Origin of the sequence: Sphingomicrobium arenosum, from assembly GCF_026157085.1 — a bacterium.
GTDB classification, from domain to species: domain Bacteria; phylum Pseudomonadota; class Alphaproteobacteria; order Sphingomonadales; family Sphingomonadaceae; genus Sphingomicrobium; species Sphingomicrobium arenosum.
The window spans coordinates 1-57671 of sequence record NZ_JANPVN010000001.1; the positions used below are offsets into that span (position 1 = coordinate 1).

The window sequence follows — 57671 nt, forward strand, 5'->3', positions numbered from 1 at the left end:
GTCATGGACTGAACGCGTGCGTCAAAGACCGAGCTGCGCGCAAAGTGAGGAAAGTGCGACTTAGTCTGACAGCACCGCCATTTTCCCCTTCTGACATCGCTGGTTGATCGCACGCCGTTCCTTGAGCGAGGGGCGCGAACCTTTCTGCATGATCCGCTGGGTCGACTCTATCGGGTGACGAGCGGGGGGGCGGATACGGTCTTCCTGTGGGATGGCGATGAGTTGGTCATGGAGCTGGCGGGCGCGAGCGGCGACATCATCCGCCGCCATGTGCATGGCGCGAGCGTCGATGATCCGGTGGTGACCTATGAGGGTTTGGGCACTTCGCTCGGGGCGCTGTCGCATCTGGTCGCGGATCGGCAGGGAAGTATCGTCGCGCTGGCGGATCGGTACGGCGCGCTTCAGACCATCAACAGCTACGACCCCTATGGCGTGCCCGAGACGCGCGATGCGGCGGGGGATGTGGTGACGAGCCGGCTGGTGAGTGGGCGGTTTGGGGATACCTGAGCAGCGCATCGTGCCGGGGGCACGAGCGAAGCGCAAGCAGGTGTGGCTGCCCGAGCTGGGGCTGTGGCACTATAAGGCGCGGCTCTATCACCCGACGCTGGGGCGGTTCCTGCAGACCGATCCGATTGGCTATGAAGGAGGAATTAATCTATACCGCTATGCTGTCAACGACCCGATCAACTTCCCCGACCCCACTGGGCACAACCCTGCGGCGGCATGCGTAGCTCCCGGCGTCAATATAGTCTGCGCGAAAACCGTTGAAATAGTTATCACTACTGCGGTGATAATCGGTGGGTTCGTAATATCTCAGATAACGGACTCGGGAGAGGCGTCTGATCCTCAGACAGAGGGCGAAGGTTACGAATTAGAAGACACGAGGAGCGGCGATCGGCCAGCGGAGGAGGGACGAAACAAGCGTAGGGGATCAGCCCCAACGGACAAACCAAAAGGAACTAAACCTATTGATAAAGCTGGGATAGATAGGGAGGACCTCCACGCCATTAAAGACGATATCGGTGCTGCTCCAGATGATTATGTAGGTATCAGTCCGGATGGCGGAATAATCACTACGAATCCAGAGAACGGGGAGGCTGTTCACAATGGCAATATCGAGGACTGGGGAATTGAGCGATAAATCTTTTGTTCCGAAATCCGAGAACGATGTAGAATTTAGCTGCCAGATTTGGTTGGCCGATAGGCGTTTTAAGGATGGAGTTCGAAATCTAAGTATAGAGGTCTCAAACTATTGGTCAGTTGGTGATACCAATACTAAAACCGGTAAAATTAGGCTCGAATCCTATCTAAATATAAAATTAGGAGATGAATCAAATCTATTAAGAATTTTGCCTAAGTTTAAGGAGTTTGTCAAGGATGAGATAATTGATGAAACCTCTGGTTCAAGGGTTGTTCTGAATTTAACTGTTCCTAGTATCATGAACTCGTATCTTGTCCCCAAGGAGATAAGCGATATGGCCAGAGAATTCGCGGTGGAATTCAATATAAGACTTATTTGATTCGAGCGGGTCTCGTCAGACCAAATGCATCGTCCGTTAAGGAGGGCAGGGTAGGGCGGCACGATGCCCCGTCCCAGAGGGCTTGGCTCGCCGTTCCGCTACTTCAACTCTTCGCCCGAGGTCATCCGCCTGGCGGTGATGATGTACGTGCGGTACCCGCTGTCGCTGCGCAACGTCGAAGACCTGCTGTTCGAGCGCGGGATCGACATCGCTCACGAGACCGTGCGCTGCTGGTCGAACCAGTTCGTCCCGCTCTTCGCCGGCGATATTCGCCGCCAGCGGGTCAGTCGTATGCGCGGGTTCAAGCATTGGAAGTGGCACCTCGACGAGATGGTCGTAAAGGTGAACGGCAAGCAGCATTATCTCTGGCGCGCCGTCGATCACGAAGGCGAGATCCTTGAGAGCTATGTCACGAGGGAGCGCGACAAGCAGGCTGCGCTCCGCTTCATGAAGAAAGCGCTGAAGCGTCACGGTCCCGCCGAAACGATCGTCACCGACGGGCTCCGCTCCTACGGTGCGGCGATGGATGAGCTTGGTAATGCCGGCCGCCGGGAGGTCGGTCGGCATCTCAACAACCGCGTCGAGAACAGTCATCTGCCGTTCCGACGAAGGGAGCGAGTGATGCAGCGATTTCGCCAAATGAAGTCGCTGCAGAAGTTTGCCAGCGTCCACGCCAACGTCCACAACCACTTCAATACCGAACGCCACCTCGTAGATCGAACCACGTACAAACAGCGCCGCTCGGCAGCCCTTGCCAAGTGGCAGCTGGTCATGAACTAAACCCGTGCATCAAAGACCAAGTTGCGCACGAAGTGAGGAAAGTGCGACTTAGTCTGACAGCACCCATTCTAGGGAAGGTGGGGTGCGGATTAGCGCCTCAAGCGTGAGTTTCGGTGACTGCCTGCCATCGAGAATTTCCTGCTGGATGTCGGGTGCCAAGAAGGCGAGGCGCAAAATCCGTCGGTCATAGCGTCCGGCTGGAAGAGCCTTTAGCACAGGCGCACAAGCAAAATGACACCGAAAGAGAAACAGGTAAAATTCTAGAAATACCCACGTGGCTCCTTAGGAACAGCTATGGCATCAGATCACCACATGAGCCTGATGTCCGCAATGGGGTCGTTAGCGGACATTAGGAATGATGCGGGCTCGAGCGGCTGATTTCTGGGGAACCGACTCCAAGAACGGACAGTCGGCTATCGGCCCAAACCTAGTCGGAAGAGTCATGCTAACCGAAGGGCTGTTGGAGCTTCAGGTCGCCTTCCCCATAGAGGTAGTCACCACGGAATTCGCCGAGGCGGCGTAATCCATCTTCGTCAAGGATGCGCATGCCGCCGGCTCCCTCGCTGGCGGCGACGAGGCCGCGGTCGCGCAGGAGCTTGAAGGTGCGGTTGGCATGGACGGGGGAGACGCCGCAGGCCTCGGCGAAATCGGACTGCTTGAGCGGGACCGGGAAAAAGGTGCCGTCATAGCGTTCGATGAAGCGCATGCGCTCGATCAGTTCGCAGATGAAATGGGCGATGCGGCCCTCGGCGGAGAGGCGGCCCAATCGGAAGATCCACTCGCGGATCATCGCGGCGTCGAGCAGGGTGGAGAACCACAGGATGCGGGTGAGGCGCGGATTGCCGTCGATCAGCTCGCGCAGGCGGTCGTGGCGAAAGATCGCGACCTTGGCGCGGTCCAGGGGGACGACGTCATGGTCGAGCCGCTTCATCGGGAAACTGTGCAAGTCGACCCAGTCGCCAGGGACCTGGAAACCGACCGACTGGCGATAGCCGCGCTTGTCGTCGAGATAGCGCGCCATGTAGCCGTCGACGAGATAATAGCTCACCTCGACCTCCTCGGCGCGCGACACGAGGCGGCGGGGTCCTTCGACCTCGATGACATCTTCGATGGCGGTTTCGAGGGCGGCGCGGTCGTCGACCGATATGGCATCGCGCAGCCGACCCTTCAGGAAGAGTTCGGTAATCATCCACGTTCTTTTTCTGTTCGAACAGGGCATGGCGCAGCCCTTCCTCGGTTGACAATATGGGCCAAGGGTCGAGGACTAAATGTTAGTCGGTTTTTACCCGAAACGACCGGTTTCGGCGGAGCGGAAAGGGGTGGCGGGGGATTGAAGCCCCATGGTCGCCTTCTCTCCACGCCCGCGGCGCATCGCGGTGATCGCGCATGCGCGATTCCCCATCGCGGCGCCCTTCAAGGGCGGAATGGAAGCGCATACGCATGCGCTGGTGCGCGGGCTGTTGGCGAGGGGGCATGAAGTGCGGCTGTTCGCGTCGGGCGACAGCGATCCCTTGCTGCCTCTCGAGCCGGTGTGCGAGCGGCATTACGAGGCGGACATGCCATGGGCACGGTGGCGCCACCATCCTCAATTTGCCGAACGGCAGTCCCGGATTTTCGCAGAGGCGTGGGAGGGTGCCCACCGGTTCATGCCCGACATCGTCCATAACAACAGCCTGTTCGCCGAGCTGCCGCGATGGGCGGCGCGCGATGGAGCGGCGATGCTGTCGGTGCTTCACGTGCCGCCCTTCCCTCGATTGCATGATGCCGTGACGGCGATGCGCGACGAGCCGAGGCAGCGGTTCGCGACGGTGAGTGCGGCCCAGTTGGCGCATTGGGCGCCGGGCGGGCACCGCCATTTCGCCGCGGTGCCGAACGGGATCGATCTTGCCCGGTGGCCCGTCGGGGGCGGGCAGCGGCGCGGCGCGATCTGGGTCGGCCGGATCACGCCGTCGAAGGGAACGGCGATGGCGTGCGAGGCGGCGGTGCGCGCCGGGATAGGGCTCACTTTATACGGGCCGGTCGAGGACGAGATCTATTTCGACCAGCAGGTGGCGCCATGGCTGGGACAAGGCGTGCGCCATGCTGGCGAGCAGCCGGCGCAACGGTTGGCCGAGGCCTATGGCGCGGCGGAGGTGGCGTTGGTCACGCCTTGCTGGGACGAACCCTTCGGGCTGGTCGCGGCCGAGGCGCTCTCTTGCGGGACGCCAGTTGCCGGCTTCGATCGGGGCGCGATTGCCGAAGTGGTGGGCGAGGCGGGGTGCCTCGTCGCTGAAGGGGATGTCGAGGGGCTGGCGCAGGCGATCCATGAAGCCCGGCAGGTGCGCCGCTCGACCTGTGTCGAACGAGCCCGTCGATTCAGTCATGATGCCATGCTGGCGGGCTATGAGGCGCTTTATGAGGCGGCCATCTCCGGTGCGGTAGCGGCTTCCGCTTCGGCTTCGAGCTGCGCGAGCACGATCGCTGAACTTGCGTAGGGTTGGTCCGCCTGCTGGCGGGTGAGCGCGAGATCGTCTTCGCAGGTGTCGCGCAGCCGCTGCCAGCGGCCATCGATGGGGGCGGCGAGGCCCATCAGGCGAAAGCAGCGCAACCAATGCTCCATCGTGTGATGGCCCCATTTGTCGCGAAAGCGCTCGGCGTTGGCGATCACGCTGTCGAGATGGTGGACGGGTGGCATGTGGTGGGGGTGGTACTGGTGATAGGCGCGCGCGCCGCGGGTCCACCAGAAAGCGAGGCCCGCCGCATCGGCCATGCGCCCGAAGTCGGTATCCTCGCCGCCATAGCCGTCATAGCTTTCGTCGAACCCGCCGACGCGCGCCCAATCCTCGCGCGACAGGCTGAAGTTTAGCGACCAGAAGCAGCGATAGTCGTGGCACGGGCCGAGCGGATCGACGGGCGGGCCGGCGCGATCGCGATGTTCGACCGAGAGGGCGTCGAAGCGCTCCCAGTCGATGCCGCTGTCAGTGATGCCGCGAGGTAGGTAGCGAACCTCGCCCATGAGGATGCCGCCCGCGTCCGCGAGCCTTGCGTAGTCGCCAATGAGGTGCGGGGAAGGGATGCAGTCGACATCTAAGAAGATGAGGAGTTCACCGCGCGCCGCCGAGGCGGCGATGTTTCGCGCCTTTGCAAGCGGGAGACCTTCCCCTGGCACGAAGATCTGGCGGATCGGGAAGTCGGTGTCGGGCAGGTCGTAAAGATCGTCCTGCATGACGCCGATGACGAGTTCATCGGGCTGCAACAGCGAGGCGCGCAGGCCGCGAACGAGAAAGTCGAGATGATCGGCGCGCCCGGCGCCGATGGTGCAGACGCTGATCTTCACGAGGCGCGCACCTCGGTCTGCGGAGTTTCGGCCCAGAGGTCGCGCGCGGTGCGGTCGATCCAGCGGGCGGCGGCGGTGGCAGCACCGGGGTCGAACAGGCTCTGCTGGCGCGAGACGTCGAGCTCGAAGGCAGCGGCGACGGCGGCCTTCCAGCTTGCGGCATCGGCGGGCCAATCGCTAGGCGCGATGGCGACCTGCGCCCGGGCGAGCGCCTCGCACTTGCGATGCTGTTCAGCGAAGTAGCGCCACTCCGGCACCACGATCCACGGACGGCCGAGCGCAAGAACCTGATGCACGGTGCTGTTGCCGGCCGAGGAGACAATCAGGTCGGCGGCAGCGAGCCATTCGGGGACATTATCGACCCAGCCAAGATGGCGCAGGTTGCCCGGGGCGGTCTCGTGCCATTCGTGGCGCACCTTGCCGAGCGTGATCCACTGCATGTTGGGGTGCGCGCGTGCGGCGAGGGTAAGCGGGGTGGCGGGAAGGCCTTCGCCGCCCCCGCCACCGAGCACGACAGCGACGCGTTGCTCGGGATCAATGCCAAGGGATCGGCGCGCATTGTCGCGAGCCAAGGTCAACGGACTCACGCCGACGCCGGGGAAAAACCGGGTCTTTTCCGCCCAGCGCTTGCGATCGGGCTGGTCGAGCGCTTCATGATAGGGAGCGAGGAGGCCGACGGCGCCGTCATAGGCGCTGGCATGCCCCTCGTCGCACCGATCACCATGCTGGAGAACGCAGACGTGCGGCACCGATGCGATGCGAGCGAATTGTGCAAGCTCGGCGCTCACGTCGGTAATGAAGAGCGCGGGGGATCGCTGCTCGAACCATTGCGACAGGGTGGCAATGGCGCGGGTGATGCCGGGCCAGCCGACGGGGGCGCAGTGGAGGTTGGCTGGCGTCGCAAGGTCAGCCATGGCGGGGGCTTCATCGCCCTGCGGTTCGAAGAGCGAGGGGAGGATGACCGTCTCGACAGCTGGCGCGAGCGGGACGGCGTCGTCGAAGCGCGCGGAGAAAAGGGTTACGGGGCGCGATTTCACCAGTTCGGCGCTGATCGCGGCGGCGCGATTGAGGTGGCCGCGGCCCTGGTGATGGACGAAATAGCCGATCGGCTTCATGCCGAGGCCTCCCTGATCGTGCGCGAGGCGTGGATGAGTCCCTCGATGACGCCGTTGGCGTGGGGGCGTTTTACGGCATGGACGTTGGGTCGGTTGCCGAGATGGGCGATCGCGGGTTCGTGATTGGCGACAAGGATGGCGTTGGGACAGGCGGTGAGCATGTCTTCGTCATTCCCGCTATCGCCCGCCGCGACGACCTGTTCAGGCGCCAGGCCGAGGCGGTCGGAGACCCAGAAGAGCGCAGCAGCCTTACCCGCGCGCGCGGGGAGCACGTCGAGGAGGCGGTCGTGACTGGCGATGACGCGCGCCTCGACGCCAGCGGCGGAGAGGCGGGCGCGCACGCGACCGACCGTTTCGGCGCCATCGAAGAAATAGGACCGTTTGAATCGGCGCTGCTCGATATCCGGCTGGGGCGAGAGGCCGGGAAGGCCGAGCAGCGCCTGCGTGACACCGTCGACATCCCAGCCTTCCGCGATCTTGTCAGCAAAGCCGGTATCGGCGATCCGCCCGCCGCTGGGCAGGCACCAGTAGATCTCGCTGCCGACCGAGGTGATCATCACCGAGGGGCGCGGCAGGTTCCAGCGCTGCAGGGCGGCTTCCGCCTGTTGCAGGGAGCGTCCCGTGGCAACGCCGAAACGCCATTGCGGCTTGCTTTCCAATAGACGGCCGAAGCGACGAGCTCCCGCCATGCAGCCGGTCAGCGTATTGTCGATGTCGCAGATTGCGAGGAGCTCGGCCTGTGGCTGAGCCGGCAGTCGCGGCGCCCCGATGCTGCCGGCAATTTGCATGAAACGAGCGGCATAATGACTCCAGTCGCCTGTCTGCGCCGTGGCGCGGCCACGGATCGAATATCGCGTCCAGCGGTGCGCATCGTCGAGCAGCGCGAGCGCTTCGGCGGCGAGCGTGTCGCCATCGGATGGGTCGATGGCGATGCCGTGGCCATAATGCTCGATGATGTCGGCAGGCCCGCCGCGATCGGTAACGATGACGGGGACGCCGTGGGCGGCCGCCTCGACGATGGTCAGACCGTAGGGCTCGAACAGGGCGTTGTTGACGAAGATACCCCGCTGCTCGGCGGCGAGGGCGTAAAGGCCGTCGACCTGACTTCGGTCGTGGCGCTTGGGATAGGCGACCTTGCCGTAAAGGTCGTGGCGGTCGACCGCCTCGAGGAGCTGGCGATGGACGCGCTGGCATTCTTCGTCCTCGGCAGCGATGTCGTCGCGCAGACCGGCAAGGATGACGAGATTGGCTCGCTCGCGAAGCTGCGCATTGCGACCAAAGGCCTCGACAAGAGGGACGAGATTCTTCTTTTCCACGGGGCGAGCGATGGCAAGAAGGAAGGGTTTCCCGGGCTCGCGCAGGAAGGGCGCGACGACGCGGCGGGCGCCGTCGAGATCGATCGTCTTCGAGGAAAGCGGTTCGGTGCCGGGCGCGACCTGGTGGATACGCTCGGGTCGGGCGCCGTCATATTGGAGCAGTTGCCGCTCGCACTCGTCGCGCGAAGAGCCGATCACGCCGTCTGCTTTGGCGATGGCAGCAGTCTCTTGGCCCAGGCGCCGATCCAGTGATCGATCGGTCGCAGCCATCGCGGCCGCCTTGTCGGCAGCCAATGAATGAGCGGTGTAGATGAACGGAATCCCGAACCGGTTGCGGGCCGCGGCGGCGGCATGAGCGGCATCGGCGAAATGCGCGTGGATGATGTCGGGGCGCTCGCCGTCCGACAGATGGTCGACAAAGGCATTGGTCCACCGGTCGAGGTCCTTGGCGAGTGCCTCTTTCGACAAATAGCGCGGATCGCCGCTCGAGATGCGAATGATGCGGACCTTGGCATTCACCTCCTCGACCGCGCGGTCATATTCTTCGCCTAGGTCGAGAGCACGAAACCGACGGGTGTAGATGTCGACGCCCGACACATCGAAGCGCTCCGCCAAGGCCAGTGCTTCCTCCATCAGGTAGGTGATGTGCCCGCCGGTATCGGGAGTGAGGCCATAGGCGACCGGCGGCGCCTTAATGCAGCCGCCGAGCGCGATCATGCCGACGCGGATCATGCGTTTGTCGTAGCGATCAGATCGCGCACTTGCAGATTGTGAAGGGCCAAGCAGAACATCGTTGGGGAGACGAAATGGCGATGGCCCGCGTTCCTGACGATCAGTCTAATAATTGTTTAATAGGCCAAAGACCTAATAGGGCTCGGACAGTTCGAGCTGGCCTTCCCCGTAGAGATAATCGCCGTCGAACTCACCGATCTTCTCGAGTTCGGCGCGGTCGAGGATGGTGAGCCCGACGTGGTCCTCGCGATTGGCAATCAGGCCGCGCTCGCGCAGCAGGCGAAAGGTGCGGTTGGCGTGGATCGCGGAGATGCCGCTGGCTTCGGCATAATCGGCCTGGTGCAGGGGAACGTCGAGATATTCCCCATCGAACCGGCCAACGAATTCGAGGCGACGGGCGAGTTCACAAATGAGGTGGGCGATACGCCCTTCGGCGTTGAGGCGGCCGAGGCGGAAGACCCATTCGCGATGCATGGCGGCATCGAGGAGGGTGGAAAACCACATGATCCTTGCAAGCCGAGGATGCGCGCCGATCAGTTTTTCGAGCTGCTCATGCTTGAAAACGGCAAGTGTGACGGGACCGAGCGTGGCGACGTCGTGATCGAGGCGCTTCATGGGGAAGCTGTGAAGGTCGACCCAGTCGCCCGCCACCTGGATGCCCGCGCTTTGCCGATAGCCGCCGCGATCTTGGAGATAGCGGATCATGAAACCGTCGACGAGATAGTAGCTTTTGTCGATCTTTTCGCCGCGTTTGACGAGGGTCGTGCGGGCGGGGACCTCGATGACCTCGTGCACGGCTGCTTCAAGCGCTTGGCTTTCGGTCTCGGTCAGGGCGTCGCGGAGCCGACCGCACAGGAAGTCCTTGGTGATCATGCCTTTCTTACGAAGGCATGTGATCTTTCGTTCCGCAAGGCCGCTTCCGCCGCTTCGTGACGCGCTCGGAGGGGGTGGGCGATGCGCGGCGGGCATTCGAGGACTGCACCGCCGGGCGCGTAGCCGAAGGCGATGGCACGAGAGGCCTGCTCCCCGTTCATCATCAGCGCCTCGGAATAGTCCCCATTGCCGTCCCGAAGCGTGGCGCAAGGACCGATGGTATGGAGCCCGATCCACGCAAAGATCGCATCGAGGCAGCGAATGGGATCGGCGACGAGGTCTTCGTAGCGCAGCCAGAAGAGGTGATGGAGACGCGCGGCGTCTTCGCTGACCAGCGCATAGGCGTCGAGGCCATAGTCGATGAGCGCAGCCGGGGTCTGATCCGTCCACTTGGCAAGCGCGGCCGCCATCTTCTCGGGATGCCTGGTAATGACGATGAATTGGCTCAGCGGGAAGAGCTGCTGGTAGAGCCGCATGCGGGTCAGATTGACGGGCGATTTTTCGAGGCGCCATGGTTTGTCCGCGAACCAGCGCGACCAATCGGCCTCGAGCCTCTCGCGGACATTGAGAAGGTCGTAGCGACCACCCTCGACGAGATGCTGGGCAGGGTCGGTCGCATAGTGGCCGGGGCGGCCTGCCAACGCGTCATGCGGGATGGCGCCTTGCAGATAGCAGCCTTCGTTTTCGGGCACGGGAGCATCAGTGATCGTAGCGATGTCGGGATGGGCGCCGAGCAGCTTTGCAAGAAGGCTGGTGCCGGTGCGATGAAGGCCGGCGATAAAGAGGTAGCGGTACGACACGGATGTTCAAGCACCGTTCGGCGTTCGCGTTCCCGAAAAATTGGCGAGGACTAACACTTATCAATCACTCGCTCCGGAACGTCGGACGCAAGGATGCCGTTCGGGTCATATGGAACTTCAGCAAATTGTAGCATCTAGTGACAGTGAACCAGACCACGCGGATGCGAGCCTGCGTCTTGCCGTGTTCGAGAGCGAAGGCGTGTCAACCGACCTGATCTGTGCCTATTTTGACTGCGACGAAGAAACGCTCGAGCGACTTCGCGAGGACGGCGATGTTTAGCGATCAGTTCTGGCTCCCTGAGCCACAGCGCCTTCTCGAAATCGTCGTCGCAGGCGTGGTGCTCTATATCTTCACGGTTCTCTTCATCCGCCTCCTCGGCAAACGCGCCACGGCGCAGATGAACAATTTCGACTGGCTCATCGCGGTCGCGACGGGGAGCCTGCTTGCCAGCGGCATCCTGCTTCGCGACATCAGCCTTGTTGGCGCCCTCATGGCCATGAGCATCCTCGGCTTCTGCCAATATGTGATGACGCGCTTTTTCAGCCGACGACAGGAAATGGCGCGCAAGCTGCGAGCCACGCCGACGCTATTGACCCACAAGGGCCATTGGCTCGACGAACCGATGCGTGCCGAGCGGGTCACGCGCGCCGAGGTTATGGCGCGGATCCGAGAGGAAGGCATGTTCGGGATCGACGAGGCCAATTGGGTGGTGCTCGAGATGGATGGGCGACTTTCCGTTCTGCCGCGCGCCGATGTCGAACTCGAGGACATGGAAGCGCTCGAGGGTGTCACTTGCGACGCTGAGCATGTTGCATCGCTGACGCCTAAGCCGGTACCCGAATATGCGCGCCGAGCCTGATATCCGCATTTCCGATGGCGCGGAGGTCGTCGAGCGGTTCGAGAAACTGATCGTCGATCGCGGCTATCCTTGCGTCGGCGCCAAGGGCGCGATCGGACGGGGTCAGATGCGCTCGTACGTCGGACGCTCGATCACCTCGGCATGGGACGATGTGGCGCTGGTGCAGGAGCTGACGACGTTCGCGCGGTTCTATGCGAAGGAACGCCCGCTGTTCACCACGTTCGCGGCCTTTTTTCCCGAAAGCCCGCGGCTTGACGAAGAGGCGTTCGAACAAGCGATCTGGACGCGTATCGCCTCGCTCCAGGACAAAGATGACTGGCTTGGATATGACCCCGATGAGGCTGTCGATACCGACCCGGCGAGCCCCCAATTTTCGCTGAGTTTCGGGGGGCAGGGTTTCTTCGTCGTGGGTATGCATCCCGACGCGTCGCGACCGGCGCGGCAATTCGAGTGCCCGATCATGATTTTCAATCTTCACGACCAGTTCGAGCGGCTGCGCGCCGACGGCCGCTACGAAAAGATGCGCGCGGAAATACTGGAACGCGACCGGCGGCTGGCCGGTTCGGTCAATCCGATGCTCGCGCGCTTCGGAGAGCAATCCGAAGCGCGGCAATATAGCGGGCGCCAAGTCGGGCCTGACTGGACGTGCCCATGGCAGGGGCGTGCGAACAACGAGAAGGATAAGGATTGAGCAAGCGACATCGTATCGAGCCTCGGAGTGGAACCGCGTTCAAACTCGACAAGGGCCAGAAGCTTGTCGTCATTGACCCTGAAGGCCAGCAGGTGGCGGATTTGCTCGCCTTCAACCGCGACGACGTGCGCGAAGTTATCTCGAACGGTCGCACCTTCGACTATGCCGACACGATTTATCTGACCACGGGCGCGACGCTCTATTCGAACCGCTCGAACGCGATGCTCGAAATTGTCGAGGATGATGTCGGCACGCACGACTTCCTGCTGACGCCGTGCAGCAAGGATACGTTTGCGCTGCTCTACGAGAACGAGCCGCCGCATCGGGGATGTTTCGGCAATCTCGCCGCCGCGCTGGAGCCTTTCGGCATTGAAGAAGATGCCATCCCTTGCGCCTTCAACTGCTTCATGAACGTGCCGGTCGATGGCAAGACGGGGCGTTTCACGGTCGACCCGCCCAAGTCGAAATCAGGTGATCGGCTGGTCCTCGAGGCGAAGATGGACCTCGTCATCGGCCTGACCGCCTGTTCGGCGCCGAAATCGAATGCCGGGAGCTTCAAACCGATCGAATTTGAGGTGATTGGCCAATCGAACTAAGGGACCCGTACGTGACCTAAAAATGCCACCTCGTTGATCGAACAATATGCAGGTAGCGCCTTACGGCAGCCCTTGCTGAGTGGCGGCAGCTGATGGGCAGACCCGCGCCTCGAAGAGATCGTCGTGCATAGACGCAGGAAAGTGCGACTTGGTCTGACCGCACCGCATGCGCCTATCCGCCGCGGAAAAAAGCGGATTGCCATGCGCTCGATCCTAGGCGAAGCAGACGCTCGTTATTGCCGGAGAACAGGTGCATGGCGTCGAATGACTCGCTCGACTGGATTTACGAGGCGGCGTTCGATGACGACGCCCTCGATGCGCTCGCGGGGCGCCTCATGGAACGGTTCGACAGCCAGCATCTTCTTGCCGGATGGATCGGCGCCGACGGCGATTTCAGGTCGCTCGTCGCGGCCAATTACGAGGCCGATCACCTGACGCGATATTTCGGTGAGTTTGCCGAAAAGGATATCTGGCTCGCCGCCGAAATGCCTTACGCCGGGATCGAACGAAGCATCCGGTCTAGCGACCTCGTCGACCAGTCGGTCTACCAGCGCAGCGAGATCTACAACGACTTCTTCCGCCCGACCGGGCTCGAGGTGTTCCACAGCCTGTCCTTGTCGGCCAACAATCGCGACGGCGCGGGAGCCTGGGCGCTCCACCGCGCGCGTGGCCGCGGCGACCGCGATTTTACCATCGAGGACCGCGAGGATATCGAGCGGATCGGCGGGGCGCTGCGCCATGTCATGAAGGTGCGATCGCGGCTGGTGCGCGAACGCAGCGGGCAAAAGGCCTTTTCGCTGGTGTCCGACCGCACCCGTATCGGCGGCGTCCTTCTCGGCCCGGGCGGCGGGCTGGTGCAGGCCAACCGGCTCGGCGAGGACATGCTGCACATCGGCGATGTCATCCGCCTCGCGCGTGGCCGCGTCGTGGCCAGCGACGAGGTCGCCGACTGGTTCGCGGGCGCGCTTCGGGGGATCTTCTCGACGGCGACGCCGCACGCTTCGTCGAGCCATGCGCATGACGCGCGCGGTCGCCGCATCGCGCTCACCTTGTCGCCGGTGCCGACCTTCATGGGAATGCGGGCGATGCTGTTCCTGTCGATGCCAGTCGAACTGGGCGAGGGCCATGATGCCGCGCTGGTCGACGCCTTCGGCCTGACGCGCAGCGAGGCGCAGGTGATGCGTTTGCTCGCCAACGGCGGTACGGCGCAGGGCATCGCGGTGCGGCGCGGCACATCGCTGCAGACCGTTCGGGTGCAATTGCGTCATGCCATGGGCAAGATGGGCTGCACCCGCCAGAGCGAGGCGATCGCGCTGGCCAAGCGCTTCCTGATCGCAGCCGATCCGCCCGATCATACCCAATTCGAGGTATGACGAAATTTAATCGGCGTTTTAATTCTCGCGCAACTCAATCTGTCCTAACGGGATAGCGATTCTCCCTGGTGGTATGCCGTCCCGAAGAAGCGTTGTCCCGCCCGGGGGGTGGGAGTTCGCGTTGACGAGGGCGGTCCCTGGGGGGGATTTCACTTCGATCATTCCTGGCGTGCCGGTTCACGTGACCGGCATGGACGGGGGTGCGCGGCGACCATGTTCCGGGATCAGTTCCGGAAGCCATTGCCATGTCGACCAAGCGTACCGCTCTTCTCCTTCTTGCCACCACCTCGATGACGCTGCCGCAGATGGCGAACGCGGGGACGGTGACGGCGGGCAAGGCATCCATCTCGCTGGCGCAGGACGGCGATTGCGGTCTTGGCGCGAGCCCCACCGTGTTCACGATCACCGCCCCGACGCGGTCGTCCTATCCGACCCCGTCACCCGCCCGTGACTATTACACGGGCAATTACGTCGGGTTTCATCAGGGTGGCACGGTCATCACTTCCGCAAAGGTGCAGGCATCGCCTGATAGCGTGACGGTTCCGTCGTTAGATACCTCGAAGCTCGCGCAGGCGCGTTCCTATGTCTATTATGCCGAATCTACGACCTACGTAACCACGGACTTCTATGCGCCCACGACGACATACGTTCAATATCGCACGTTGTACGATCAGCCTGTAGTCTTCGATCCCTCTCAAGTCGACCCGTCCTGCCCCGGCGATTATAACCCGGGACCCGCGCCGGTCATCGATGTCACGCCGGCGGGCGACCTGCCCGATGACGGGGTGATCGAGATCAGCGCCAACGAGCGCCTCGTCGGGCTCGAGGCGTCCGACTTCACCATCAGCGGCGGCATCGTCGAGAGCGTGGTGCAGAACGACACGCTGGGGCACAGCTTCAGCGTCACCATCACGCCCAGCGCATCGACCGTCGATCTGACGCTGCCCGCCGGGGCGGCCAAGGACGTGACCGGCAACAACAGCCCGGCAGTGTCGCGCAGCTACAGCGCTGTACCCGCCGATACGACCGCCCCCACCGGCTATTCGGCAAGCTTCGACGATGCGGCGATGAACGCGAGCGAGGTCGGCTCGGCGAGCTTCACCATGGCGGGCGCCGAAGTGGGCGCGACCTACGCCTATTCGATCACCTCCTCGGGTGGCGGCAGCGCGGTTACGGGCAGCGGCACCGTGAGCGCGACCGACCAACAGGTGACGGGCCTCAACCTCTCGGGTCTCGCCGATGGGACGTTGACGCTTTCGCTGACGCTCACCGACGCCGCCAGCAATGTCGGCAGCGCGGTCTCCGCGACGGCGTCCAAGGACACGGTGGCGCCAAACGATATCGAGACGATGTTCTCGGCGCAGTGGATCACGTCCGCCAATGTCTCGGGCTATACCGTCGAACTGACCAATGCGACGGCGGGGGCGACCTATACGCTGACCGCCACGCCGTTCAGCGGCGGCGGCGCTACGGTCAGCGTCAGCGGCACCGCGACCGGTAGCCCGTCGACGACCCCCGCGATGGACCTGTCCGGCCTTCCCGACGGCTATGTCAATTTCAAGCTGAGCTATACCGATGCGGCGGGTAATGCGGCGGCGGATCGCTACTGGTCCATGCAGAAGGACGTGACCGCGCCGTCGGGCTATGGCGTGGCGTTCGACGCCGACAGCTTCGATTATGCCGCGTGGGTCGCTGACAGCATGAGCTTTACCGTGACGGGCGGCGAGGCCGGATCCTATGTCGACTATGTGGTCACGAGCAGCGGCGGCGGCAGCACCTCGGGAACGGCCAGCAGCACGGCGGCCGACCAGGTCATCACGATCAATGACAGCTTCCGCCTCTCGGAAGGCACGCTGACGATCGAGGTGAAGCTGCGTGACCGGTCGGGCAACATCGGCGCGGTCGTGACCGACACGGCGGAGCTCGTCTTCGACAGCGAAGCTCCCTCTGGCTATTCGGTCAGCTTCCCGGACACCTATGTCAATGCGAGCGAATCGACCAGCACCAGCTTCGTGATGGCGGGCGCCGAGGTGGGCGCGACCTACAATTATTCGTTCACGACGCTCAACAGCTATACTTCGAGCACGGGCACGCTGCCGGGTTCGGCTGGAGCCACCGTCACCGGGAGCGGCACGGTCACGGCAGCCGACCAGACGGTCGGGGGGATCGACATCTCCTCGCTCGGCGACGGGCAACTGCGCGTCGTGCTGACGCTGACCGATGCCGCGGGCAACGTGGGCGAGGCGGTCAACAGCGGCGGCGCGCCGGCGTTCAAGGACACCAGTACGCCCGCGTCGGCCGCCAATTTCCCGCGGGCCTATATCAACAGTGCAAACCTCGACAGTTCGGCGCCCTATATCTCGGTGCCCACGAGCAACTCTACCTACAGCTATACGCTGACCAGTTCGGGCGGCGGCGCGAGCCAGAGCGGCTCTGGCACGCTGACGGGCGTCTCGGGCTCGAGCGCTGCGGTGCCCGGCGTCAATGTGGCGGCGATGGCCGATGGCACGCTGACGCTCGAATTGCAGATCACCGACGCGGCGGGCAACGGTCCGTTCACGTCGATCGCCACCACGCTCAAGGACACGGTCGCCCCGAGCCCGTCGGTCCAGTGGACCAAGACCCAATATAACGCCGACGATATCGCGACAGCCGGTCTGCGCTTCACCAACGTGGAGGCGGGAGATACGTATAGCTGGCGGCTCAATGGCACCACGGTCACCGGCACCGGCACCTTCTCCTCTTCGGACGAGGTCGTTTATATCGATCTGACCGGTTATGCCGACGGAACCTACTGGGTCACCGCCTCGGTCACCGATCCGCAGTTCAACAAGAGTGCCGACGTCGCGCGCCCGACCGAAAAGGACACGGTCGGTCCGGCGCCGACGCTCGCCTTTCCGTCGCCCACCATCGCATGGGAAAGCCGCGATGCGGTGACGCTGACGGCGCCGTTCAACTGCGAGGTCAATCGCGGTTGCGATTTCGAACTGTCGATCACGTCGTCGGGAGGCGGGTCCCCGGTGACGGCGAGCGGGTCGAAGGCCTGGAACGCGCCCAGCAACGACATCGGCCCGCTCGACCTGTCGGGCCTGGCGGCGGGCACGCTGACGGCGACACTCAAGGTGACCGATACCGAGGGCAACCACACGACCGTCGAGGCGACCGCGACGCTGGCGGGCGATGCGACCGCGCCGACAGGCTATTCGGCGAGCTTCGACGATGCGCTGCTGAACGCTTCCGAAGCGACCAACGCGGCCTTCACCATGGCGGGCGCCGAAGTGGGCGCGACCTATGCCTATTCGATCACGTCGAGTGGCGGCGGCAGCGCGGTCACCGGTTCGGGCACGGTCGCGTCGACCGGCGAGCAACTCTCGGGCCTCGACTTGTCGGGGCTCGGCGATGGCACGCTCACCCTCTCGCTCACGCTGACCGACGCGGCGGGCAATGCCGGGAGCGCGGTGACCGCGAGTACCATCAAGGATGCGACCGGCCCAAGCGGCTACGACACCTATTTCGACGTCTCGAATATCGCCGCGGACAAGGCTTCGTCCTCGCAACTCAACCTTCGCAACGCGGGCGTGGGCGACAGCTTCACCTATCGGGTGACGAGTTCGGGCGGGGGCAAGCCGGTAACCGGCAGCGGCACGGTGGCGAGCAACCCGCAGATCACGACCGTGGACCTGCGCGGACTGGCCGACGGCGCGCTCACGCTAGAGATGACGGTCACCGACAGCGCAGGCAATGTCGGTGCGACGGTCATGAGCAGCGGCACGCTCGATACCACCGCGCCGGGCGCGCCGGTGATCAGCGCCGCGTCCCTGATCACCAGCGCCAATGCCGCCAATTTCAGCTTCGATGCCTCCAGTCTCGAAATCGGCGCACGGGTCGAGGTCACCATATCTGGCGGCTCGAAGTGGGTCGCCCAGTCGCTGGCGGACAATGACGCGGACACGCAGTCGTTCACCGGCTTCGATCTCTCGGGCTTTGACGATGGCATGATCATGATCGAGGTGACGGCCGTCGATGCCGTCGGCAACCGGACGACCTCGATGACCACCGTCGACAAGGATGCGTCGGGGCCGAGCGGCCATATGGTGGCGATGGACGCGGCCAGCTATGACGACGCGACGCTCGGCAATGCCTCGATCGTGGTCAGCGACGGCGAACTCGCGTCGACCTACGCCTACAGCATTACAAGTTCGGGCGGCGGCGCGGCGGTGACCGGGAGCGGCGAGATCGGCTCCAGCAACCACATCGTGACGGGGATCGACCTGTCGAGCCTCAATGACGGCACGCTGACCGTCTCGGTGGTGCTGGCCGATGCCTATGGCAATAGCAGCGCGGCCGTGACCGACACGGCGACGCTCCAGCGCGACATCGCTGCGCCCACCGGCTATTCGGTGAGCTTCGTCGATCCGCTGATGTCGTCCGTTGAGTGGGGCAATTTCAACCTGACCGGGGCGGAAGTCGGGACGACCTATGCCTGGACGATCAGCTCTTCGGGTGGCGGGTCGATCGCTGGGAGCGGCACCGTTACGGCGGCGAGCCAGCTGATCGACGGCATCGCCCTCGGCACTCTTGGCGAGGGCGAACTGACGCTGTCGCTGACGCTCACCGACGCCGCCGGCAATATCGGCACTGCCGCGACCGCCATCGGCACGCTCGACCGGACGCTGTGGCCGGCAAGCTATACGCCGGTTCCGATCGATGGCGGCGACGTGACAGCCTATACGCTCGCGCTATCCGGGCTGGAGATCGGCGCGACCTATCGTGTCAGCGTGCGCAGCCAGACGGACGGCACGCAGGTCGACGGAAGCGATTTCGTCGCGACCGCGACCGAGATGGCATCGCCGGCGCTGGACGCCAGCGGCGTGAGCGACGGCGCGGTCTGGGCGATGGTCATGGTGACCGACCCGGCGGGCAACAGCGTCACAACCTATTCTACCACGACCAAGGACGTCGGCGCCCCCGCCGGCTATGCGGTGACGCTCGGCGCGGCCAGCTATGACGACGCGACCCTGTCGAGCGCGAGCTTCGAGATGACCGGTGCCGAAGTCGGCGCGACCTTCGATTATACCATCACGAGCTCGGGCGGCGGGACGCCCGTCGCCGGGAACGGCACGGTCACCTCGGCAGCACAGACCGTCAGCGGGATCGATCTGTCGCCGCTCGGCGACGGAACGCTGACGCTGTCGCTGACGCTGACCGACCGCGTTGGCAACGAGGGCCTCGCGGCCACCACGACCGCGGCCCTTCAGCGCGACGTCACCGCCCCCACGGGCTATGCGGTCGCGTTCGGCGGCACGCTGATCAGCGCGGCCGACGCCGCCAGCGTCTCGTTCGACATGACCGGCGCCGAAATCGGCGCCACCTATGCCTATGAAATCAGCTCCTCGGGTGGCGGCACGGCGGTGACCGGCACCGGCACGATCACGGCCTCGAGCCAGCAGGTGTCGGGGCTCGACCTGTCGGGTCTCGGCGATGGCACGCTGACCCTGTCCATGACGCTGACCGACGCGGCGGGCAATGTCGGTGATGCGGCGACCGGCACGGCAACCAAGGACACGGGCGCGCCTATCGATTATGGCTTCGACCTGTTCGACACCGTGATCGCCAGCGCCAATGCGGCCGCCTACAACGTCCCGGTGCTTTTCGCCTCCGATCCGGCTGGCTACACCGTCGATCTCGAATTTGCGTCTACGGGTGGCGGCAGCCTGAGCGAAAGCTATGCCGTCTCGGGATCGCAGGACCAGCGCAGCGTCGACCTCGCCGCGCTTGGCGATGGCGATGTCACGATGCGCTTCAGGCTCACCGATGCTGCGGGCAATGTCGGTGCATGGGTCTCGGCCGCGCTCATCAAGGACACCGTCGGCCCGGTCATTTCGCATGGCGCCCTGTCGGTCTTCTCGGGCGTCCTCGAGACCACCATCTCGCTGGACGACACCAGCGGCCTGTATCTCGACTATCGCGTGACCTCCTCCAATGGCGGCACGCCCATCACCGGCACGATCCCGGCGGACAGCAGCACATCGTTCCAGGCCTTTGTGGGCAGTCTGCCGAGCGGCATCCTGACCCTCACGCTCGAAGGGGCCGATGCCTATGGCAACCGGACCAGTGTCAGCAGCACCATCGATGCCGATCTCGCAGCGCCGACCGGCTATGCCATCGCCTTTGCCGATAGCGATATCGCCGCCAACGAAGCCGCCGGCATCACACTTGAGCTGACGGGTCTGGAGAGTGATTCGACCTATTCCGTCACTCTAATTAGCGAAAGCGGCGGCACGCCCATCGTGCTGCGCGGTGCGGCCTCTGGTAGCACCCACACCATCAACGGCATCGATGTGTCCGGCCTCGCCGGTGGGACGCTCATGGCCTATCTCGTCGTGTCCGATGCCGCGGGCAATGGGGGTGACGAGGTCTATGCGACGGCGGCCAAGGATACGGCCGTCCCCGAGACGATCGTCACCGCGCCGAGCGGTGCAGGCCTCCAGCCCTTCGCGCTGCCGCTCTCGTTCGGCGAGCCGGTCACCGGTCTCACTGCCGGGGACTTCCTCGTCGCGAATGCCGGTGTGACGTTGAGCGGGGGTCCTGCCGACTATGTCCTAACCGTGACTCCGACGGGCGCAGGCGATGTCACTATTGGGCTGCCCGCAGGCGCGGCGCAGGACGTGGCGGGCAACCCCACCGCCGCGGTAGACGCGATCACCATCGCTATCGACGCCGTGGTCCCCGAACCCATGGTCTCCACCCCGCCCGCCAGCGTCAACGGTCCCTTCGACCTGTCGATGTCGTTCGGCGAGCCGGTCACCGGTCTCGAGATCGCCGACTTCATCGTCGAGAATGCGACGATAACCTTGTCGGGCGGTCCGGCCGACTGGACCATCACCGTCACCCCGACCGGCGATGGCGACATTGCCATCCGTCTTCCCGAGGGCGCGGCGCAGGATGCGTCGGGGAACCCGACCAAGGCTTTTGCCGCCGATATCGCGGTCGCCTACGACGTCACCGCGCCGGTACCCATGGTGAGCCCGCCTGCGGGCGAGGGCCTCGCGGCCTTCGACCTGCCGATCACCTTCGGCGAGGACGTGTTCGGCCTCACCGCCTCGGACTTCATCGTGGCCAATGCGAGCGTCATCCTGACGGGCGGGCCGAGTAGCTATGTGCTCACGGTGACGCCGAGCGGCGCGGGCGATGTCACCATCGCGCTGCCCGAAGGCGCGGGCGAAGACGGCGCGGGCAACCCAACCGCCGCCATCGTGACCATCACGATCGCGATCGACGCGGTGTTGCCCGAACCCGTGGTCTCGGTGCCGCCGACGAGCGTCAACGGGCCGTTCGACCTGTCACTCTCGTTCGGCGAGCCGGTCATCGGGCTCGAGGCCTCCGACTTCATTGTCGAGAATGCGACGATCGCGCTGTCGGGCGGTCCGGCCGACTGGATCATCACCGTCACTCCGACGGGCGGGGGCGACATCGCCATCCGCCTGCCCGAGGGCGCGGCGCAGGACGCGTCGGGCAATCCGACCAAGGCCTTTGCCGCCGACATTGCGGTGGCCTTCGACGACGAGGCCCCGACCGCGACGCTGAGCGCCGCGCCGGGGCGGATCACCGGGCCGTTCGACCTGGCCATCGCCTTCTCCGAAGCGGTCAGCGGGCTGGCGCTCGATGACTTCACGCTGGTCAATGCCAGCGTGTCGGACCTGCGCACCACCGATGCCAGCCATTATGTCGTCACCGTGACGCCGAGCGCCATGGGCGCCTTCAGCGTCGCGCTGGCCGCCGACGCGGTGGTCGACGGTGCCGGCAATGGCAACCCCGCCTCCGCCGCATATGCCGGCCAATATATCGACGAGGCTGCGGTCCGGAAGGAAACCGTCTCGCTCGTCGCGGGCTTCATGGGACGGCGCGGCGACCAGATCATGTCGGCCGAGCCCGACCTGGGCTCGATGCTGCTCGATCAAGGCGCTGGCGGCAGCGTCGCCGCCAATGGCGAGGGCGCCAATGTGCGCCTGGCGTTCAACGGCACGCTGAACCTGTCGGATCTCGGGGTCCGGCTCGGCGAGGCTCATGCCAAGCGGATCGGCCTGTGGCTTCGCGGCTCCTACGTCCATGCCGACGGCGGCGCGACCGACAGCGACCTCTGGATGGTCCATGGCGGCGCGCATTATCGCTTCGATGACAAGGCATTGCTTGGCCTGATGGGCCAGTATGACGATGCCGCCTTGTCGGACGATACGGCGGGCAGCGCTGCCGAGGGCACGGGCTGGATGGTCGGCCCCTATTTCGCCGCCCGTCTCGCGCCGCGCCTCGTGGTCGATGGCCGCGCGGCGTGGGGCCAGTCGGACAATGAGGTGTCGCCCTATGGCACCTATGTCGACGGCTTCGATGCGACGCGCTCGCTCTATCGCTTCGGCGTGACCGGCGACCTCGACCTGTCGAAGAGCTGGTCGCTGCGACCGCATGCGCGCCTGATCCGCTTCCGTGAGGAGAGCGAGGCCTATGTCGACAGCCAGCAGGTATCGATCCCGGCGGTCAGCGTCGAGGTCGGACGTCTCGCCTTCGGCCCGACGATCGAACGACGGATCGAAGCGAACGAGCGCCACGTCCAGATCGCGCCGCGCTTCGGCATCGAGGGACTTTGGGACTTCGACAGCGAACGCCGCGCCGATGGCGTGGCCGGCTTCGATGGATCGAGTGACGACTTCCGCGCCCGTCTGAAAGCGGGCGTTACCATCGGAACAGGGCAGGTCGGCGTCGACGTCGACACTTTCTACGATGGGATCGGAGCGAACGACTATTCGGCCTATGGCCTGTCGGTGAAACTCCGCACGGGTTTCTGACGACCATGCCAGCGCTGCGATGTTCCCTTCTGAGATCCGCGGACGGTCGCGCGCCCTAGGGAAAGGGGGGCGAGCCTTTCCCATGGTCCGCTGGGCTGGCGCTTTTGAGTGACGAGCGGGGGGCGCGTGGCGTTGCGCCGGTGGGCGCGAGCGGGTCGTGCGGCATTCTTCGGAATCAGCGCGCGGGGACTCGTGCACGCTCTTGTCGCTTCGATAGAGCAGCGCATCGTCGCTACTCGCGCGGCTCCAAGCCCCCGCCGTTTGTCGATGATCGGGCACATTTGGTCGAAATCGAAAATTTTTTTCGCGCCTGAGGTGGAGCCATATTGGCCACAATGGGCGCTTGGAAGAGGGCTCAGAAAGCGGATTTTCGGCGTTCAACTGGCGCTTAAAAAAGGGCGTTAAATCAGCCTCATAGATTAGTGGTCGCGGCGCGGTGGCGGGCGAGGAGGGCGAAACGAAAAACCGCACAAAACCGCCATGGTCGAGAAAAGTTCCCAGAAAAAAGCTAATCCATATTAGCGATTTCGCGCAGGAGCCTGTTGCGTCGCGTCGCGGATGAGGATAGGGCTGAAATGCTATGTCGTGCGGCTTGCCCCCGGCTCGGTGCGCGCTTCCTGTTGGAGGCGTTGTCGGGAAGGTGGCCCAAACGATGGGTTCCAAATGGCTCCGGTCCGGGGGCCGAACAGGGGAATATTACTGATGACTAATCTGACCACGCGCGTAACGCTGCTCACGGGGGCCTCGCTGGCCTCGATCGGTCTCGCCATGCCGGCGCATGCCGATACGCTGATTATCGACGATGGCGGCTATAGCTTCGATGTCGACGATAATGCGTTCGACGTCATCGAGATTGGTCTCATTTGCGATGATCCGCCGCTCATCAACTCGTGCGGCGTGGTCAATACCGCAGGTTATGATTCGCTCGGCGCCACGGCGACCTCGACCAGCGACGCGCAGCGCAACCAGGTGAGCGCGGTCGTCAATTCGGTCGGCAACGGACAGATTCTCCAGACGGGCGTGGCGCTCGGCACCGGCACCACGGGCGGCGACGTGACCCTGGTCGCCAATCTCAACAATGCGACCTCGGGCTCGCTCAACCCTGGCGAAGCGGACATCGTCGCCATTGCACGGATCGCGGGCGACGGTTTCGCCACGCAGACCACGGTGACCGGCGCGGTCACGACTGGCGGCGGCAATACCGCGACGCTGACGGCGGGCACCGGCCCCATCCTGACGACCGGGAGCGGGGCGGACGTCACCTCGCAGCTGGTCGTGACCGGCTCCTTCGCGGCTCCCGTTGCCGCAACGGCCATCATCCAAGATTATGCCTTGGCTCAGCAGGGTAACGGCGAGGATGTCGCCCAGCTGATCAACATCGGCGGCGATTTCGGCGTGCAGGTGTCGGCCTCGGCCGTCAATCTCAACACCTCGACCGCCGGGCTGACCAGCGAGCAGGGCGATGCCAGTGCGCTCGCGGTGATCACGCAATTCGCCGTCCTCCAGTCGGGGCAGGGTACCAATGTCGATCTCGACATCATGGTGCAGGAAGCCGGCACGGACGACCTCTATCCCTCGCAGATCAACATCGACGTCGACGCGCAGGCCGTCGCGCCGGTCGGCACCGCCAATGCGACGGCGGTCGTGGCTGGCGTCGGGGTCCACCAGGAAGCGAATGGCGGCGGCGAGCTGGCCTCGCTGGTGGTCGACAATGCGGGCGCGATCCTGATCGACGTCGACGCGGTCGCCGACGGCGTGGTCGCCAACGCCAATGCCGGGCTCAATGCGGGCATGGTGCAGCAGGCGATCGACTATGACACGGCGAACATCGGGCTGATCAACGATGACATGATCGACGTGAATGTCGTCGCCGACGCGGGCTATGTCGGCACGAGCACGCTGGCAGCGACGGCCAATGCGCAGGCTCAAATGATCGCGGGCGTGGTGCAGGCCGCAAATGGCGTGGGCGATGCCAACCTCGCCATCGAGAACAACAGCGACGGTGCGATCAACGTCGGCATGAGCGCGATCGCCGAGGCATCGTCGAACGCGAATGCGCTGGCCCAGCAGATCGCCTTCCCGGTCGGGCTCGTCTATCAGGAAGCGCGCGACGTCGACAGCGGCGATCTCGATCTCGACAATGACGGATCGATCTCGATCAGCGTCGTCGCCTCGGCCGACGCGGCCGCCGGCAATGCCAGCGCGGGCATCTTCGGCGGGATCGCGCAGGTGGTCGGTTCCGCTTCGGGCAGCGTGATCGCCGAAACGGCGAGCGCGAGCATCAACAATGACGGTTCCATCGACATCGACGTGATGGCGATGGCCCCCGATGGCGCCAATGCGGCGATCATCGGTGGCGCGATCTGGAATGCGGCCAGCGCCAGCGAAAGCGGCAGCGTCAATCTGGACATCGTCAACAGCGGCGACATTGCCATCGACGTGATGGCCGATGGTGCGAGCGCGGGTGCGCAGCTCGCGGCCGGCCTCGCCAATTTCGGCAATGGCGGCGACGTCGATCTGATGATCTCCAACGACAGCGAGGGCTCGATCGACATCGACGTGTCGGCCAGCGCCTCGCTCGGTGCGAATGCGATCGCCCTCGGTGCAATGCAGGAGGGCTCGGGCATCGATGTCGCGGCCCAGTTCAACAATGACGGCGCGTTCGTTCTCGACGTCAACGCCGACGCGGCGAGCGGCAGTGCCGCGGCCAACGGCCTGGGCGTCAGCCAGGAAGTCAGCGGCTCGACCGCGTTCGCCTCGGTCGACAATGGCGGTCTCCTCGATGTCGATGTGAACGCGACTGCCGGTGATGGCGGTGACGCTGCGGCGCTCGCCTGGGCGATCAATCAGGACGTGGATGGCGATTCGGCGGTCGGTTCGATCGAGAACGTCGGCACGATTTCGGTGCTGGCGTCGGCTTCGGCCACCTCGAGTGGCGATGCTGTCGCCAATGTGGGTCTGGTTACCGGCACGGTCCTCAGCGGCCGTCTCGGCGGGATCGAGCAGAATGTGAACGGGTCGACCAATGCGGTTGCCAACGTGACCAACGAAGGCTCGATCAACCTGACCGCTTATGCGTCGGCGACGAGTGGCGGCGATGCCGATGCGTTCGCCAACGGCATCGACCAGTTCGCGAGCGCGAGCACCGGTGAAGGCGTCGGCAATGCGAGCGTCTCGCTGATCAACGGGATCGAAGCGACCGCGACCGGCACGGGTACTGGTACCGGCACGGGCACGGGTACCGGCACGACCGGGACCGATGCGTCCATTTCGGTCCGCGCCACCGCAATGGCGAGCTCGGGCGGCTTCGCGCAGGCGGATGCCTGGGGTAACATCCAGCGCGCCGACGGTGCTTCCGATGCCATGGCGATGGCCGACAATAACGGGTCGATCAGCGTGGTGGCCATGGCTTCGGGCAGCGATGCCAATGCCGGCGCCTATGCGGGCATTGCCCAATTCGTGGATGCCGGCGGCGCCGCCGTTGCCATGATCGAGAATGAAGGCTCGATCCTGGTGTCGGCTTCGGCCGTTGCCACGCAGATTTTCGACAGCCCGCAGGCGACGGCGAGCATCGGGCTCTGGCAGCAGGCCGACGGTGAAACCGCGACGGCCATGATCAGCAACGCGGGCACCTTGTCCCTCGTCGCGTTCGCCAGCGGTTCGAACGAAGTCGAAGCCCATGCGAACAATGCGATCTTCCAGTCGGCCAGCGCCACTGAAGGTCCCGCGCTCGCGAGCCTCGTCAATGACGGGCTCGTGAACATCGACGTGGACGCCTTCGCCTCGGGTTCGAGCTCGGCCGATGCCGACTTGTTCATCAACAGCGTGATCGTTCAGACCGCCAACAGCACGGGTGTGATCGGCGGCGATGCGGCGACGGCGCGGATCGTCAATAACGGCTCGATCGTCGTCGACGGCCTTGCCTCGGTGACGGGTGCCGCCACGGCGGACAGCGGTGCCGAAGTCACGGCGCAGGCCTTTGCGGGCACGATCGTTCAGCAGGACGCCGACGGCGCCAGCGCCAATGTGAGCTACGTCGCCGACAGCGAAGGCAGCATCGATGTCTCGCTGCAGGCGAATGCGGTCGACGACCAGTCGGCCGAGGCCGAGGGCACCCTCGAAGCGATCATCTGGCAGGATGCGTCGGCCGCACTCGGTGATGCGGCAGCCCTGATCGACAATGACGGTGTCATCTCCGCCTTTGTCGGCGCCGATGCGCTCGTCACCAGCGGCGACGGTTCGGCGGAGGCCGACGTCACGATCGGCACCGAGGGCTATGCGGCCATCAACCAGGAAGCCGAAGCGTCGAGCGCGCTGGCGATCGCCCAGATCCAGAATGGCGGCCTGATCTCGGTCGTCGGTGAAGCGTTTGCGAGCGCCAATGCGACCGAGTCGGGCACCCAAGCCGAAGCGACCGCCAACGTCTATATGGCGGGCATCTACCAGTTCGCGTCGAACGAAGCGTCGGGTACGATCCTCGGACCGCCCCTCCCGTTGGGGCCGCTCGCGGTCACGTCGACGGGCGCGAGCGTCTCGCTTTCGAACAGCGGCTCGATCATCCAGAGCGCGGAAGCGACGGCGATCGGTATCACCGCGAGCGCGAATGCGACCAATGGCTATGCCATCGGCCAGTTCGCCTACGCCTCGAGCGGCGATGCAGCGGCCAACTTCAACAATAGCGGCCTCGTCGACATCGATGTCCAGGCGCTTGCCTCGGCAATCGGCGAAGCGTCGGCCGAAGCCTATCTCGGCGCGGGCGTGCTCCAGTCGGCGACGGCGACCACGGGCAATGCGTCAGCCGTCGTCGTCAATTCGGGCAGCATCCTTGCCAATATCAGCGCGACCGCGCTGGGCGGCACGTCGGCCGAAGCGACCGCTTCGATCGGCACCGAAGGCCAGCTGATCGACCAGAATGTCGACGCGAGCTCGGGCGACGCCTATGCGATGATCGACAATGACGGTGTGATCCTCGCCAGCGCCAATGCGCAGGCGACGGGGAGCACCGCCGATGCGACCGCCAACATCGATGCGTTCGAACAGGATGCGGACGGCACCAATGCCGCCGTGATGTTCGACAATTCGAACAGCATCACGCTGAACGCGGTGGCCAATGCGCTCGCCAACGGCACGTCGACCACCACCATGATGGTGCCGACGACCGGTACCGGATCGACGACGGTGACCAACACCTTCCTGACGGGTAGCGCGGAAGCCAGCGCGACCGTCTCGGTCGTCGACCAGGATGTCGATGCCGATGGCGGCAGCACCGCGATGGCGCTTGCCGATTTCAACAATAGCGGAACGATCGTCGTGCTCGCAGCGGCGAATGCCACCGCGCCGGAAAGCGCGGACGCCAACGCCGAAATCGACGGCATCGAGCAGCGTGCCGACGCCACCGGCGAAGACACGCCCGCCATGGTGAGCTTCGCGAATAGCGGCTCGATCACCATGAACGCCTCCGCAATCGCCAATGGCGGCACGACGGCCGATGTCGACGCGGAAATCGACGTCGGGACGCAGACCGCCTCGGCCACCGAAGGCCTTGCCAGCGCCATGTTCGTCAATGACGGGACGGTGATCGCTGTCGCGCTGGCGTCGGGCAACGTCTCCGACACGATGGACGGAGGTTCGGCCGACGTGAGTGCGTCGCTCGAAGGCCTCGACCAATATGCCTATGGCGACGCGGCCAACGGCTCGATGGTGAACAACGGCTCGATCTCGCTGTCGGCAACGGCGGTTGCGAACGGCCAGACCGACGCGGAGGCCTACGCGGCCGCTTCGGATGGGCTGTATCAGTACATTTCGGGTGAGGCAGGCTCTGCCAGCGGTGTGATCGTCAATGCCGGCACCGTCGCCATGGCGGCCGCCGCGACGGCCAGTGCTGCGGACGCGAGCGCCGAAGCGTCGGGTTATGACGCCATCGATCAGTATGTGACGGCCCAGAGCTTCTCCACCCTGACCAGCGGGGGCTCGGCCTCCACGCCGGTCGCGGTGGCGGCCTTCGGTTCGATCGACAACAGCAATTCGATCGACCAGGACATCAGCGCCTTCGCTTATGCCTCGCAATCCGATGCGGATGCGGACGTCGAAGTTCGCGCGATCGATCAGGAGGTCTATGCTGATGGCGACGCGACGGCCGTCATCAAGAATAGCGGTCTGATCGATCAGTCGGTCGTGGCGCTCGCTTCGGGTCTGACCGATGCGGATGCCGACGCTTCGATGTCGGGGATCGACCAGTATGTCTCGGCCGACGATGCGGGCTCGGCGACGATCAACAATAGCGGATCGCTCTCGATGGTCGCTGCCGTCAGCGCCTATGCCGATGGCACGACGACGGCCAACGTCCCGGTCACCTCGGGTGGTATCCAGGTCACCACGGGCGGCCTTCTGACCACGGTGGCCTCGGCGACGGGTCCGGTGGCGACCACCACGGTCGTCAACGCGACGGGCGATGCCTCGGCCTCGCTCCAGGCCACCGCGGTCGATCAGAGCGTTTCGGCCTCCTCGGCCTATGCCTCGATCACCAACAGCGGGTCGATCTCGTTGTCGGGTGTCGTGGTGGCCGGTGCAGCCGATGAGGCCGATGCCTATGCCCAGGGCTATGGCATCCTCCAGACCGCAAACGGCGCGACGGCCAACGCCTTCATCGACAATAGCGGTTCGGTCTCGGTCGACATGGCCGCGAGTGCTGCGGGTGCGACGGCCTCGGCCTATGCCACCGCGCAGGGCATCGCCCAGTTTGTCGATGGTTCGGGCAGCGCCTCGATCACCAATAGCGGCGACGTCTCGGCGCTGGCTTCGGCCTTCGCCTCGGCCAGCTCGACGGCCTATGTGGGTGCCTATGCTTATGGCATCACGCAGATCGGCATCGAGGGTGTCGACGCGATCGCGCTGACCAACAGCGGTGCGGTGCTCGCCTCGGCCAATGCCAGCGCGACCGGCACCGACGGTAGCGCCGAAGCCACGGCCTCGGCGGTCTATCAGTCGCTCGCGGAGGGCGGCTCGCTCACCCTCGACAATGACGGGTCGATCGACGCGGTGGCCAGCGCGGTCCATGCCGCTTCGGCCGACGCCTTCGCGGTTGCCTATCACGCCGATCTCGGCGCCGATGGCAGCGTCCTTGCCCAGAATGGCGGGACGATCGGCGCGACGGCTATCGCTTCCGCCTCGGCGGGTGTCGCCAATGCGACGGCGTTCGGGATGAACATCTCGGCGTCGGGGACCGCTCTTGGCACGACGGTGATCACCACTACCGGTGGCGGCACCAGCGTGGTTCCGTTCACCGACCTTGCCGATCTCGCCGTGACGGTGACCAACTCGGGCAACATGACGGTGGCGGCGATCGCTCGCGGTGCCGGCTCGAGCACCAGCACCTCGATGGTCCCCGTGACCTCGGGCGGCGTGCAGCTCACGACCGGCGGCCTCCTAACCACCGCGACGGCTGCGACCGGTCCGGTGGCGATGACCACGGTCACCAACACCACCTACGCTTCGGCGGCGAACGCTACCGGGATCTTCCTGGCCGGCAACGACATCCAGGCGGATGTGACCAACTCGGGCTCGCTCATCGTCGATGCCTGGACGGCCGGCGGCGGCGAGGCGGAGGCCAATGGTGTCCTCGTCGACGACCGTGGGACGGATGGCGACAGCACCTTCGTCTTCACCAACGACGGCGGCTTCATCCAGGTTCGCGAGAGCGTGGACGATGGCGCGACCTTCACGCGTGGCATGGCGGTCGATGTCTCGGGCCTCGACGGCAACTCGACGCTCAACCTGCTGGGTGACGGCTCGATCTACGGCGACATCCACATCCAGGATGGCGACGTGATCAATGTCGACGATGGCGAGACGGCGTTCGACGGGATCATCAATCCCGACATGGAGTATGTGGGCACGCTCAACATCCTCGATGGCGGCGCGCTGTTCCTCGTCGATGATCCCTACACCAACCCCGACATGTATGTCGGGCCGGCGCAGGTCTATGTCGACGAGTTCAACATGTCCGATGGCGGTACGCTCATCTACAACCTGCCGGTCGATGTCGATCCGGCGGTGGCCGAGGCGAGCTATCCGCAGATCTTCACCAACACGGCGAACCTCGACGGGACGCTGCTGGTGCGGCCGCTCATCGAAAACGGGCTCTACGAGGACGAATATTTCTTCGACAATGTGATCGAAGCGGATGTTCGTAACGGCCAGTTCGACAGCTGCGGGGTCGAAGACTTTGCCGACAGCATCTTCCTGACGCTGGAGTGCATCTACGACGCGGAGAACAACGTCGACCTCGGCTTTGCCCGCAATGCCTTCGACAGCTTCGGCTTCCAGAGCATGAACCAGATGAGCCTCGCCGAAGCGATCGAATGCTTCTACGGGACCGACCTGACGGGTGGTTCGGCGGCACTCGCGGTGGCGCTGCTCGAGATCGACAACGAGGCCGATTACCTCGTCGCGCTCGACCAGCTGACCGGTGCGGAATATGCCAGCTTCGTTCAGTCGATGCACAGCTACGGCGTCCGCTACAACGAGATCCTCTCGAACATGTCGGATTGCGAAGTGCCGTGGCTCTGCGAGGACCGCACCGGGGTGACCCTGTTCGGTAGCCTCGATTACCAGACGCTCGGCAACGACGAGGACCTCGAAGGCTTCGGCTATGACGCGGACCGTTGGACCGCGCTCATCGGGGCGCAGTTCGCGCTTTCGCCGGGCAGCTTCGCCGGGATTTCGGTCGCGAAGGTCGGCAACGACCTCGAGTTCGACAATCTCGGGGCGACCGAGATCGATGCGGACGGTTATGCGCTTGGTGCCTATGTCGGTTACGACACGGGTAGCGGCCCGTACGCCAAGCTGCTCGGCAGCTATGGCTGGTACGATGTCGACGCCTCGCGCAACATCTCGATCGGCAGCTTCGGCGGCAATGTGGTGGGCGATACCGACCTCACCCAGTGGACGCTGGGCGCGCATGTCGGCTACCACATCGCCTTCTCGGAGACCGCGGTTGCGACGCCTTATGCGCACCTCGACCATGTCTCGACCAACGTCGATGGTTTCTCGGAAAGCGGCCTGCCGGGTGCGAACCTGACCATCGCCGACATCGACGAGAGCCGCACCTACTCGACGATCGGCGGCAAGTTCGCGGCCGATATCGGCGGGATCATCGCCGAGCTCGATCTCGGGTGGCGTCACCTCTACGGCGACCAGCGCACCGGCTTCACCGGCTATCTGTGCGACCAGTCGCAGTGCCCGTTCGACATCGTGTCGACCTGGGAAGAGCGTGACAGCGCGCTGATCGGCGTGGCGCTGGGTGGCAAGGTCGGTCGCGCCGACCTGCAGATCAGCTACCAGGCGCTGTTCAACGGGGCACGCGAGAGCCACGCGGGTAACTTCCGCGTCCGGCTCCCGCTCGGAGGCAGCCGGGTCGAGGTGGCACCGCCGCCGCCGCCCCCGCCGCCCCCGCCGCCCCCGCCGCCGGCTCCGGCAACCATCACCTGCCCCGACGGCACGGTGATCCTGGCGAGCGAGCAGTGCCCGCCGCCGCCGCCGCCGCCGCCGCCGCCGCCGCCCGCTCCGGAACCGGAACGCGGCTAAGCGACGGGCCGCAAGGCTTGGAAAAGAAAGAGGCCGGCTCCTTCAGGGGTCGGCCTTTTTCCTTGTCCGATTGTCTGAAGGAGGCACTTGAATCCGTGGAGTGTGCGCCTCCGGCAACCATCACTTGCCCCGACGGCACGGTGATCCTAGCGAGCGAGCAGTGCCCGCCGCCGCCGCCGCCGCCGCCGCCGCCCACCCCGGAACCGAAATGCGGCTAAGCGACGGGCCAGAAGGCTTTGAAAAGACGGAGGCCGGCTCCTTCAGTGGACGGCCTTTTCCCTTGGACTACAGCCCGCATGATGGATGGTGATCCGGAGGGCATTCGGGAGCAGGGCAGGGCCCACTGAGGGCCGTAGAGCGTGCGGAGGAATGCGGGGCCTTGCGGAGGAAGAGCCAAGGCGCGCGGGGAGGCGTAGGACACGCGGGATTGAACTCGCCTCATGGATGAAGACGGGAGGCGCGCGGATGCAGGGCGAGCGAGCCGAGGCGGGGGAGGAGCAACGCATGGGATCTCGCCTGACGGGTGGAATGCTCCCCCACGCCGAGAATGATCAAACACATTGCTTCAAAGCGGCCGTGGGTCGCGGTGGAGGTCGGCAGGGCTCACGGTCGATCCTGCACCATGGATAATATCGAAGTTTCCTTGTGGAGATCGAGCGAAACGACACAGACTTGCGCGACGGGTGGGGGCCTTGCCCCGGTCGGTCGGAACGCCTCGCTTGGCCGTGGCAAAGCAAACTGCCTTGCGTCGAAGCCGCGAGAGGAGGCGCCGGGCTCGCGGGGATGAGCAGGGCTCGCGGGTTCGATCGTACCCTAAGCACAAGATGGAGGCTTCCTCGGGCTCAGGCAGAGCGGGAGGGTGCGGACTTGCGCGACGGGTGGGGCCTTCCCGTTCGTCGTTACGCTTCCCCAAGCCGTGGCTAAGCAGACCGTGTTGCGTCGAAGCCGCCGGAGGATGCGGGGATAGGCAGGGCTCGCGGGAATATGCAGGGCTCGCGCGGCCGATCTCGTCGCATGGACGATAGATGCCGCCCCGGATGCTGGCAGAGCGCGCCGATGCGGACCCGTCCGATGAGTAGAGCCTTGGCCATGGGCCGGAACGCTACCGCTAACCGAGGCTAATCAAACTTTTTTGCGTCAAAGCCGCGCCGGAGGCCGCGCGGGAGGTTGCAACGCCTCGGCAAAAGCCCTTTATTGGAGCCAAGCGGATCGGGGGGCCGCTCGGGGCTCCTCGTTCGACCTTTTGACAGTCGAGAGTAGCATCATGACCAAAGCCAAGACCAAGACCCCCGGCTCCAAGCAAGGCGCCGCCAAGGCCGCCAAGGCGAAGCAGAGCGCCGCGCAGGCGAAGGCGGCCAAGGCCCCCGTCGAGAATGTCGAGCAGGCCATTTCGGGCGCACAGACCGGCAAGGTCAACGTCACCCCGATCAAGGCCGTCGAGATGGCGGGAAAGCTTTATGGGCAGGGCAAATACGACCAGGCCGAGCGGGTGTGCCGCCAGATCGTCGAGGCGCGTCCCGGCATGGCCGATGCGCACAATATCCTCGGCGTGACGCTGTTCGCGCGCGGCAAACGGGACGAGGGTATCGAAGCGGTGCGCCGCGCCATCAAGATCACCCCCAAGGCGTCGAGCTATCATGCCAATCTCGGCGAACTGCTGCGCCAGCAGGGCCAACTCGACGAGGCCAAGGAAGCGCTCGAACAGTCGGTCGCGCTGACCCCCGACAATGCGCAGGCGCATAACAACCTCGGCATCATCGCCTTCGACCAGAAGCGCTTCAAGGATGCGATCGGACATTATCGCAAGGCCATCGAGCTGAAGCCCGAGATGAGCGAGGCGCTCAACAACCTCGGCAACGTCCTGCGGCTCGCGGGCAAGAATGACGAGGCGATCGAGGCCTATCAGGACGCGCTCACCTATCGCGAAATCTATCCCGAGGCGTATAACAATCTCGGCACGCTGCTGCAGGCCAAGGGGCAGAAGGAAGAGGCCGAGCATGCGATGCGCAAGGCGATCCAGCAGTCGCCCCAATATATCGAGGCGCGCAACAATCTGGCGAGCCTCTACCATGCCGAGAACAAGGATGTGGATGCGCTGCGCATTCTCGCCGAAACGCTGAAATTCGCGCCGCAGGACGTGGCCACGCTGCTACTGACAGCGCGTATCCAGATGGGTCGCAATGCGCACCAGGCCGCCGAACAGGCGCTGCGCTTCGTGATCGGGCGCGAGCCCAAGAATGTCGAGGCGCTGACCATGATGGGCCAGCTGTTGCACGAGACCGACCGATGCGAGGAAGCGATCGAAAGGCTCGAAACGGCATTGGAGGAAAATGCCGACCATCCCGAAGCGCGCAACTTCTATGGCATCGCGCTGAAATCGGTCGGTCGACTCGACGAGGCGCGCGAGCATATCCTTAGCGCGCTGGCGAAGAACCCCAATCTCATCGGCGCCTACGCCAATCTCGGCGATCTCGTGAACTTCAAGGAAGAAGACGAGCTGTTCGACGGCATGGACCGGATCATGAAGCGGGTGAAGAACCCCGAGGCGCCGGGCATGCTGGCGCTGCACTTCGCTTATGCCAAGGCGCTGGCCGACCGCGGCGAGCATGAGCGCGCGCTCGAGCATTATATTCTCGGCGGCAAGATGAAGCGCGCCCAGCTTAACTATAATGAGGATGAGACGCACGGCTTCTTCGATGCCATTCGCGCCGCCTTCCCCAAGGAGGTGTTCGAGAACCGCAAGTTCGAGGGGATCGACAACGAGCGCCTCGTCTTCATCGTCGGCATGCCCCGTTCGGGCTCGACGCTGACCGAGCAGATCATCTCGACCCACAAGGACGTGTTCGGCGCGGGCGAGGTGAAATATTTCAGCCAGTCGATGGGCAAGCTGCGCGACCGTTTCCCGAGCCTGCCCAAATTCCCCGACATGATGGAGAAGCTCAATCCCAAGCAGATGGAGATTCTCGGCAACACCTACCTCAATCGGATGACCGAAGGGGCGGGCGATGCGAAACGGGTGACCGACAAGCTGCTGACGAACTTCTTCTTCATCGGGCTCATTCACCTGCTTTATCCCAAGGCAAAGATCATCAACACGCAGCGCGACCCCGTCGACACCTGCCTGTCGGGCTTCACCAAGCTGTTCAAGGACGACATGCCCCACAGCTACAACCTCGAGGAGCTGGGCCGCTATTACGCCAAATATCAGCAGCTGATGGACCATTGGAACGAGGTGCTGCCCGAGGGCGTGCTCTACACCAGCCAGTATGAGAAGGTGGTCGACGACATCGACACCGAGGCCAAGAAGCTGATCGACTTCATCGGGCTCGACTGGGATCCCAACTGCCTGAAGTTCTACGAGAGCAAGCGGGCGGTGAAGACCGCGAGCGTGGCGCAGGTTCGCAAGCCCATCTACAAGAGCTCGGTGCAGCGCTGGAAGCGTTATGGTGAGGGGCTCAATCCGCTGGTCGAGGCGATCAAGGCGCAGTCGGCGGCCTGAGGGCGCATCAATATAAGGCGTGATGGGTCGGCAGTGCCGGCCCATCGCTTATCCGGGGGCATATCCGAGGCTTCATGGCGGCACTGACCCATCTCGAACGGCTCGAGGCCGAGAGCATCCATATCCTGCGCGAGACGGTGGCCGAGGCCGAACGCCCGGTGATGCTCTATTCGATCGGCAAGGATTCAGCGGTGATGCTGCACCTTGCGAAGAAGGCGTTCTTTCCGGGGCCACTGCCTTTCCCGCTGCTCCATGTCGACACGACGTGGAAATTCTCGGCAATGTACGCGATGCGCGAGAAGGTGGGGAGCGAGGAGGGCATCGAACTGCTCGTCCACCGCAATCCCGACGGGGTGGAGCGGGGGATCAACCCGTTCGATCATGGCGCGCTGCATACCGATCTGTGGAAGACCGAAGGGCTCAAGCAGGCGCTCGACCATTATAAGTTCGACGCGGCCTTTGGCGGGGCGCGGCGCGACGAGGAGAAAAGCCGCGCCAAGGAGCGCATTTTTTCGTTCCGATCGGCGCAGCATCGCTGGGACCCCAAGAGGCAGCGGCCCGAATTGTGGAGCCTCTACAATGTGCGCCGCGCGCGCGGCGAGACGATGCGCGTCTTTCCGCTGTCCAATTGGACCGAGCTCGACATCTGGCAATATATCATGGCCGAGGGGATCGAGATCGTGCCGCTCTACCTCGCCGAGAAGCGCCCGGTGGTGGAACGCGACGGCATGCTGCTGATGGTCGATGACGAACGCTTCCGGCTCGAGGCGGGCGAGGAGCCGCAGATGCGTTCGGTACGGTTCAGGACGCTCGGCTGCTATCCTCTGTCGGGGGCGGTCGAGAGCGAGGCGGACACGATCGAGAAGGTGGTGCAGGAGATGCTGCTGACCACGACGAGCGAGCGCCAGGGGCGGCTGATCGACAGCGACGCGGGTGCGGGCTCGATGGAGAAGAAGAAGCAGGAGGGCTATTTCTAGATGGCTCGTCCCGGCGACCTCGACCGCGCATTGATCGAGAAGGACATCTCGGCCTTCCTGACGCGCCAGCGCAACAAGGAGCTCTTGCGCTTCATCACCTGTGGCAGCGTGGACGATGGCAAGTCGACGCTGATCGGGCGGCTGCTCTACGACAGCCAGCAGATCTTCGAAGACCAGATGGCGAGCCTCGAGGCGGACAGCAAACGGCAGGGCACGCAGGGACAGAAGATCGACTTCGCGCTGCTCGTCGACGGCCTGTCGGCCGAGCGGGAGCAGGGCATCACGATCGATGTCGCCTATCGCTTCTTTACCACCGACAAGCGCAAGTTCATCGTCGCCGACACGCCAGGGCACGAGCAATATACGCGCAACATGGTGACGGGCGCCTCGACGGCGGATCTCGCGGTGCTGCTGGTCGATGCGCGAAAAGGCGTGCTCCAGCAGACCAAGCGGCACAGCTATCTGGCGAGCCTCGTCGGTATCCGGCATTTCGTGCTGGCGGTGAACAAGATGGACCTCGTCACCTATGACAAGGCCGTGTTCGACAAGATCGTCGACGATTATGCCAAGTTCGCGAAAAAGGTAGGGATCGAGCAGTTCACGGCGATCCCGGTGTCGGGGCTCGAGGGGTCGAATATCGCCAGCCTCGATACCGCCAACACGCCCTGGTACGAGGGGCCGACGCTGGTCGAGCATCTCGAAAGCGTGCCGGTCGCAAGCGCTGAGAACCAGGCCAAGCCGTTCCGCATGCCGGTGCAGTGGGTCAATCGCCCGAACCAGCATTTCCGCGGCTTTTCAGGCCAGGTGGCGGCGGGCCGCGTGACGCCCGGCGACAAGGTGCGAGTGCTGCCCTCGGGACGGACCAGCACGGTCGAGCGGATCGTGGTGCATGGCGGCGACCTCGAGGAGGCGGTCGCGGGACAGTCGGTCACGCTGACGCTGGCCGACGAGGTTGATTGTTCGCGCGGCGACGTGATCGCGCTGGCGGGCGATCCGCCCGAGAGCGCCGACCAGTTCGAGACGACCATCGTCTGGATGGACGATGAGGCGCTGTTGCCGGGGCGGGCCTATTGGCTCAAGCTCGGTACCCAGACGGTGTCGGTGACGATCCAACCGCCCAAATATCGCGTCAACGTCAATACGCTGGCGCAGATGGCGGCCAAGACTCTGGAGCTGAACGACATTGGCGTCGCCGAGATCGCGACCGATCGCGACCTGGTGTTCGAACCCTATGCCGATCCCGAAGGCGAGAGTGCCAATCGGACATTGGGTGGCTTCATCCTCATCGACAAGATGACCAATGCGACGGTCGGCGCGGGGATGATCAACTTCGCGCTGCGGCGGGCGCAGAACATTCACCTGCAGGCGCTCGACATCGACCGCGAGACGCGCGCGCTGCAGATGGGCCAGCGGCCCGCGATCCTGTGGTTCACCGGCCTGTCGGGCGCGGGCAAGTCGACCATCGCCAATCTCGTCGAAAAGAAGCTAGTGGCGCGCGGGCGGCACACCTTCCTGCTCGATGGCGACAATGTGCGGCATGGCTTGAACCGCGACCTTGGCTTTACCGACGCCGATCGGATCGAGAATATCCGGCGCATCGGCGAGGTCGCCAAATTGATGACCGAGGCGGGGCTGATCGTGCTGACCGCCTTCATCAGCCCGTTCCGTGCCGAGCGGCAGATGGTGCGCGAGATGTGCGATGACGGGACGTTTATCGAGATCTTCGTCGACACCCCGATCGAGGTCGCCGAGGAGCGCGACGTGAAGGGCCTTTATGCCAAGGCGCGCGCGGGCAAGATCAAGAATTTCACCGGGATCGACAGCCCCTACGAACCGCCGCTGGAGCCCGATGTGCAGATCGATACAACGCTGCTTGGGCCCGAGGAAGCGGCCACTGCGATCGTCGAGGCGCTCCTGCGGCGGCTTGAGGGGTGAAACCGTGCGGGGGCCGTAACGTTGGCTCCTCATGTACGGTGAAACCAAGAGCAGGCGGCAGAAGGCCGGGACGATCGGTGCGATCGCGCTGATGCATGGCGCGGCGATCGCCGCGCTGATGACGGCGGGCGGGATCGAGGTGCTGGTCGAGCAGCAGCCCGACCTCACCACCTATGACATCGAGATCGAGCCGCCGCCGCCGATCATCGAAGAAGTGCCCGAACCCAAGGAGGAAACGCCGCGCGAGGAGGGCGAGGCCTCGGCCAAGCAGGTCGAGAGCACCGCGACCGAAGTGGTGCGCCCCGATATCCAGCCGCCCATTCCGGTGCCGCCCCCGGTGGTCGCCGCGCCAGTCGCCAATGACGGGGCCGAGGCGACGCAGGGCGCGTCGGATGTGGACGAAGGCGGAACGGGTGCCGGCGGGGTCGGCAACGGGACCGGTTCGGGCGGTTCGGGCGATGGCCTTGGCGGTGGCGGCGGCACGCGGCCGAGCGTGGTGCCGCGCACGACGCTGACGCCGCGCGACTATCCCAAGGACATCCGCAAGCGCTGGCCGCGCGGCGGTGCAGTGCTGGTCGCGGTGCGCGTGCAGGTCGACGGCCGCGCGACCGACTGCAAGGTCAATCGCTCGATCGGCGATGCCGAGATCGACGCGATGACCTGCCAGCTGGTCGAGCAGCGGGTGCGTTTCAATCCGGCGCGCGATGCGGCGGGGCGACCCTATGTCGAATGGTATGGCTACATGCAGCGCTGGGTCGGCGGTTAGGCTGCGACGGCGCCGCCATTGGCCTCCGCCTCCGAGATACGCAGCATCGACAAAGCGGCGAGCGTCATGACACCGCCCGCGAACAGCATCGTCCAGATGGGCTCGGTCGGGAACCAGGCCTTGAGCACGCTCCCCATCAGGGTGGCGACGATGAGCTGTGGCACGACGATGAAGACGTTGAAGAGGCCCATGTAGATGCCGAGCTTTGCCTGCGGCAGGGCGCTGGCGAGGATGGCGTAGGGCATGGCGAGGATCGAGGCCCAGGCGATGCCGACGCCCACTTCGCTGAGGTAGAGCCACTGCGCATCGGGAAGGACGAGGAAGCTGAGATAGCCCGCCGCGCCGCACAGGAGGCCGATCATGTGGGTTTTCACCTTGCCGACCGCTTTCGACAGGAACGGCAGGAGGAAGAGGGCGGCCACGGCGGCGACGCCATTGTAGACGGCGAACAGTTCGCCGACGAAATTGCCCGCGTCCTGGAAGGCGGCGGTGGCGCTGTCGGTCGTGCCGTAGAAGCGCTGAGCGACCACAGGGGTGGTATAGATCCACATGATGAAGAGCGCCGACCAGCTGAAGAATTGTGCCAGCGCGAGCTTTTTCATCAGGCTCGGCATGCCGGAGAAATCGCCGACAATCTGCTTGAGCATGGTGGGCTTGTCGCCCTTTCTGGCCATGGTGATGGCGATCATCGAGGCGAGGCCATAGGCGACGAGCAGCGCAGCGAGGAGGTAGACTTCTTTTTCGAGACCGTAGGTCGAGGTGAGGAGCGCGACGAGCGCGCCGCCGCCGATCCAGCCGAGCGCGCCGGTGAAGTTGCGGCTGGCCAGCGCGCGGACGGTTTCGCCCGTGTCCGCTTCGCTCGCACCGTCGAAGGCAGCCATCTGCTCAGGGCTATATTCCTTGGTGGTCACGACGGTCCACAGCACCGCGAGGAAGAGCGCCGCGCCGCCGAACCAGAAGCTGTATTTGACCGTGTCGGGGATGGAGCCGTCGGCGGCGACGTTTGAGACGCCGAACGCGTCCATGATCGAGGGGAAGAGCGAGCCGACGACCGCGCCCAGTCCGATGAAAGCGGTCTGGACGGCGTAGCCGGCTGTATGCTGGTCCTTTCTGAGCATGTCGCCGACGAAGGCGCGGAAGGGCTCCATCGAGATGTTGAGGCTGGCGTCGAGCAGCCACAGGAGCACGGCGGCCATGAGCAGCACAGGGGCCAGCGGCATTAGGAAGAGCGACAGCGCGGCGAGAAAGGCGCCGGCGATGAAATAGGGGCGGCGGCGGCCGAGGCGGCCGAGCCAGGTGCGGTCGGACATATAGCCGATGACCGGCTGGACGAGGAGGCCGGTGAGGGGGGCGGCAACCCAGAGCGCCGGCAAATCGTCGAGCGAGCTGCCGAGCGTCTGGAAGATGCGGCTCATATTGGCGTTCTGCAGCGCGAAGCCGATCTGGATGCCGAAGAAGCCAAAGCTGATATTGGCGAGGCCGAGCCAGTTCTGGCGCGGCTTTTGCGAGATGGTCGCGTGATCGTTCATGTCTAAATCCTCCCCAGGATGGCGGGGAGACTGGCAGGACGGCGGGGGCGTGACAATCGCGCGCACGCTGTATTCGTATGCACGCCGCGCGTGGGCGTGGTCTCAGGAGGAGCCGCGCACCTTGAGGTCGACCGGCAGGAGGACGCTGTCGGGGGCCTCGTTGGCGATTTTCTTGAGCAACGTCGAGATGAGCGTCTCGCCCGCGGTGCGAACATTTTGCGAGACGCTGGTCAGCGGAGGCGTCGTGAGCGTAGCGGCGGCGCTGTCGTCGAAGCCGATGATGGAGACGTCTTCGGGGACCGAGCGCCCCGCCTCGCGCAGCACGTTCATGGCGCCGATGGCGATGGGATCGGCGGCGGCGAAGATGGCGTCGAACGGGACGCCACTCTTGAGGAGATTGCGCGCCGCGATCTCGCCCGCCTCGATGGTGGCGATGGCGTCATGGCTGGCGATGATCTCATGACCGTTCTCGCCCAATCCGCGGGCAAGGCCGAGATAGCGTTCGAGGAATTCGGGCGCGCTTTCGTCCGATTGGCCGAGGAAGGCGACTTTCGTCCGCCCGCGCGCGAGGAGATGGTTGCCGACGAGATAGCCGCCTTGATCGTTGTCGGAGCCGACGGTAGTGCCGATCTGCCCTGCCTTGGCCGCGCCCCAGCGCACGAAATGGGTTTCCTGACCGACCAGTTGCTCGAGCCGGGGGCGAGCCTTGAGATAGTCGCCGTAGCCCAGGAGGATGATGCCGTCGGCCTTGTGGCTGTCCTCGTAATCGACGTGCCAGTCCTCGGAGAGTTGCTGGAAGCTGATGAGGAGGTCGTAGCCCTTGTCGGCGGCGGCGCGGGCCAAGCTGCCGAGCATGGAGAGGTAGAAGGGGTTGATGAGGCTGTTGTCGGGAGTGGGGTCTTCGAAGAAGAGCAGCGCGATGGTGTTCGAGGAACGGCGCCTGAGGCCGCTGGCATTCTTGTCGACGGTGTAATTGAGCTGGCTGGCCGCCGCGATGACCTTGCGGCGGGTTTCCTCCGACACCGCCGGGCTCCCCGACAGGGCGCGGCTGACGGTGGGTTGGGAGACGCCCGCGAGCGCTGCAATGTCGAAACTCGTGGGACGCTTCGAGACCATCAAACCACCGTGACAAATCGGCATCAGCCGGACTGCAACCGACCCTATCGGCAGTTGAACGCCATGTGAATACGTATGTGCATACGAATGCATGACGCCCCGCCCCCTGTCGCATTTCCGTCACCCTCGATACGCTCCCCCGTCATGAAGGTCGTTCGAAGTCAGGCGGCGACCGTCCAGGGGAGGATCCTAAGGAAATGAAGAAGATCACCATGCTTCGTGGTGCGGTCACCGTCAGCGCGATGGCGCTCGGCACCGTGCTGGCCCAGCCCGCTTTTGCGCAGGCGCAGGATGAAGTGACGCAGGATGACGCCGATGCCGTCACCGGCCCGAGCGATTCGGCCAATGCCGATCCGGGCGACGCCATCGTCATCACCGGCCTTCGCGCCAGCCTCGAAAATTCCGTCGCGGCCAAGAAGTCGAACACCTCGATCGTCGAAGTCGTCAGCGCCGAGGACATCGGCAAGTTGCCCGACGTGTCGATCGCCGAAACCTTGTCGCGACTGCCTGGCCTTGCCACGCAGCGCCTCGACGGGCGCGCCAACGTGCTGTCGATCCGCGGTCTCGCACCCGACTTCACGACGACGCTGCTCAACGGGCGCGAACAGGTCAGCGCCAACAACAACCGCGGCGTCGAATTCGACCAGTATCCGTCCGAGCTGATCAACGGTGCCGTCGTCTACAAGACGCCCGACGCCAGCCTCATCGGCCAGGCACTGGGCGGCACCATCGACATGAAGACGGTGCGTCCGCTGACCCATGGTCGCGAGACCTTCGTGATCGGGGGTCGCTACGAGTGGAACGATCTGGGCGAGATCAACCCCGATATCTCGAACAAGGGCTATCGCGCCAATGCGTCCTATATCGGCCTTAACGAGGCGGGCACGGTGGGCTGGGCGGTGGGCGCCGCGCTGATGAGCAGCCCGACCGCTGAAGAGCGCGTCCAGCTGTGGGGCTATCCGACCGATGGCGAGGGCAATTACGGGCTCGGCGGTATCAAGCCTTACATCAAGTCGAACAAGCTCGACCGCTTCGGCCTGATGGGCGTGCTCGAATTCGAGCCGACCGAAGATGCGCACCTCACGCTCGATGGTTACTGGTCGCGTTTCAACGACAACCAGGTTCTGCGTGGCCTCGAGATTCCGCTGTTCTGGGGCGGTGCGGGCATCGAGGAAGGTTTTACCATCGATCCCGAAACGAGGATTGTCGACAGCGGGACGTTCACGAACGTGAAGCCGCTGGTGCGCAACGACTTCGTCGATCGCGACAGCGAGATCTTCGCGGGCGGCGCCAACCTGCAATATGGCCTGTCGGAAGGTCTCGTGTTGGAACTCGACGCCGGTTATTCGCGCCTCGACAAGACCGAGGCCAATGCCGAAATCTATCTCGGCACGGGTCGCGGCGACAGCGGCGGCATCCTCGACGACATCGATTTCACCTATGACGACAATTACATCCCGCAGTTCGACACCGCCGTCGATTATGCGGACCCGAGCGTCATCTTCCTGACCGCGCCCCGTACCTGGTGCGGCAATCCCGAGGGGGACGGCACCTGTCAGGACGGCTTCATCAACACCCCGACCATCGACGACGAGCTGATGAGCCTGCGCGCGCAGGTCACGAAGGAAGTCGGCATGGCCGACAGCCTTCGCGTTGGCGGCAATTACAGCGTGCGCAACAAGCAGCTGGTCGATGAGGGTTACCTGCTGACCAATGTCAATTTCCCGGCCAACACGCCGGTCCCCGCGGAGTTGCTCTACGATCCGGTCTCGCTGGGCTTCATCGGCATCGACCGACTGATCGCGTTCGACAGCAAGGCCTATTACCGCGCGGGTAACTACACCGAGACCCCCGAGAGCAATTGGGAAGTCAATCGTTTCAAGAACCGCTACGATGTCACCGAAAAGGTGCTGACCGGCTTTGCCCAGTATAATTTCGACTGGATGCTCGGCAGCGTGCCGACGCGCGGCAATGTGGGGATGCAGGTCGTGCACACCGACCAGGAAGCCGACGGCTTCGTCGTGCGCCGGGTGGACAATGACATCATCCTCGAGCCGGTGACCGACGGTGATACCTACACCGAGTTCCTGCCCAGCCTGAACGCCAATTTCGAGGTCATGGACGATACGTTCGTGCGTCTCGGCCTGGCGCGCGTGCTGGCGCGTCCGCGTCTCGACCAGCTCAACCCCGGTGGCGGGTTCGGTTATGACCAGTCGCGGGCGACCAGCGCCGACATCAACCAGTCGCCGTGGAGCGCGGATACGGGCAACGCCAGGCTGCGCCCGCTGATCGCCAACACGATCGACCTCGCGATCGAGAATTATTTCGCGCCGCGCGGTTATGTCTCGCTGACGGGCTTCTACAAAGATCTGGAGACCTACATCTATCGTCGTCAGACCGAGTTCGATTTCACCGGCTATCCCTACATCGGTCAGGAGCCCGCCATTTTCCGTGGGTTCAACAACCAGTGGAGCAATGACGGGTCGGGCAAGGTCTATGGTTTCGAATTCGCCGGCTCGCTGCCGTTCGAGGTGCTCTCGCCCTCGCTCGACGGCTTCGGCGTGTTCATGTCGGGGAGCTACACCGACAGCGACGTGACGCAGGCCGAAGATGCCGACAGCACCCGTCTGCCGGGCCTGTCCGAATGGGTCGTCAACGGCACGGCCTATTATGAGAAGAACGGCATCCAGGCGCGTGTCTCGGCGCGCTATCGTTCGGAATTCCTTGCCGAAGTGTCGGGGCTGAGCCTGTCGCGCGACTTCGACATCGCCGAAGCCGAGCTGCTGCTCGATGCGCAGATCGGTTACGAATTCCAGCCGGGCTCAAGCCTCGAGGGGCTGTCGATCCTCGCCACGGGGTCGAACCTCACCAACGAGCCGTTCGTGACCTATCGCAACGAGGAGTATCTCGTCCGCGACTACAACAATTACGGACGGACCTTCTCGGTCGGCTTCAACTATCGCTTCTAGGCGGTATGCCAAGGGTTGAACGGACCGTCGCCGCCCCCTCCCCGGGGCGGCGGCGGGCCGGGCAATCACGAGAAGGAGCGCGGGCATGAGCGAGCAGCGGATAGAGACGGTCACGATCGTCGGCGGTGGGACCGCCGGCTGGATGGCGGCGATCGCGCTGGCGCGCGTGCTCGGCCACCAGGTCAAGGTGACGCTGGTGGAATCCGATGCGATCGGCACCGTGGGGGTGGGCGAAGCGACCATCCCGCCGATCAAGGAATTCAACGCGATGGTCGGGCTCGACGAGGATGAATTCCTGCGCGAGTCCAAGGCCAGCTTCAAGCTCGGGATCGAGTTTGTCGGCTGGGGCGATGCGGACAGCCGCTACACGCATCTGTTCGGCGCTCAGGGGCAGTCGCTGGGGCTGTCGGAATTTTCGCAATATTGGCTGCGCGGGCGCGAAGAAGACATCGCGCAATCATTCGAACATTATTCGCTGACCGGCGCGGCGGCGCGCGAGTTCAAGATGGCTCGTGTCGGTGCCATCAAGGGTACCCGGCTCAGCGGGATGACCTACGCCTTTCATTTCGATGCGGGCCTCTATGCGCGATACCTGCGCCGCGAAGCCGAAAAGCTCGGCGTGACGCGCATCGAGGGTAAGGTCGAGGCGGTCGAGCGCGATGACGAAACCGGGTTCGTCCGCGCGGCCGAGCTTGATGACGGACGCCGCGTCGAGGGCGAGTTCTTCATCGATTGCTCGGGTTTTCGAGCATTGCTGATCGGCGAGACGATGGGGGCCGAGTATCGCGACTGGACCCATTGGCTGCCCTGCGACAGGGCGATCGCGGTGCCGAGCGAGAATGGCGCGCGGCTTCGTCCCTATACGCAGTCCATTGCCCATGCCGCGGGCTGGCAGTGGCGCATCCCGCTCCAGCATCGCACCGGCAACGGCCATGTCTATTCCTCGGCGCACATGGACGAGGACGAGGCGACGCGCCTCCTTCTCGACACGATCGAGGGTGCGCCGCTCGACGATCCGCGCATGATCGAATTTACCACGGGGACGCGGCCCGAGCAGTGGAACGGCAACGTCGCTGCCTTGGGCCTTGCCGCCGGCTTTCTGGAACCACTGGAGAGCACGTCGATCCACCTTATTCAGGCCGGGATCAGGAGGCTGCTCAGCCTGTGGCCGGACAAGAACTGCGACCCCTCGCTCATTGCCGAATTCAACGCGCATATGGCGGGCCAATATGAGGCGACCCGCGACTTCATCATCGCGCATTATCACGTCAATCGGCGGCCCGAACCTTTCTGGCGCGAGATGGCTTCGATGGACATTCCCGACAGCCTGAAATTCAAACTCGACGTCTTCCGGGCCTCGGGGAAAAGCTATCGATACGCAGACGAATTGTTCACCGACGTTGCTTGGTTCCAGGTCCTCAACGGCCAGGGCGTACGGCCCGAGCGCTACCACCCGCTTGCCGACAAGATTTCGTCCGAGCAGCTCGGCGCTTTCCTCGGCGACATCGAATCGGTCGTCGACCGTGCCGCGGGGCAATTGCCGACACATGAGGATTTCCTGCGCTCGATCGGCGCAGAATTGACGCTTGCCGAGGAGATGGCCGGATGATGACCCTGTTGGCAGCGATCGCGCTGGCCCAAGCCGCGCCTGGCTATGGCGATGGCGCCGACTATCGTGCGCGGCCGCCCGAGGACGAGATCGTCTATTTCGTGCTGCCCGACCGCTTCGATAATGGCGATCCAGCCAATGACCGGGGCGGCATCGAGGGCGGCAAGTTCGACCATGGCTTCGATCCGGCAAGCCGCGCCTTCTACAATGGCGGCGATCTGGCCGGGCTGACGCGGCGGCTAGATTATCTCGAGGAACTTGGCATCACCGCCATCTGGTTCGCGCCCATCTTCAAGAACAAGGCCGTGCAGGGCGGTCCGGGGCAGGAGAGCTCGGGTTATCACGGCTATTGGGTGACCGACTTCACCTCGGTCGACCCGCATTTCGGGACCAATGAAGAATTCGATGCCTTCGTCGATGCGGCGCATGCGCGCGGCATGAAGGTCTATATGGACATCATCACCAACCACACCGCCGACGTGATCAACTATCGCGATGGCGGGGATTATTCCTATCGAAGCCTGGCCGATTATCCTTACTCGACGCGGGGCGGGGTCGACGGCGAGGCGATCAACGAGGGCTTTGCCGGCGATCAGGTAATGACGGTCGAGAATTTCACCCGGCTGACCGACCCCAATTACGCCTATGAGGTCGTGATTCCCGAGGGCGAGCGCGATGTTAAGGTGCCCGCCTGGCTCAACGATCCCATCTATTATCACAATCGCGGCGACACGACCTTCAAGGGCGAGAATTCGCTCTATGGCGACTTTGTCGGATTGGACGATCTTTTCACCGAGAACCCGCTGGTAATGGGCGGGATGATCGAGATTTTCGGCGACTGGATCGATCGGTTCGGGGTCGACGGGTTTCGTATCGACACCGCGCGGCACGTGAACAACGAATTTTGGCAGGCCTTCCTGCCCGCGATGGAAGCGCGGTCGGAAGCGGCGGGCATTCCGCATTTCCACATGTTCGGCGAGGTATATTCGGACGAGACGACGCCCGGCTATCTGGCGCGCTACACGCACATGGCGGCCTTTCCCGCGCTGCTCGACTTCGCTTTCTCGGCGAGCGCGATCGAGACGATCGGGGGCGAGGCGGGGACCGATGTGTGGGCGCGCCTGTTCGAAGAGGATGTGCTCTATCGCGGCGGGTTCGAGACGGCGAAAACGCTGCCGACCTTCCTCGGCAATCACGACAAGGGGCGCTTTTCGGGGCTGATCAAGGAACGGCGGCCCGATATCTCGCAGGACGAACTGCTCAAACGCGTGATGCTCGGCCATGCCATGCTGCTGACCCTGCGGGGGTCGCCGGTCATCTATTATGGCGCCGAACAAGGCTTCGTGTCCGACGGCAACGACCAGCTGGCGCGCGAGACGATGTTCCCGAGCCGGGTGGCCGAATATAATGACAATGATCTTCTCGGCACCGAGGCGACGACGGCGGAAGAGAATTTCGACCGCGAGCATCCGCTTTATCGAGAGATCGCGCGGCTGGCGGGCTTGCGGAAGGCTAGCCCCGCGCTGCGGCAGGGTCGGCAGGTGACGCGCGGTTATGGCGAGACGCCGGGGCTGTTCGCGGCCTCGCGCTTTGATCCGCAAACAGGGCGCGAGGTGCTGCTTCTCTTCAACACGAGCAACGAGGCGATCGACGGGCAGGTGCTGGTCGAGACGGGATCGATGGAATGGACGAGCCTTGTGGGGGAATGCGTATCGACGAGTTCGGCGCCCGGCAGCGTGCGCTACGCGCTGCCCCCGCTCGGCTATGCGATGTGCGAGGCGAAATGAGTGAGGCGTTCGTAAAAGGCTGCGAGGGCCTGCCATGGTGGCGGGGCGCGGTGATCTACCAGGTTTATCCGCGCAGTTTTCGCGATTCCAATGGCGATGGGATCGGCGATCTCGCCGGGATCACCGAGAAGATGGAGCATATCGCTTCGCTCGGCTGCGATGGCTTGTGGGTCAGCCCCTTCTTCACCTCGCCGATGGCCGATTTCGGTTATGACGTCGCGGACTATCGCGGGGTCGATCCGATCTTCGGCGATCTCGGCGATTTCGACGCGATGGTGGCGCGCGCGCATGACCTCGGGCTCAAGGTCATCATCGACCAGGTCTATAGCCACACCAGCATCGAGCACGCCTGGTTCGAGGAGAGCCGCCAGAGCCGGGACAATGCCAAGGCCGACTGGTATGTCTGGGCCGATCCCAAGCCCGATGGTTCGCCGCCCAACAATTGGCAGTCGGTGTTCGGCGGCCCCAGCTGGACGTGGGACGCGCGGCGCGGGCAATATTACCTCCACAATTTCCTGAAAGAGCAGCCCGACCTCAACGTGCATCACCCTGAGGTGCAGGAGGCGCTGTTGCAGGTCGCGCGCTTCTGGCTCGACCGGGGCGTGGACGGGTTCCGGCTCGATGCGCTGAACTTCGCGATGCACGACCGCGCGCTGACCGACAATCCGCCGGTGGCTGAGCCCAAGCAGCGCACGCGCAGCTTCGATTTCCAGCATCATTATCATAATCAGTCGCAGCCCGAGCTGATCGGCTTTATCGAGCGGATCGCCGAGGTGATGAACGGCTATGGCGCGCGCTTCACGCTGGCCGAGGTGGGCGGCGAACAGGCGGCGCGCGAGATGAAAGAATTCACGCACGGGCAGGACCGGCTGAACAGTGCCTATGGCTTCGATTATCTCTACGCCGACAAGCTGACGCCGCAGCTGGTGCGCGAGGCCATCGCGAGCTGGCCGGGCGAGGAAGGCGAGGGATGGCCGAGCTGGGCCTTTTCCAATCATGACGCGCCGCGCTTTGCCTCCCGCTGGTGGGGCGAGGAAGAGCGGCCGCGGGCGGTGAAGACCGCCTTGGCGTTGCTGATGTGCCTCAAGGGCAATGCGATCCTTTATCAGGGCGAGGAACTGGGGCTGCCGCAGGCCGAGGTGGCCTATGAGGATTTGCAGGACCCCGAGGCAATCGCCAACTGGCCGTTGACGCTGGGACGCGACGGCGCGCGCACGCCGATGACATGGACGGACAGCGCGTGCGCGGGGTTCGGTTCGACCGACAGTTGGCTGCCGATCGCGGGGCCGCACCGGGCGATGCATGTCGCGGCGCAGGAAGCTGATGCCGAGAGCATCCTGCATTGGACGCGCAAGGTAATTGCCTTGCGCAACGCGCATGAGGCGCTGCGCTGCGGTGAAGTCGAGGTGATCGACGAGGGCGGCGACCTGCTCGCTTTCGAACGGCGCCACGCGGGACATCGGATCGCCTGTTATTTCAACCTGACGGCGGCGCCGCTGGCGCTGCCCGAGGTCAGCGGTTCGGTGCTGCTGGCAACCGGCGATGTCGCCCCCGACCAGCGCGAGCTCGCTGCATTTTCCGCCCTCATCGTGGAGACCCAATGATCCAACGCCTCGCCCTCGGGCTCGCCGCCGCGTTAGTCGCGCTTCCCTCGACCGCACTGGCCGAGGAGGTGGTGACGTCGCCCGACGGGCGCTTGGTGCTGACGGTCGACGTCAATGGCGAGGGGCGGCCCTTTTATCGCGTGGAGCTCGACGGCGCAGCGGTGATCGCCGACAGCCGGCTGGGGTTCCTGATGGCCGATCAGGACAAGCTCGAGCGGCGGCTGGGAATCGTCGCGGCAGCGACGGGAAGCCATGACGAGACGTGGGAGCAGCCGTGGGGCGAGAAGCGCTTCGTGCGCGATGCCCACAACCAGCTGTCGGTGACGTTCCGCGAGGACAGCGAGGAGCGCCGCGAGTTCGGCGTCACCTTTCGCGTCTTCGATGACGGCGTGGGGTTTCGCTATGACTTCGAGCATGCCTCGCTGGGCGAGACGATCCGCATCGCGGACGAGCTGACCGAGTTTAATTTTGCAGACGACGGCACGGCTTGGTGGATCCCGGCGGGCGAGTGGAACCGCTACGAATATCTCTACGAGGAAACGCCAATCTCGGGCGTCTCGATGGTGCATACGCCCTTTACGGTAAAGCTGGCGGGCGGCACCCATGTGGCGATTCACGAGGCGGCGCTGGTCGACTTTGCCGGCATGTGGGTCAAGCGCACGACGGGGACGAATTTTCGCGTCACGCTGGCGCCGACGGGATCGAGCGCCGCGCGGGTCGAGCGCGCCAACGGTTTTTCGACGCCGTGGCGGACGCTGACGATCGCCGACGATGCGGCGGGGCTGGCAAACAGCGATATCATCTTGAACCTTAACGAGCCCAACAAGCTTGGCGACATGAGCTGGTTCACCCCGCACAAATATGTCGGGGTCTGGTGGAGCCTGCACCTCGACGAGGAAAGTTGGGGGTCGGGCGCGAAACATGGCGCCACCACCGCCAATGTGAAGCGCTACATCGATTTTGCCGCCGAACATGGATTTGAGGGTGTGCTGGTCGAAGGCTGGAATCTGGGCTGGGACGGCAATTGGTTCTTCAACGGGGCCGAATTCAGCTTCACCGAGGCCTATCCCGATTACGACTTCGAGGACCTGGCGCGCTATGCCGCCGAGAAGGGCGTGCCCATCGTCGGGCATCACGAGACGTCGGGCGATGTCGGCAATTACGAGGCGCAGCTCGAGGCCGGGCTCGATCTCATGCAGGCGCGCGGGGTGGGGGCGATCAAGTCGGGCTATGTCACCGACGCCTGCAACCTTCGCTACGTGCACGAGGACGGACGCGAAACGCGCGAATGCACCGAAAGCCAGGTGATGCAGCGCCACCATCTCAAGGTCGTCACCGAGGCGGCCAAGCGGCACATCGTCATCAACCCGCACGAGCCGGTGAAGGATACGGGGTTGCGGCGCACCTATCCCAACTGGGTGACGCGCGAGGGCGCGCGCGGGATGGAGTTCAATGCCTGGGGCGCTCCGCCCAATGGCCCCGATCATGTGCCGACGATGGTATTCACGCGGCTCCTGTCGAGCCCGATGGATTATACGCCGGGGATCGTCAGCCTCGAGGGGCGCGGGCAGCCGCTGCAGATGACGCAGGCGCGCAACCTTGCCGAATATGTGCTGGTCTATTCGCCCCTGCAGATGGTGGCCGACCTGCCCGAACATTATGCCGAGCATCCCCAGGCGTTCGAGTTCATCAAGCGCGTGCCCGCCGATTGGGCGGACAGCCGCGTGCTGATGGGCGAGGTGGGCGATTATGTCGTCACCGCGCGCAAGGATGCCGATAGCGAGGACTGGTTCGTCGGTGGCGGCACCAATGAGGAAGAGCGCATCGTGCGCCTTCCGCTCGACTTCCTCGACCCCGACAAAGACTATGTAATGCACGCCTGGCTCGATGCACCCGACGCGCATTTCGATGGGCCGACCCGCTTCAACATGTTCGTCCCCAAGGGTGAAGCCGTGCCATCGGATCTCGAATGGCTGACGGTGGGCATGCGGGCTGGCGGAGGCTTTGCGCTTCACTTCGAAGCACAGTAAGGCGTAGCGTCTCGGGAACGAACAGGGGGTTTCCAGCGCTGCCACGAGGTGGCAGGGAGGCTTTGCTGTGTGAACGTTCCCACCGCTAGATGATCCGTAACCGGCACAAGGATGACCTCTTGAGCGAAAAGGCCTCGACCCTTCTCCTGTTCGGCGCGACCGGCGATTTGTCGCGCCGCATGCTGCTTCCCTCGCTCTATGGGCTCTATGCCGACAAGCTGCTGCCCGAGGACGTGTCGATCATCGGCACGGCGCGCAGCGAATTGTCGGACGAGGAATTCCGCGAGACCGCGATCGAGGCGCTGCGGGCACGGCTGCCGGCCGATTTCTATAATGAGATCACGGCGCGCAAGTTCGCGGCGCGGCTCTCTTATCTGCCGGTCGATGCGACGACCCCCGAGGGCTATGACGAGCTGGCCGCGAAGATCCATATCGACAAGGGGGTCGCGATCTTCCTGTCGACCGCGCCCTCGCTGTTCACGACGGTGATCGAGAATCTCGAGCGCGTCGGACTGGCCGGGCCGAGCGTGCGGCTGGCGCTCGAAAAGCCCATCGGCACCGATTTGCCCTCGTCGCAGAAGATCAACGACGCGGTCGCCGCGGCCTTCCCCGAAGAGCGGATATTCCGGCTCGACCATTATCTCGGCAAGGAAACGGTGCAGAATGTGCTCGCGCTGCGCTTTGCCAATTCATTGCTCGAACCGGTGTGGAATGCAGGTCATATCGACCACGTCCAGATCAGCGTCGCTGAGGAAGTGGGGCTCGAGGGGCGCGCGGGCTATTATGACGATGCGGGCGCGAGCCGCGACATGCTCCAGAACCATATGCTGCAATTGCTCGCGCTGGTGGCGATGGAGCCGCCCGCCGATTACGATCCCGAGGCGGTGCGCGCCGAAAAGGTGAAGGTGCTGAAGGCGCTGCGCCCCATCCTGCCCGCCGATGCGCCCGACAATGTCATCCTCGGCCAATATGGCGAGGGCGAGATGAAGGGCGAGGCGATGCGCGCCTATGCCGACGAATTGGGCGAGAAAAGCGATACCGAGACCTTCATCGCGCTGCGCGCGCATGTCGACAATTGGCGCTGGTCGGGAGTGCCGTTCTACCTGAGGCACGGCAAGCGGCTGGCGACGCGCAAGACCGAGATCCTCATCCAGTTCAAATGCGTGCCGCATTCGATCTTTTCCAACGTCAATGCGGTGCCGCAGCCCAACGAGCTCATCATCTCGATCCAGCCGACCGAGAATATCCGATTGAAGCTGATGACCAAGACGCCGGGGCTGGACCGCGGCGGCATGGGGCTGCGCGAAGTGCCCTTGGATGTGACGTTGGACGGGGCGTTCTCTGATTATCGGCGGCGGATCGCCTATGAGCGACTGCTGCTCGACCTCATCGAGGGCGATCCCACGCTGTTCGTGCGGCGCGACGAGATCGAGGCGCAATGGACCTATATCGACCGGCTGCGTGCCAGCTGGATGGAAGCGGGCATGACACCCGAAATTTACGAAGCCGGAGGCTGGGGGCCCAAGTCCTCGGCAGAGCGCATGAAGAAAGACGGAAGGCAGTGGAATGATTGAGGCCGAATGGTGGGACTATGACGACCGCGAGGAAATGGCCGACGCGGTGGCAGGCGACATCGGCTTCATCGTCGAAAGCGCGATTGACGCGCGCGGCGAAGCGTTGCTGGCCTTTCCCGGTGGCTCGACGCCCAAGGCGGTGTGGGAGCGGTTGGCGGAAAAGAAGCTGCCGTGGAAGCGCGTGACGATCATCCCCGGCGATGATCGGCTGGTGCCGGTCGACAATGAACTGTCCAACATCCGCGCCATCGCGCAGGCGATGATCTCCACCGGCGCGCGCATCTATCCGATCGTCACCGATACCGACGATTATGTGATGGCGGGTCATGCGGCGAACGCGCGGCTGAAGGATTTGAAGTGGCCGCCCGATCTCGTCTGGCTTGGTATGGGGACCGACGGGCATACCGCCTCGATCTTCCCCGGTCCCGACCTCGACAGCGCATTGGATGCGCCCAAGGCGAATCTGGCGATCGGCGTGCATCCCGACCCCATGCCGCCCGAGGCGCCCGTGGATCGCGTGACGCTGACGCGCGCTGGTATCCTCCAGGCGCGCACGATCATCGTGACGATCACGGGGCAGGAGAAGCGCGACATCCTCGAAGCCGGGCTGGAGGACGGGCAGTCGTCCAAGCTGCCGATCGTGCGCGTGCTCGCCGAATCCGAATTCCCCATCGACATTCACTGGGCACCTTAAAGGAGCCATCATGGCGACCCTCGACCCCCGCATTGCCGCCGTCACCGATCGCATCCGCGAGCGGAGCGCGAAGAGCCGCGCGGCCTATCTCCAGCTGATGGACGAGGAAGGCGAGCGTGGCATCGACCGCGCGCGCCTGTCATGCGGCAATTTCGCGCATGGCTTTGCCGCGGCGGGTGACGACAAGAAGGCGATCCGCACCTTCTCGGGGCCCAATATCGGCATCATCACGGCGTTCAACGATATGCTGAGCGCGCATGCGCCTTATTATCGCTATCCCGAGCAGATGAAGGTCTGGGCGCGCGAGGCCGGTGCCACGGCGCAGGTCGCGGGCGGGGTGCCGGCGATGTGCGACGGGGTGACGCAGGGCCAGCCAGGCATGGACCTGTCGCTGTTCAGCCGCGACAATATCGCGATGGGCGCGGGGATCGCGCTGAGCCACGGGATGTTCGAGGGCGTGGCGATGCTCGGCATCTGCGACAAGATCGTACCAGGACTGCTGATCGGTGCGCTGCGCTTCGGGCATTTGCCCGTGCTGCTGGTGCCCGCGGGCCCGATGCCGAGCGGCCTTGCCAACAAGGAAAAGCAGCGCGTGCGCCAGCTTTATGCCGAGGGTAAGGCGACCAAGGAAGAGTTGTTGGCGGCGGAGAGCGCGAGCTATCATGGGCAGGGTACCTGCACCTTCTATGGCACCGCCAACTCCAACCAGATGATGATGGAGATGATGGGGCTGCACGTGCCGGGGGCGGCCTTTGCCAATCCGGGCACGAAGCTTCGCCAGAACCTCACGCGCGCGGCGACGCATCGCATTGCCGAACTTGCCAAGGCCAAGAAGCGGCTGTGCGACACGGTCGATGAGCGCGCCATCGTCAATGCGGCGGTCGGCCTGATGGCGACGGGCGGCTCGACCAACCACATGATCCATCTGCCCGCCATCGCGCGCGCGGCGGGGATCGTCTTCGACTGGACCGACCTTGCCGACATCAGCCATGCGGTGCCGCTGATCGCGCGGGTCTATCCCAATGGGTCGGGCGACACGAACGACTTCCATCACGCGGGCGGCATGGCCTTCGTCACGCATACGCTGCGCGAGGCGGGGCTGGTGCATGACCATGAGGCGGCCGGTGCGGATGAGTTCGCGGCTTATGCGACCAACCCGGTCGAGGATGGCGAAGGGGTGCGCTGGGAAGCGGTGACGGCGTCAAACAATGACACGATGCTGCGCCCGGCGAGCGATCCGTTCCAGCCCGATGGGGGAATGCGGCTCTTGAGCGGCAATCTCGGGCGGGCCTGTTTCAAGACCAGCGCGGTCGAGCGCGAGCGCTGGACGATCGAAGCACCGTGCCGGATCTTCGCCGATCAGAAGAGCGTCGTCGATGCGTTCGAGGCGGGCGAAATGGACAAGGACGTCGTCGTCGTCGTGCGCTTCCAGGGACCGCGCGCCAACGGCATGCCCGAATTGCACAAGCTGACCCCGCCCTTGGGCGTGCTGCAGGATCGCGGCCACAAGGTCGCGCTGGTCACCGACGGGCGGATGAGCGGGGCGTCGGGCAAGGTGCCGGCCGCCATCCATTGTTCGCCCGAGGCGCTGGGCGGCGGACCGCTCGCCTTCCTCCGCGATGGCGATGTCGTGCGGGTCTGTGCCGAGACGGGGGCGCTGTCGACCGACGCCGATCTGTCCGCGCGCGAGGCCGCCGAGGCGCCGCCGCAGCCCGTTGGCACCGGGCGCGAACTGTTCGCGCTGTTCCGTTATCACGCCGATGAAGCCGAAAAGGGCGGATCGGCCATGCTTCATGCCATGGAGGCCTCGCTGTGAGCCGTACCATCGCCGTTGCCGATGTCGGCGGCACCCACGCCCGTTTCGCCATCGCCGAGATCGAGGGGACGCACGTCCTGTCGCTGTCCGAGCCGGTGACGCTCGGCACCAACGATCATGCCAGCTTCCAGACCGCTTGGCGCCATTTTTGCGAGATCAATGCGGGGCCCGAGCCAAAGGATCTGTCGATCGCCTTCGCGGGGCCGGTAGATGGCGAAGTCTTGAAGCTCACCAACAATCCGTGGGTGATCCGCCCGGCGCTGGCGCAGGAGAAACTGGGCGTCGACAATTTCACCATCGTCAACGATTTCGCCGCGATCGGCCATGCGGTCGGCGAATTAGGCGATGAGGATTTTCTCCATGTTACCGGGCCCGGGGGGCCGTTCCCGCGCCATGGCGTGACCAGCATCGTCGGGCCGGGCACGGGGCTCGGCGTCGCGCAGGTGCTGAAGACCCCAGACGGGCATAATCATGTCATCGCCACCGAGGGCGGGCATGTCGATTGGGCGCCGCTCGACAGCCTCGAGGACCGCATTCTGCAGCGGCTCAGGAAGCGCTATGTCCGCGTGTCGATCGAGCGGATCGCTTGCGGTTCGGGGCTGGTAAACATCTACGAAGCGCTGGGCGCGATCGAGGGCAAGGCGGTGCACGAGATCGACGATATCGAACTGTGGACCCGCGCGATGGAAGGCTCGGACGCGCTGGCGGCGGCCGCGCTCGATCGCTTTTTCCTATCGCTCGGCGCGGTGTCGGGCGACCTGGCGCTGGCGCATGGCGCCAATGCCGTCGTGCTCGCAGGCGGGCTCGGTTTCCGGCTGCGCGACCGGTTCGAGCGTTCGGGCTTTGCCGGGCGCTTCATCGCCAAGGGCCGCTTCGAGCGGCGCATGCAGAATATCCCCGTCAAGCTCGTCACCCATCCGCAGCCCGGCCTTTACGGCGCCGCGGTGGCTTTCGCGAAGGAACATTCATGACCATCGACGACATCATGGGGCTCGCCCCCGTCATTCCCGTGCTCGTGCTGGAGGAAGGCGGGCCCGATCCGGTCGCGCTGGCCGAAACGCTGGTCGAGAATGGCCTGCCCGTCATCGAGGTGACGCTGCGTACCGAGGGCGCATTGGAGGCGATGGAGGCGATGAGCAAGGTCGAGGGCGCGATCGTCGGGGCGGGCACGGTCTTGAACCCGGTGATGCTCTACGAGGCGGTCGATTATGGCGCCGAATTCATCGTTTCGCCGGGGCTGACCGACTGGGTCGTGCGCGCGGCATCGGACAAGCAGGTGCCGCTGCTCCCCGGCGTGGCGACCGCGAGCGAGATCATGCGCGGATTGGACATGGGGCTGGAGCGGTTCAAATTCTTCCCCGCCGAGGCC

33 protein-coding genes (1 of these 33 running past the window's edge) are annotated in these 57671 nt (G+C 64.4%); 25 read left to right on the plus strand and 8 right to left on the minus strand.

All coding sequences use genetic code 11. The features are described 5' to 3' along the window. Positions 1-174 precede the first annotated feature (174 nt). From NUW51_RS00005 to NUW51_RS00020, 4 genes are all read left to right on the plus strand, one after another. A complete protein-coding gene (locus tag NUW51_RS00005; RefSeq protein ID WP_265561638.1) occupies positions 175-507 on the plus strand; it encodes a hypothetical protein in 333 nt (110 codons plus the stop codon). A gap of 40 nt (positions 508-547) precedes the next feature. Continuing rightward, positions 548-1141, plus strand: a complete 594-nt coding sequence (locus NUW51_RS00010) for an RHS repeat-associated core domain-containing protein (RefSeq protein ID WP_265561639.1) — start codon at positions 548-550, stop codon at positions 1139-1141. After that, positions 1131-1520 (plus strand): hypothetical protein, encoded by a 390-nt coding sequence (locus tag NUW51_RS00015; protein ID WP_265561640.1) that lies wholly within the window; start codon positions 1131-1133, stop codon positions 1518-1520. Before NUW51_RS00010 ends, NUW51_RS00015 begins: the two co-directional genes overlap by 11 nt. A 63-nt stretch (positions 1521-1583) precedes the next feature. Further along, positions 1584-2300, plus strand: a complete 717-nt coding sequence (locus NUW51_RS00020; RefSeq protein WP_265561641.1) for an IS6 family transposase — start codon at positions 1584-1586, stop codon at positions 2298-2300. Positions 2301-2745: 445 nt separating this feature from the next. On the opposite strand, the gene NUW51_RS00025 is transcribed toward NUW51_RS00020, so the two are convergent. Next, complete coding sequence (locus NUW51_RS00025) at positions 2746-3489, minus strand: Crp/Fnr family transcriptional regulator (RefSeq protein ID WP_265561642.1); 744 nt, start codon at positions 3487-3489, stop codon at positions 2746-2748. A gap of 151 nt (positions 3490-3640) precedes the next feature. Between NUW51_RS00025 and NUW51_RS00030 the strand changes: the two genes are divergently transcribed. Then, positions 3641-4774: a glycosyltransferase gene (locus NUW51_RS00030; RefSeq protein ID WP_265561643.1), complete on the plus strand. Its 1134-nt coding sequence runs from the start codon at positions 3641-3643 to the stop codon at positions 4772-4774. Here NUW51_RS00030 and NUW51_RS00035 read toward each other — a convergent pair. From NUW51_RS00035 to NUW51_RS00055, 5 genes are all read right to left on the minus strand, one after another. Next, complete coding sequence (locus tag NUW51_RS00035) at positions 4693-5616, minus strand: galactosyltransferase-related protein (protein WP_265561644.1); 924 nt, start codon at positions 5614-5616, stop codon at positions 4693-4695. The two genes, NUW51_RS00030 and NUW51_RS00035, sit on opposite strands and share 82 nt — an antisense overlap. Further along, entirely contained in the window at positions 5613-6731 is a 1119-nt protein-coding gene (locus NUW51_RS00040; protein ID WP_265561645.1) for a glycosyltransferase, read from the minus strand. The genes NUW51_RS00035 and NUW51_RS00040 overlap by 4 nt, the downstream gene beginning before the upstream one ends. Next, positions 6728-8779, minus strand: coding sequence for an HAD-IIB family hydrolase (locus tag NUW51_RS00045; protein ID WP_265561646.1), 2052 nt, complete (start codon positions 8777-8779; stop codon positions 6728-6730). The genes NUW51_RS00040 and NUW51_RS00045 overlap by 4 nt, the downstream gene beginning before the upstream one ends. Positions 8780-8911: 132 nt before the next feature. Continuing rightward, the gene (locus NUW51_RS00050; RefSeq protein WP_265561647.1) at positions 8912-9652 is read right to left on the minus strand and encodes a Crp/Fnr family transcriptional regulator; all 741 of its coding nucleotides are present in this window, start codon (positions 9650-9652) and stop codon (positions 8912-8914) included. Then, entirely contained in the window at positions 9649-10452 is an 804-nt protein-coding gene (locus NUW51_RS00055) for a sulfotransferase family protein (RefSeq protein ID WP_265561648.1), read from the minus strand. The genes NUW51_RS00050 and NUW51_RS00055 overlap by 4 nt, the downstream gene beginning before the upstream one ends. Positions 10453-10724: 272 nt before the next feature. On the opposite strand from NUW51_RS00055, the gene NUW51_RS00060 reads away from it, so the two are divergent. The 10 genes from NUW51_RS00060 to NUW51_RS00105 all read left to right on the plus strand — a co-directional run bounded on the left by NUW51_RS00060 (position 10725) and on the right by NUW51_RS00105 (position 39574). Continuing rightward, entirely contained in the window at positions 10725-11312 is a 588-nt protein-coding gene (locus tag NUW51_RS00060; protein ID WP_265561649.1) for a DUF421 domain-containing protein, read from the plus strand. Next, positions 11296-12003 carry a guanitoxin biosynthesis heme-dependent pre-guanitoxin N-hydroxylase GntA gene (gntA, locus tag NUW51_RS00065; protein WP_265561650.1) on the plus strand — a complete coding sequence of 236 codons (708 nt, stop codon included), beginning with the start codon at positions 11296-11298 and terminating at the stop codon, positions 12001-12003. The genes NUW51_RS00060 and gntA overlap by 17 nt, the downstream gene beginning before the upstream one ends. Further along, a complete protein-coding gene (locus NUW51_RS00070; RefSeq protein ID WP_265561651.1) occupies positions 12000-12599 on the plus strand; it encodes an urea carboxylase-associated family protein in 600 nt (199 codons plus the stop codon). Before gntA ends, NUW51_RS00070 begins: the two co-directional genes overlap by 4 nt. Positions 12600-12853: 254 nt before the next feature. After that, complete coding sequence (locus NUW51_RS00075) at positions 12854-13972, plus strand: helix-turn-helix transcriptional regulator (RefSeq protein WP_265561652.1); 1119 nt, start codon at positions 12854-12856, stop codon at positions 13970-13972. 245 nt (positions 13973-14217) lie between these two features. Then, entirely contained in the window at positions 14218-22812 is an 8595-nt protein-coding gene (locus NUW51_RS00080; RefSeq protein ID WP_265561653.1) for an Ig-like domain-containing protein, read from the plus strand. A gap of 702 nt (positions 22813-23514) precedes the next feature. After that, positions 23515-32397, plus strand: coding sequence for an autotransporter outer membrane beta-barrel domain-containing protein (locus tag NUW51_RS00085; RefSeq protein WP_265561654.1), 8883 nt, complete (start codon positions 23515-23517; stop codon positions 32395-32397). Between the two features lie 1264 nt (positions 32398-33661). After that, a complete protein-coding gene (locus tag NUW51_RS00090) occupies positions 33662-35896 on the plus strand; it encodes a tetratricopeptide repeat-containing sulfotransferase family protein (protein ID WP_265561655.1) in 2235 nt (744 codons plus the stop codon). A gap of 74 nt (positions 35897-35970) precedes the next feature. Continuing rightward, positions 35971-36873, plus strand: coding sequence for a sulfate adenylyltransferase subunit CysD (gene cysD / locus NUW51_RS00095; protein ID WP_265561656.1), 903 nt, complete (start codon positions 35971-35973; stop codon positions 36871-36873). Continuing rightward, positions 36874-38808 carry a sulfate adenylyltransferase subunit CysN gene (cysN, locus tag NUW51_RS00100; protein ID WP_265561657.1) on the plus strand — a complete coding sequence of 645 codons (1935 nt, stop codon included), beginning with the start codon at positions 36874-36876 and terminating at the stop codon, positions 38806-38808. It abuts the gene before it with no gap. A gap of 31 nt (positions 38809-38839) precedes the next feature. Beyond that, positions 38840-39574, plus strand: a complete 735-nt coding sequence (locus NUW51_RS00105; RefSeq protein WP_265561658.1) for an energy transducer TonB — start codon at positions 38840-38842, stop codon at positions 39572-39574. Here the strand turns inward: NUW51_RS00105 and NUW51_RS00110 are convergent. After that, the gene (locus NUW51_RS00110; RefSeq protein WP_265561659.1) at positions 39571-41103 is read right to left on the minus strand and encodes an MFS transporter; all 1533 of its coding nucleotides are present in this window, start codon (positions 41101-41103) and stop codon (positions 39571-39573) included. The two genes, NUW51_RS00105 and NUW51_RS00110, sit on opposite strands and share 4 nt — an antisense overlap. Positions 41104-41205: 102 nt before the next feature. Further along, entirely contained in the window at positions 41206-42219 is a 1014-nt protein-coding gene (locus NUW51_RS00115; RefSeq protein WP_265561660.1) for a LacI family DNA-binding transcriptional regulator, read from the minus strand. A 197-nt stretch (positions 42220-42416) separates the two neighbouring features. On the opposite strand from NUW51_RS00115, the gene NUW51_RS00120 reads away from it, so the two are divergent. The 10 genes from NUW51_RS00120 to eda form a co-directional block, all read left to right on the plus strand. Then, complete coding sequence (locus tag NUW51_RS00120) at positions 42417-45188, plus strand: TonB-dependent receptor (RefSeq protein WP_265561661.1); 2772 nt, start codon at positions 42417-42419, stop codon at positions 45186-45188. A gap of 85 nt (positions 45189-45273) precedes the next feature. After that, positions 45274-46797: a tryptophan halogenase family protein gene (locus NUW51_RS00125; protein ID WP_265561662.1), complete on the plus strand. Its 1524-nt coding sequence runs from the start codon at positions 45274-45276 to the stop codon at positions 46795-46797. Beyond that, on the plus strand, positions 46794-48584 hold the full coding sequence (locus NUW51_RS00130) for an alpha-amylase family glycosyl hydrolase (RefSeq protein ID WP_265561663.1): 1791 nt from the start codon (positions 46794-46796) through the stop codon (positions 48582-48584). The genes NUW51_RS00125 and NUW51_RS00130 overlap by 4 nt, the downstream gene beginning before the upstream one ends. Beyond that, positions 48581-50188 carry an alpha-amylase family glycosyl hydrolase gene (locus NUW51_RS00135; RefSeq protein ID WP_265561664.1) on the plus strand — a complete coding sequence of 536 codons (1608 nt, stop codon included), beginning with the start codon at positions 48581-48583 and terminating at the stop codon, positions 50186-50188. Before NUW51_RS00130 ends, NUW51_RS00135 begins: the two co-directional genes overlap by 4 nt. Next, the gene (locus tag NUW51_RS00140) at positions 50185-52218 is read left to right on the plus strand and encodes a glycoside hydrolase family 97 protein (protein ID WP_265561665.1); all 2034 of its coding nucleotides are present in this window, start codon (positions 50185-50187) and stop codon (positions 52216-52218) included. The genes NUW51_RS00135 and NUW51_RS00140 overlap by 4 nt, the downstream gene beginning before the upstream one ends. Before the next feature lie 119 nt (positions 52219-52337). Then, positions 52338-53792 (plus strand): glucose-6-phosphate dehydrogenase, encoded by a 1455-nt coding sequence (gene zwf / locus NUW51_RS00145; protein WP_407696299.1) that lies wholly within the window; start codon positions 52338-52340, stop codon positions 53790-53792. Next, positions 53785-54486: a 6-phosphogluconolactonase gene (gene pgl / locus NUW51_RS00150; RefSeq protein ID WP_265561667.1), complete on the plus strand. Its 702-nt coding sequence runs from the start codon at positions 53785-53787 to the stop codon at positions 54484-54486. The genes zwf and pgl overlap by 8 nt, the downstream gene beginning before the upstream one ends. A gap of 10 nt (positions 54487-54496) precedes the next feature. After that, entirely contained in the window at positions 54497-56302 is a 1806-nt protein-coding gene (edd, locus tag NUW51_RS00155; RefSeq protein WP_265561668.1) for a phosphogluconate dehydratase, read from the plus strand. Next, on the plus strand, positions 56299-57273 hold the full coding sequence (locus tag NUW51_RS00160) for a glucokinase (RefSeq protein WP_265561669.1): 975 nt from the start codon (positions 56299-56301) through the stop codon (positions 57271-57273). Before edd ends, NUW51_RS00160 begins: the two co-directional genes overlap by 4 nt. Next, positions 57270-57671, plus strand: the 5' portion of a protein-coding gene (gene eda, locus NUW51_RS00165) for a bifunctional 4-hydroxy-2-oxoglutarate aldolase/2-dehydro-3-deoxy-phosphogluconate aldolase (protein ID WP_265561670.1). Its footprint extends 213 nt past the window's final position; the window shows 402 of its 615 coding nt (coding positions 1-402); it begins with the start codon at positions 57270-57272; the stop codon falls past the right edge of the window. Before NUW51_RS00160 ends, eda begins: the two co-directional genes overlap by 4 nt.

What these genes read in the sequence shown, in the direction of transcription:
- NUW51_RS00020 (WP_265561641.1), top strand. Translation starts at nt 1,584, where the DNA reads ATGCCCCGTCCCAGAGGGCTTGGCTCGCCGTTCCGCTACTTCAACTCT.
- NUW51_RS00025 (WP_265561642.1), bottom strand. Translation starts at nt 3,489, where the DNA reads ATGATTACCGAACTCTTCCTGAAGGGTCGGCTGCGCGATGCCATATCG.
- NUW51_RS00030 (WP_265561643.1), top strand. Translation starts at nt 3,641, where the DNA reads ATGGTCGCCTTCTCTCCACGCCCGCGGCGCATCGCGGTGATCGCGCAT.
- NUW51_RS00040 (WP_265561645.1), bottom strand. Translation starts at nt 6,731, where the DNA reads ATGAAGCCGATCGGCTATTTCGTCCATCACCAGGGCCGCGGCCACCTC.
- NUW51_RS00045 (WP_265561646.1), bottom strand. Translation starts at nt 8,779, where the DNA reads ATGATCCGCGTCGGCATGATCGCGCTCGGCGGCTGCATTAAGGCGCCG.
- NUW51_RS00050 (WP_265561647.1), bottom strand. Translation starts at nt 9,652, where the DNA reads ATGATCACCAAGGACTTCCTGTGCGGTCGGCTCCGCGACGCCCTGACC.
- NUW51_RS00060 (WP_265561649.1), top strand. Translation starts at nt 10,725, where the DNA reads ATGTTTAGCGATCAGTTCTGGCTCCCTGAGCCACAGCGCCTTCTCGAA.
- gntA (WP_265561650.1), top strand. Translation starts at nt 11,296, where the DNA reads ATGCGCGCCGAGCCTGATATCCGCATTTCCGATGGCGCGGAGGTCGTC.
- NUW51_RS00075 (WP_265561652.1), top strand. Translation starts at nt 12,854, where the DNA reads ATGGCGTCGAATGACTCGCTCGACTGGATTTACGAGGCGGCGTTCGAT.
- NUW51_RS00080 (WP_265561653.1), top strand. Translation starts at nt 14,218, where the DNA reads ATGTCGACCAAGCGTACCGCTCTTCTCCTTCTTGCCACCACCTCGATG.
- NUW51_RS00085 (WP_265561654.1), top strand. Translation starts at nt 23,515, where the DNA reads ATGACTAATCTGACCACGCGCGTAACGCTGCTCACGGGGGCCTCGCTG.
- NUW51_RS00090 (WP_265561655.1), top strand. Translation starts at nt 33,662, where the DNA reads ATGACCAAAGCCAAGACCAAGACCCCCGGCTCCAAGCAAGGCGCCGCC.
- cysD (WP_265561656.1), top strand. Translation starts at nt 35,971, where the DNA reads ATGGCGGCACTGACCCATCTCGAACGGCTCGAGGCCGAGAGCATCCAT.
- cysN (WP_265561657.1), top strand. Translation starts at nt 36,874, where the DNA reads ATGGCTCGTCCCGGCGACCTCGACCGCGCATTGATCGAGAAGGACATC.
- NUW51_RS00105 (WP_265561658.1), top strand. Translation starts at nt 38,840, where the DNA reads ATGTACGGTGAAACCAAGAGCAGGCGGCAGAAGGCCGGGACGATCGGT.
- NUW51_RS00110 (WP_265561659.1), bottom strand. Translation starts at nt 41,103, where the DNA reads ATGAACGATCACGCGACCATCTCGCAAAAGCCGCGCCAGAACTGGCTC.
- NUW51_RS00115 (WP_265561660.1), bottom strand. Translation starts at nt 42,219, where the DNA reads ATGGTCTCGAAGCGTCCCACGAGTTTCGACATTGCAGCGCTCGCGGGC.
- NUW51_RS00120 (WP_265561661.1), top strand. Translation starts at nt 42,417, where the DNA reads ATGAAGAAGATCACCATGCTTCGTGGTGCGGTCACCGTCAGCGCGATG.
- NUW51_RS00125 (WP_265561662.1), top strand. Translation starts at nt 45,274, where the DNA reads ATGAGCGAGCAGCGGATAGAGACGGTCACGATCGTCGGCGGTGGGACC.
- NUW51_RS00130 (WP_265561663.1), top strand. Translation starts at nt 46,794, where the DNA reads ATGATGACCCTGTTGGCAGCGATCGCGCTGGCCCAAGCCGCGCCTGGC.
- NUW51_RS00135 (WP_265561664.1), top strand. Translation starts at nt 48,581, where the DNA reads ATGAGTGAGGCGTTCGTAAAAGGCTGCGAGGGCCTGCCATGGTGGCGG.
- NUW51_RS00140 (WP_265561665.1), top strand. Translation starts at nt 50,185, where the DNA reads ATGATCCAACGCCTCGCCCTCGGGCTCGCCGCCGCGTTAGTCGCGCTT.
- pgl (WP_265561667.1), top strand. Translation starts at nt 53,785, where the DNA reads ATGATTGAGGCCGAATGGTGGGACTATGACGACCGCGAGGAAATGGCC.
- edd (WP_265561668.1), top strand. Translation starts at nt 54,497, where the DNA reads ATGGCGACCCTCGACCCCCGCATTGCCGCCGTCACCGATCGCATCCGC.